Source organism: Streptomyces sp. NPDC127190, from assembly GCF_042672505.1.
Lineage (GTDB): Bacteria > Actinomycetota > Actinomycetes > Streptomycetales > Streptomycetaceae > Streptomyces.
In genome coordinates, this window is the sequence record NZ_JBHXVE010000019.1 from 102,793 (window position 1) to 158,340 (window position 55,548).

Annotated in this window: 54 protein-coding genes, 2 tRNA genes, 3 pseudogenes and 1 riboswitch (1 of these 60 only partly in view); of the genes and pseudogenes, 31 read left to right on the forward strand and 28 right to left on the reverse strand. The window is 70.7% G+C overall.

The window, feature by feature from the left end; all coding sequences use genetic code 11:
• Positions 1–150 precede the first annotated feature (150 nt).
• Positions 151–843, reverse strand: coding sequence for a DUF461 domain-containing protein (locus tag ACFVIU_RS26865; protein ID WP_385845588.1), 693 nt, complete (start codon positions 841–843; stop codon positions 151–153).
• Between the two features lie 660 nt (positions 844–1,503).
• On the opposite strand from ACFVIU_RS26865, the gene ACFVIU_RS26870 reads away from it, so the two are divergent.
• The 7 genes from ACFVIU_RS26870 to ACFVIU_RS26900 all read left to right on the forward strand — a co-directional run bounded on the left by ACFVIU_RS26870 (position 1,504) and on the right by ACFVIU_RS26900 (position 8,564).
• The gene (locus tag ACFVIU_RS26870; RefSeq protein WP_003953493.1) at positions 1,504–1,986 is read left to right on the forward strand and encodes a CarD family transcriptional regulator; all 483 of its coding nucleotides are present in this window, start codon (positions 1,504–1,506) and stop codon (positions 1,984–1,986) included.
• Between the two features lie 278 nt (positions 1,987–2,264).
• Positions 2,265–3,017 (forward strand): 2-C-methyl-D-erythritol 4-phosphate cytidylyltransferase, encoded by a 753-nt coding sequence (gene ispD, locus ACFVIU_RS26875; RefSeq protein ID WP_385845590.1) that lies wholly within the window; start codon positions 2,265–2,267, stop codon positions 3,015–3,017.
• Entirely contained in the window at positions 3,007–3,558 is a 552-nt protein-coding gene (ispF, locus tag ACFVIU_RS26880) for a 2-C-methyl-D-erythritol 2,4-cyclodiphosphate synthase (RefSeq protein WP_385845591.1), read from the forward strand. The genes ispD and ispF overlap by 11 nt, the downstream gene beginning before the upstream one ends.
• A gap of 185 nt (positions 3,559–3,743) precedes the next feature.
• Entirely contained in the window at positions 3,744–4,148 is a 405-nt protein-coding gene (locus ACFVIU_RS26885) for a PPOX class F420-dependent oxidoreductase (protein ID WP_385845593.1), read from the forward strand.
• A 138-nt stretch (positions 4,149–4,286) separates the two neighbouring features.
• On the forward strand, positions 4,287–5,687 hold the full coding sequence (gene cysS, locus ACFVIU_RS26890; protein WP_385845595.1) for a cysteine--tRNA ligase: 1,401 nt from the start codon (positions 4,287–4,289) through the stop codon (positions 5,685–5,687).
• Positions 5,688–5,784: 97 nt separating this feature from the next.
• The gene (rlmB, locus tag ACFVIU_RS26895) at positions 5,785–6,726 is read left to right on the forward strand and encodes a 23S rRNA (guanosine(2251)-2'-O)-methyltransferase RlmB (protein WP_385845596.1); all 942 of its coding nucleotides are present in this window, start codon (positions 5,785–5,787) and stop codon (positions 6,724–6,726) included.
• A 128-nt stretch (positions 6,727–6,854) separates the two neighbouring features.
• A complete protein-coding gene (locus ACFVIU_RS26900; protein ID WP_385845597.1) occupies positions 6,855–8,564 on the forward strand; it encodes a DoxX family membrane protein in 1,710 nt (569 codons plus the stop codon).
• Positions 8,565–9,229: 665 nt separating this feature from the next.
• On the opposite strand, the gene ACFVIU_RS26905 is transcribed toward ACFVIU_RS26900, so the two are convergent.
• The 3 genes from ACFVIU_RS26905 to ACFVIU_RS26915 form a co-directional block, all read right to left on the reverse strand.
• Entirely contained in the window at positions 9,230–9,961 is a 732-nt protein-coding gene (locus tag ACFVIU_RS26905) for an NDP-sugar synthase (RefSeq protein WP_385845598.1), read from the reverse strand.
• 98 nt (positions 9,962–10,059) lie between these two features.
• Complete coding sequence (locus ACFVIU_RS26910; RefSeq protein WP_385845600.1) at positions 10,060–10,533, reverse strand: hypothetical protein; 474 nt, start codon at positions 10,531–10,533, stop codon at positions 10,060–10,062.
• A 208-nt stretch (positions 10,534–10,741) separates the two neighbouring features.
• Positions 10,742–11,878 (reverse strand): ABC transporter ATP-binding protein, encoded by a 1,137-nt coding sequence (locus tag ACFVIU_RS26915; protein ID WP_385845601.1) that lies wholly within the window; start codon positions 11,876–11,878, stop codon positions 10,742–10,744.
• Positions 11,879–12,093: 215 nt separating this feature from the next.
• Here ACFVIU_RS26915 and ACFVIU_RS26920 point away from each other — a divergent pair.
• Positions 12,094–12,167 (forward strand) — tRNA-Thr (locus ACFVIU_RS26920).
• Between the two features lie 82 nt (positions 12,168–12,249).
• On the opposite strand, the gene ACFVIU_RS26925 is transcribed toward ACFVIU_RS26920, so the two are convergent.
• The 10 genes from ACFVIU_RS26925 to ACFVIU_RS26970 all read right to left on the reverse strand — a co-directional run bounded on the left by ACFVIU_RS26925 (position 12,250) and on the right by ACFVIU_RS26970 (position 19,045).
• On the reverse strand, positions 12,250–13,401 hold the full coding sequence (locus ACFVIU_RS26925) for a tyrosine-type recombinase/integrase (RefSeq protein ID WP_385845603.1): 1,152 nt from the start codon (positions 13,399–13,401) through the stop codon (positions 12,250–12,252).
• Positions 13,401–13,583 (reverse strand): helix-turn-helix domain-containing protein, encoded by a 183-nt coding sequence (locus ACFVIU_RS26930; RefSeq protein ID WP_385845604.1) that lies wholly within the window; start codon positions 13,581–13,583, stop codon positions 13,401–13,403. Before ACFVIU_RS26930 ends, ACFVIU_RS26925 begins: the two co-directional genes overlap by 1 nt.
• Positions 13,576–14,850, reverse strand: a complete 1,275-nt coding sequence (locus tag ACFVIU_RS26935; protein WP_385845606.1) for a replication initiator — start codon at positions 14,848–14,850, stop codon at positions 13,576–13,578. Before ACFVIU_RS26935 ends, ACFVIU_RS26930 begins: the two co-directional genes overlap by 8 nt.
• A 170-nt stretch (positions 14,851–15,020) precedes the next feature.
• Positions 15,021–15,266, reverse strand: coding sequence for a SpdD protein (locus tag ACFVIU_RS26940; protein ID WP_385845607.1), 246 nt, complete (start codon positions 15,264–15,266; stop codon positions 15,021–15,023).
• 25 nt (positions 15,267–15,291) lie between these two features.
• The gene (locus tag ACFVIU_RS26945) at positions 15,292–15,486 is read right to left on the reverse strand and encodes a hypothetical protein (protein WP_385845609.1); all 195 of its coding nucleotides are present in this window, start codon (positions 15,484–15,486) and stop codon (positions 15,292–15,294) included.
• Between the two features lie 16 nt (positions 15,487–15,502).
• Positions 15,503–15,694 (reverse strand): mobile element transfer protein, encoded by a 192-nt coding sequence (locus ACFVIU_RS26950; protein WP_385845610.1) that lies wholly within the window; start codon positions 15,692–15,694, stop codon positions 15,503–15,505.
• Positions 15,695–15,704: 10 nt separating this feature from the next.
• Positions 15,705–16,325, reverse strand: a complete 621-nt coding sequence (locus ACFVIU_RS26955) for a DUF2637 domain-containing protein (protein WP_385845611.1) — start codon at positions 16,323–16,325, stop codon at positions 15,705–15,707.
• A 32-nt stretch (positions 16,326–16,357) separates the two neighbouring features.
• Positions 16,358–17,734, reverse strand: coding sequence for an FtsK/SpoIIIE domain-containing protein (locus tag ACFVIU_RS26960; protein WP_385845613.1), 1,377 nt, complete (start codon positions 17,732–17,734; stop codon positions 16,358–16,360).
• The gene (locus tag ACFVIU_RS26965; RefSeq protein WP_385845614.1) at positions 17,734–18,090 is read right to left on the reverse strand and encodes a hypothetical protein; all 357 of its coding nucleotides are present in this window, start codon (positions 18,088–18,090) and stop codon (positions 17,734–17,736) included. The genes ACFVIU_RS26960 and ACFVIU_RS26965 overlap by 1 nt, the downstream gene beginning before the upstream one ends.
• Positions 18,091–18,256: 166 nt before the next feature.
• Positions 18,257–19,045 carry a GntR family transcriptional regulator gene (locus ACFVIU_RS26970; protein WP_385845616.1) on the reverse strand — a complete coding sequence of 263 codons (789 nt, stop codon included), beginning with the start codon at positions 19,043–19,045 and terminating at the stop codon, positions 18,257–18,259.
• A 107-nt stretch (positions 19,046–19,152) separates the two neighbouring features.
• On the opposite strand from ACFVIU_RS26970, the gene ACFVIU_RS26975 reads away from it, so the two are divergent.
• The 3 genes from ACFVIU_RS26975 to ACFVIU_RS26985 are packed head-to-tail and all read left to right on the forward strand — an operon-like array spanning position 19,153 to position 20,421.
• Positions 19,153–19,560, forward strand: coding sequence for an NUDIX hydrolase (locus tag ACFVIU_RS26975; RefSeq protein WP_385845693.1), 408 nt, complete (start codon positions 19,153–19,155; stop codon positions 19,558–19,560).
• A 46-nt stretch (positions 19,561–19,606) separates the two neighbouring features.
• Positions 19,607–20,044, forward strand: a complete 438-nt coding sequence (locus tag ACFVIU_RS26980; RefSeq protein WP_385845618.1) for an ATP-binding protein — start codon at positions 19,607–19,609, stop codon at positions 20,042–20,044.
• Positions 20,038–20,421 (forward strand): hypothetical protein, encoded by a 384-nt coding sequence (locus ACFVIU_RS26985; RefSeq protein ID WP_385845619.1) that lies wholly within the window; start codon positions 20,038–20,040, stop codon positions 20,419–20,421. Before ACFVIU_RS26980 ends, ACFVIU_RS26985 begins: the two co-directional genes overlap by 7 nt.
• Positions 20,422–21,398: 977 nt before the next feature.
• On the opposite strand, the gene ACFVIU_RS26990 is transcribed toward ACFVIU_RS26985, so the two are convergent.
• Positions 21,399–22,640, reverse strand: a complete 1,242-nt coding sequence (locus ACFVIU_RS26990) for a hypothetical protein (RefSeq protein WP_385845621.1) — start codon at positions 22,638–22,640, stop codon at positions 21,399–21,401.
• 727 nt (positions 22,641–23,367) lie between these two features.
• On the opposite strand from ACFVIU_RS26990, the gene ACFVIU_RS26995 reads away from it, so the two are divergent.
• Positions 23,368–23,682, forward strand: coding sequence for a hypothetical protein (locus ACFVIU_RS26995; protein WP_385845622.1), 315 nt, complete (start codon positions 23,368–23,370; stop codon positions 23,680–23,682).
• A 191-nt stretch (positions 23,683–23,873) separates the two neighbouring features.
• Here ACFVIU_RS26995 and ACFVIU_RS27000 read toward each other — a convergent pair whose 3' ends face one another.
• Positions 23,874–24,497: a DUF6000 family protein gene (locus ACFVIU_RS27000; protein WP_385845623.1), complete on the reverse strand. Its 624-nt coding sequence runs from the start codon at positions 24,495–24,497 to the stop codon at positions 23,874–23,876.
• 765 nt (positions 24,498–25,262) lie between these two features.
• Between ACFVIU_RS27000 and ACFVIU_RS27005 the strand changes: the two genes are divergently transcribed.
• From ACFVIU_RS27005 to ACFVIU_RS27015, 3 genes are all read left to right on the forward strand, one after another.
• Complete coding sequence (locus ACFVIU_RS27005; RefSeq protein ID WP_385845625.1) at positions 25,263–25,682, forward strand: hypothetical protein; 420 nt, start codon at positions 25,263–25,265, stop codon at positions 25,680–25,682.
• Positions 25,679–28,096 (forward strand): FxSxx-COOH system tetratricopeptide repeat protein, encoded by a 2,418-nt coding sequence (gene fxsT, locus ACFVIU_RS27010; protein WP_385845626.1) that lies wholly within the window; start codon positions 25,679–25,681, stop codon positions 28,094–28,096. Before ACFVIU_RS27005 ends, fxsT begins: the two co-directional genes overlap by 4 nt.
• A gap of 152 nt (positions 28,097–28,248) precedes the next feature.
• A tRNA-Tyr gene (locus tag ACFVIU_RS27015) sits at positions 28,249–28,320 on the forward strand.
• A gap of 34 nt (positions 28,321–28,354) precedes the next feature.
• On the opposite strand, the pseudogene ACFVIU_RS27020 reads toward ACFVIU_RS27015, so the two are convergent.
• Positions 28,355–28,810, reverse strand: a pseudogene (locus tag ACFVIU_RS27020) (aminoglycoside phosphotransferase family protein); the annotation flags it as partial.
• A gap of 97 nt (positions 28,811–28,907) precedes the next feature.
• On the opposite strand from ACFVIU_RS27020, the gene ACFVIU_RS27025 reads away from it, so the two are divergent.
• The 3 genes from ACFVIU_RS27025 (at position 28,908) to ACFVIU_RS27035 (ending at position 31,607) form a co-directional block, all read left to right on the forward strand.
• Positions 28,908–29,561, forward strand: a complete 654-nt coding sequence (locus ACFVIU_RS27025) for a rhomboid-like protein (RefSeq protein WP_385845628.1) — start codon at positions 28,908–28,910, stop codon at positions 29,559–29,561.
• Between the two features lie 9 nt (positions 29,562–29,570).
• A complete protein-coding gene (locus ACFVIU_RS27030; RefSeq protein ID WP_385845629.1) occupies positions 29,571–30,998 on the forward strand; it encodes an NAD(P)/FAD-dependent oxidoreductase in 1,428 nt (475 codons plus the stop codon).
• A 117-nt stretch (positions 30,999–31,115) separates the two neighbouring features.
• Positions 31,116–31,607, forward strand: coding sequence for a GNAT family N-acetyltransferase (locus tag ACFVIU_RS27035; protein ID WP_385845630.1), 492 nt, complete (start codon positions 31,116–31,118; stop codon positions 31,605–31,607).
• Here the strand turns inward: ACFVIU_RS27035 and ACFVIU_RS27040 are convergent.
• Positions 31,596–33,056: an MFS transporter gene (locus tag ACFVIU_RS27040; protein ID WP_385845695.1), complete on the reverse strand. Its 1,461-nt coding sequence runs from the start codon at positions 33,054–33,056 to the stop codon at positions 31,596–31,598. The genes ACFVIU_RS27035 and ACFVIU_RS27040 overlap by 12 nt on opposite strands.
• Positions 33,057–33,286: 230 nt before the next feature.
• On the opposite strand from ACFVIU_RS27040, the gene ACFVIU_RS27045 reads away from it, so the two are divergent.
• Positions 33,287–33,985 (forward strand): pentapeptide repeat-containing protein, encoded by a 699-nt coding sequence (locus ACFVIU_RS27045; protein ID WP_385845631.1) that lies wholly within the window; start codon positions 33,287–33,289, stop codon positions 33,983–33,985.
• Between the two features lie 24 nt (positions 33,986–34,009).
• Here ACFVIU_RS27045 and ACFVIU_RS27050 read toward each other — a convergent pair whose 3' ends face one another.
• Complete coding sequence (locus tag ACFVIU_RS27050) at positions 34,010–34,510, reverse strand: hypothetical protein (RefSeq protein ID WP_385845632.1); 501 nt, start codon at positions 34,508–34,510, stop codon at positions 34,010–34,012.
• 360 nt (positions 34,511–34,870) lie between these two features.
• On the opposite strand from ACFVIU_RS27050, the gene ACFVIU_RS27055 reads away from it, so the two are divergent.
• Positions 34,871–36,262 (forward strand): M1 family metallopeptidase, encoded by a 1,392-nt coding sequence (locus ACFVIU_RS27055; protein WP_385845633.1) that lies wholly within the window; start codon positions 34,871–34,873, stop codon positions 36,260–36,262.
• Between the two features lie 154 nt (positions 36,263–36,416).
• Here the strand turns inward: ACFVIU_RS27055 and ACFVIU_RS27060 are convergent, their stop codons facing one another.
• Positions 36,417–36,992: a TerD family protein gene (locus ACFVIU_RS27060; RefSeq protein WP_385845634.1), complete on the reverse strand. Its 576-nt coding sequence runs from the start codon at positions 36,990–36,992 to the stop codon at positions 36,417–36,419.
• A 187-nt stretch (positions 36,993–37,179) separates the two neighbouring features.
• Here ACFVIU_RS27060 and arfB point away from each other — a divergent pair, with 187 nt between their 5' ends.
• Positions 37,180–37,617, forward strand: coding sequence for an alternative ribosome rescue aminoacyl-tRNA hydrolase ArfB (arfB, locus tag ACFVIU_RS27065; protein ID WP_385845635.1), 438 nt, complete (start codon positions 37,180–37,182; stop codon positions 37,615–37,617).
• Between the two features lie 107 nt (positions 37,618–37,724).
• On the forward strand, positions 37,725–38,576 hold the full coding sequence (locus ACFVIU_RS27070) for a sigma-70 family RNA polymerase sigma factor (RefSeq protein WP_385845636.1): 852 nt from the start codon (positions 37,725–37,727) through the stop codon (positions 38,574–38,576).
• A gap of 15 nt (positions 38,577–38,591) precedes the next feature.
• Here ACFVIU_RS27070 and ACFVIU_RS27075 read toward each other — a convergent pair.
• The 3 genes and pseudogenes from ACFVIU_RS27075 to ACFVIU_RS27085 all read right to left on the reverse strand — a co-directional run.
• Positions 38,592–38,933 (reverse strand): annotated as a pseudogene (locus tag ACFVIU_RS27075) (GNAT family N-acetyltransferase); the annotation flags it as partial.
• 186 nt (positions 38,934–39,119) lie between these two features.
• Positions 39,120–39,236, reverse strand: a pseudogene (locus tag ACFVIU_RS27080) (GNAT family N-acetyltransferase); the annotation flags it as partial.
• A 58-nt stretch (positions 39,237–39,294) separates the two neighbouring features.
• Positions 39,295–39,867, reverse strand: coding sequence for a flavin reductase family protein (locus ACFVIU_RS27085; protein ID WP_385845638.1), 573 nt, complete (start codon positions 39,865–39,867; stop codon positions 39,295–39,297).
• 388 nt (positions 39,868–40,255) lie between these two features.
• Here ACFVIU_RS27085 and cdgB point away from each other — a divergent pair, with 388 nt between their 5' ends.
• Together cdgB and ACFVIU_RS27095 are read left to right on the forward strand one after the other, a co-directional pair.
• A complete protein-coding gene (gene cdgB, locus ACFVIU_RS27090; RefSeq protein WP_385845639.1) occupies positions 40,256–41,911 on the forward strand; it encodes a diguanylate cyclase CdgB in 1,656 nt (551 codons plus the stop codon).
• A 117-nt stretch (positions 41,912–42,028) separates the two neighbouring features.
• Entirely contained in the window at positions 42,029–42,931 is a 903-nt protein-coding gene (locus ACFVIU_RS27095) for a carbohydrate-binding protein (RefSeq protein ID WP_385845640.1), read from the forward strand.
• Between the two features lie 56 nt (positions 42,932–42,987).
• Here ACFVIU_RS27095 and ACFVIU_RS27100 read toward each other — a convergent pair whose 3' ends face one another.
• From ACFVIU_RS27100 to ACFVIU_RS27110, 3 genes are all read right to left on the reverse strand, one after another.
• Positions 42,988–43,905 carry a 1-phosphofructokinase family hexose kinase gene (locus ACFVIU_RS27100; RefSeq protein WP_385845642.1) on the reverse strand — a complete coding sequence of 306 codons (918 nt, stop codon included), beginning with the start codon at positions 43,903–43,905 and terminating at the stop codon, positions 42,988–42,990.
• Between the two features lie 134 nt (positions 43,906–44,039).
• On the reverse strand, positions 44,040–45,167 hold the full coding sequence (nagA, locus tag ACFVIU_RS27105; protein WP_385845696.1) for an N-acetylglucosamine-6-phosphate deacetylase: 1,128 nt from the start codon (positions 45,165–45,167) through the stop codon (positions 44,040–44,042).
• 77 nt (positions 45,168–45,244) lie between these two features.
• The gene (locus tag ACFVIU_RS27110) at positions 45,245–46,189 is read right to left on the reverse strand and encodes an ROK family protein (protein ID WP_385845698.1); all 945 of its coding nucleotides are present in this window, start codon (positions 46,187–46,189) and stop codon (positions 45,245–45,247) included.
• Positions 46,190–46,329: 140 nt separating this feature from the next.
• Between ACFVIU_RS27110 and ACFVIU_RS27115 the strand changes: the two genes are divergently transcribed.
• The 3 genes from ACFVIU_RS27115 to otsB all read left to right on the forward strand — a co-directional run bounded on the left by ACFVIU_RS27115 (position 46,330) and on the right by otsB (position 48,882).
• On the forward strand, positions 46,330–47,592 hold the full coding sequence (locus ACFVIU_RS27115; protein WP_385845643.1) for an extracellular solute-binding protein: 1,263 nt from the start codon (positions 46,330–46,332) through the stop codon (positions 47,590–47,592).
• A 29-nt stretch (positions 47,593–47,621) separates the two neighbouring features.
• Entirely contained in the window at positions 47,622–47,846 is a 225-nt protein-coding gene (locus tag ACFVIU_RS27120) for a DUF3263 domain-containing protein (RefSeq protein ID WP_385845644.1), read from the forward strand.
• 202 nt (positions 47,847–48,048) lie between these two features.
• The gene (otsB, locus tag ACFVIU_RS27125; protein WP_385845645.1) at positions 48,049–48,882 is read left to right on the forward strand and encodes a trehalose-phosphatase; all 834 of its coding nucleotides are present in this window, start codon (positions 48,049–48,051) and stop codon (positions 48,880–48,882) included.
• Between the two features lie 4 nt (positions 48,883–48,886).
• Here the strand turns inward: otsB and ACFVIU_RS27130 are convergent, their stop codons facing one another.
• Together ACFVIU_RS27130 and ACFVIU_RS27135 are read right to left on the reverse strand one after the other, a co-directional pair.
• Complete coding sequence (locus ACFVIU_RS27130; protein ID WP_385845647.1) at positions 48,887–50,317, reverse strand: trehalose-6-phosphate synthase; 1,431 nt, start codon at positions 50,315–50,317, stop codon at positions 48,887–48,889.
• 82 nt (positions 50,318–50,399) lie between these two features.
• Positions 50,400–51,344, reverse strand: a complete 945-nt coding sequence (locus tag ACFVIU_RS27135; RefSeq protein WP_385845700.1) for a glucosyl-3-phosphoglycerate synthase — start codon at positions 51,342–51,344, stop codon at positions 50,400–50,402.
• A 162-nt stretch (positions 51,345–51,506) separates the two neighbouring features.
• Positions 51,507–51,649, forward strand: a riboswitch (SAM riboswitch).
• Between the two features lie 18 nt (positions 51,650–51,667).
• Here ACFVIU_RS27135 and thrC point away from each other — a divergent pair.
• The 4 genes from thrC to groL form a co-directional block, all read left to right on the forward strand.
• Positions 51,668–52,951: a threonine synthase gene (thrC, locus tag ACFVIU_RS27140; RefSeq protein WP_385845648.1), complete on the forward strand. Its 1,284-nt coding sequence runs from the start codon at positions 51,668–51,670 to the stop codon at positions 52,949–52,951.
• A complete protein-coding gene (locus tag ACFVIU_RS27145) occupies positions 52,948–53,223 on the forward strand; it encodes a MoaD/ThiS family protein (RefSeq protein WP_385845650.1) in 276 nt (91 codons plus the stop codon). The genes thrC and ACFVIU_RS27145 overlap by 4 nt, the downstream gene beginning before the upstream one ends.
• A 442-nt stretch (positions 53,224–53,665) precedes the next feature.
• Positions 53,666–53,869, forward strand: coding sequence for a cold-shock protein (locus tag ACFVIU_RS27150; protein ID WP_004986573.1), 204 nt, complete (start codon positions 53,666–53,668; stop codon positions 53,867–53,869).
• Between the two features lie 368 nt (positions 53,870–54,237).
• Positions 54,238–55,548, forward strand: partial view of a chaperonin GroEL gene (gene groL, locus ACFVIU_RS27155; protein WP_385845652.1) — the 5' portion only. It continues 312 nt past the right edge of the window; only the first 1,311 of its 1,623 coding nucleotides appear in the window; it begins with the start codon at positions 54,238–54,240; its stop codon lies off the right edge, out of view.

A 55,548-nucleotide genomic window follows, 5' to 3' on the forward strand; every position in this document is an offset into this window, starting at 1 on the left:
CCCCGCCCGGCCCCCCGGCCCTCGACCCGCCTGTCCGCGCCCGACACCCGCGCCGGAGCGCGCGGCGCGGCGCACGCCCCGGCCCCCCCCGCGCCGGGGTGGGCCCCCCTCTTCGTCGTGCGTGCGTACGACCGCCTGGCGCTGCGCTGCCTACCGGCCGGCCGCCGACTGGGACGCGGAGTCGCTCGGGGTGGCCGCGGCGCCGGTGCCCGTGGAGGCGCTCGCGCCCGCCGACGGGGTGGCCTTGCCGTTCTTGCCGTTCTTGGCGGGCTTGCCGCTGCCCGACGGGGTGGAGCCCGGGGCTGCGGAGGCGGTCGGCGAGGCGGACGGGATCTGGCTCGGGCCCCACTTGTCGAAGTACTCGGTGGCCGGCACCACATAGGCGCGCAGGCTCACGGCACCGGTCGTGCTGAAGGTGAAGGTGACCTTCTGGGCGTTGCCGTCCGTCACGGACGCGCGGCCGTTCGGGATCTCCGCGGAGGCGTTGCCCTGGCCGCCGAGGATCAGCGAGCCGTGCGCCGGGACGGTCAGGTCCTTGCCCTTGGCCGGGGTCAGCTTGACGGTCTCGTTGCTGCCCGGGATGGCGATCGACTGGAGGGTCTGGTCCTTGGCGCCGGTGTTGAACAGCGTCGCGGAGACCACGGCCGGACCGGTCGACTTCAGGTCGGGCTGGGTGATGACGGTGGCGTTCTGGATCTTGATGTCACCGACGCTGGTCGCCGCGCTGTTCGGCTTGACCTCCAGCGTCTGCGAGTCGTTTCCGGCGCCGCAGGCGGCGAGCGAGGCGATCGAGAAGGCGATGGCGGAGGCGGCGAGGGCGCCGCGTCGAAGGCTGCTGCTCACGGCGGCGGCAACTCCTTGAACGCAGGGGCGGCCTTCCTTATAAAGCCGCCCTAAGTGTCTGTCAGCGGCCTTAGGTTACCGAGCCGTTCCTGAGCGTCCGCACCCGACCCTCCCCCTGGCCCGCGGTTCCCTCCGGCTGGGGGTACGACGTTCCCGTTCTCCCCGTCCTCAGTCCCGGCAGTCACTCCCGTCACAAGTGACTCATCAGTCACTTTGCCGAGCGCTCGTCCGTCATTCACATAACCGCTCGCAAATGTTCCGTGAAGGAATGCGTGACCGCATGATGTCCGCCCGGATCTCCTCCCCGAAATTGATCACCCGATGCGTCCCCGGGACCCCTTCCGGGGCGCGTTGATCAATTTTGGAATCGACTCACATCGGCCGGAGGTCACCGAACGGAGTAGCGGAACTCGCACGCTTGGAACCGGACAAAACGGGATGTTCCGCCACTTGGAACGGGCTCGCGGAGTGTGTAACGTACCCGTTTCGTCCCGCGCGAAGAGCCCCTCCGACCTGCGAATACCCGCTTCCGCAGGCCCCTCGCAGCACGTTCCGGTTACTGTTGTCAAGCCCCGAGATATGCCCTGACCTGCGAAAACGCCATTCAGAAGACGCCGTATCCGTGTTACCCTGGATAGCCACGGAAGGGGTACCTGTCACATGACGTTCAAGGTTGGCGACACCGTGGTCTATCCCCATCACGGGGCCGCGCTGATCGAGGCCATCGAAACTCGCCAGATCAAAGGCGTGGACAAGACCTACTTGGTGCTGAAGGTCGCCCAGGGTGACCTCACGGTGCGTGTGCCAGCGGACAATGCGGAGTTCGTCGGCGTGCGTGATGTGGTCGGTCAGGACGGGCTGGACCGGGTCTTCGAGGTGCTGCGCGCGCCGTACGCGGAGGAGCCCACGAACTGGTCCCGTCGCTACAAGGCAAACCTGGAGAAGCTCGCCTCCGGCGATGTCATCAAGGTCGCCGAGGTCGTGCGCGACCTGTGGCGTCGCGAGCGCGAGCGCGGACTGTCCGCCGGTGAGAAGCGCATGCTCGCCAAGGCACGCCAGATCCTGGTGAGCGAGCTGGCGCTCGCGGAGAACACGAACGAGGACAAGGCCGAGGCCCTGCTCGACGAGGTGCTCGCCTCCTGACGCGCGACGGCAGCGAACCCTCGCTTCCGGCACGCCCAGCACACTGAAATGCCGCGGTGCCCGATGACACTGAACTGTCGCCGGGCGCTGCGGCATCTTCATACCCGCAGTGTCCCCAGTCGGTGAGCCCGCGCCTGTGAGAGCCCCCGATACTTGAGGTGCCGGGCCCGGGCGGATGGCTCGACCAGGGTCACGGAAAGGGTCCGGTCAAGGCGTCGCGCCCGGCACTCCTCAGGCCATACCCACCTAGGTCGAGCACACAAACCTGACAGGAACCGATGTCTGACGAATCGCGCCCCTCGCCCGCGCCGACCCCCGTCGCCGCCGTGATTCCCGCCGCCGGCCGGGGTGTACGCCTCGGTCCGGGCGCCCCCAAGGCGCTCCGCGCGCTGGGCGGCACGCCGATGCTCATCCACGCGGTGCGCGCGCTCGCCGCCTCCCGCCATGTCTCCCTGGTGATCGTCGTGGCCCCGCCGGACGGCGCCGCCGAGGTCAAGTCGCTCCTCGACCTGCATGCGCTGCCCGAGCGGACGGACTTTCTCGTGGTGCCCGGCGGCGAGTCCCGCCAGGAGTCGGTCCGGCTGGGCCTCGACGCCCTGCCCCCCGAGTACGGCATCGTCCTCGTGCACGACGCGGCCCGCCCGCTCGTCCCCGTCGACACCGTCGACGGGGTCATCGAGGCGGTACGCGACGGCGCCCCCGCGGTGGTCCCCGCGCTGCCGCTGGCCGACACGGTGAAGGAGGTCGAGCCCGCGGCCGTGCCCGGCGACCCCGAGCCCGTCCTGTCGACCCCCGCGCGGGCCCGGCTGCGCGCGGTCCAGACGCCCCAGGGCTTCGACCGCGCGACCCTGCTCCGCGCTCACGAGACGGTCACCGAGAACGTCACCGACGACGCGAGCATGGTCGAGCAGCTGGGTCTGACGGTCGTCGCCGTCCCCGGCCACGAGGAGGCCTTCAAGGTCACCCGCCCCCTCGACCTGGTCCTCGCCGAGGCGGTCCTGGCCCGCAGGAGGCTCAACGATGGCTTCTGAGCAGGCCTCCTTTGTGCCGCAGACTTCCCCGCGCCCGCAGGAATCCCCCCTGCCGCAGGCCTTCCCCCTCCCGCAGGTCGGCATCGGCACCGACATCCACGCCTTCGAGGAGGGCCGCGAGCTGTGGTGCGCGGGCCTGAAGTGGGAGGGCGAGGGCACCGGGCTGGCCGGCCACTCCGACGCCGACGTGGTCGCGCACGCCGCCTGCAACGCCCTCTTCTCCGCCGCCGGCCTCGGTGATCTCGGGCAGCACTTCGGCACCGGCCGCCCCGAGTGGTCCGGCGCCTCCGGCGTCACCCTCCTCACCGAGGCCGCCCGGATCGTCCGCGAGGCCGGCTTCACCATCGGCAATGTCGCCGTCCAGGTGATCGGCCCCCGCCCGAAGATCGGCAAGCGCCGGGACGAGGCCCAGAAGATCCTCTCCGAGGCGGCCGGCGCGCCCGTGTCGGTCTCCGGCGCGACCACGGACGGGCTCGGCTTCCCCGGCCGGGAGGAAGGGCTCATGGCGGTGGCGACGGCCCTCGTGGTGCGTACGCATTGAGGGTGTGGGGCCGTATTCACTCAGGGTGTGGCGTCGTACCGACTCAGGGTGGGGCGCCGTACCCGCCAGGGTGATGTCCGGGCGATCCCTGATGCGGGTGGGTCGTGGGCGTGCGAGGGTGAACGGAGAGTCACCCCGCATGTCGGCCGAGTGACCGCCGGCCCCTCGCTCTCCGGAGGTACCCCATGACCGCCGCCCTCTCCGACGACCTCAAGAGCGTGCTCGACGAGAAGGTGTTCATCGTCGTCGGCACCGTCCAGCCCGACGGCAGCCCGCAGATGTCCCCGGTCTGGGTGCAGCGCGACGGCGACCACGTCCTCTTCTCCACCACGGTCGACCGCCGCAAGTACAAGAACCTCCAGCGGGACCCCCGGGTGACCGTGGTCGTCATGAAGCCCGACCAGCCCTACGCGTACGCCGAGATCCGCGGCACCGCCGAGATGACCACCGACGGCGGTCCCGAACTGATCGACACCCTGAGCGAGAAGTACACCGGCAAGAAGTACCGCGAGTTCAACCCCGCCGCCGCGAACGACGCCCAGCGGGTGGTCGTACGGATCACGCCGCGGAAGGTCGTCGGAATGCTGTGAGCGAAGGTCCTCGGAATGCTGTGAGCGAAGGGCGCCGGAATGCTGAGAGCGGCGGCCGGCCGGGACCGGCGGCGGGGCGCGGCGGCAATCCTCGGCAGTCGGCACATGGCACTCGCCCGCGCCCACTACTCTGGAGTCGTGACTATTCGCCTGTACGACACCAGCGCCCGGCAGATCCGTGACTTCACCCCGCTCACGCCGGGTTGTGTCTCGATCTACCTGTGTGGCGCCACCGTGCAGGCGGCACCCCACATCGGGCACATCCGCTCGGGCCTGAACTTCGACATCCTGCGCCGCTGGTTCGCGTACCGCGGCTACGACGTGACGTTCATCCGGAACGTGACGGACATCGACGACAAGATCATCGCGAAGGCCCAGGAACAGGGCCGCCCGTGGTGGTCGATCGGGTACGAGAACGAGCGCGCCTTCAACGACGGCTACACCGTGCTCGGTTGCCTCCCGCCGACCTACGAGCCGCGTGCCACCGGCCATGTGACCGAGATGGTCGAGATGATGCAGAAGCTCATCGACCGCGGCCACGCCTACGCCGCCGACGGCAACGTCTACTTCGACGTGCGGTCCTTCCCGGGCTACCTGGAGCTGTCCCGGCAGGAGCTGGACAACCTGCGCCAGCCGTCCGGCGAGGGCGAGACCGGCAAGCGGGACCCGCGCGACTTCGCCCTGTGGAAGTCCGCCAAGCCGGGCGAGCCGACCTGGCCCACCCCGTGGGGCCCCGGCCGCCCCGGCTGGCACCTGGAGTGCTCGGCGATGGCGCACAAGTACCTCGGCTCCGCCTTCGACATCCACGGCGGCGGCATCGACCTGATCTTCCCGCACCACGAGAACGAGATCGCCCAGGCCAAGGCGTACGGCGACGAGTTCGCCCGGTACTGGCTGCACAACGCCTGGGTGACCATCGCCGGCGACAAGATGTCCAAGTCGCTCGGCAACAGCGTGCTGGTCTCCGAGATGGTCAAGCGGTGGCGCCCGATCGTGCTGCGCTACTACCTCGGCACCCCGCACTACCGCTCGATGATCGAGTACAGCGAGGAGTCGCTGCGCGAGGCCGAGGCCGCGTTCGGCCGGATCGAGGGCTTCCTCCAGCGCGTCACCGAGCTGGCCGGGAAGACCGTCGAGCCGGCGGCCGAGGTCCCGCCCGCCTTCGCCGAGGCGATGGACGACGACCTGGGCGTCCCGCAGGCCCTCGCCGTCGTGCACACCACGGTCCGGCAGGGCAACGCCGCGCTGGCCGCCGACGACAAGGAAGCCGCCGTCGCCCGCATGGCCGAGGTGCGGGCCATGCTCGCCGTCCTCGGCCTGGACCCGCTGGACGAGCAGTGGGCCGGGGAGGCGGAGCAGAGCGAGGACCTGCACGGCGTGGTCGACAGCCTGGTCCGGCTCGTCCTGGAGCAGCGCGAGTCCGCCCGGGCCCGCAAGGACTGGGCGACCGCCGACGCCATCCGCGACCAGCTCGGTCAGGCCGGCCTGGTCATCGAGGACAGCCCGCAGGGGCCGCGCTGGACCCTCGGGTCCCGCTGACTCCGCCCCCGATCAGAAGATCGATTGTGCCGCCCGGCCCTCCGGGCGGCACACTGCATAGACGTACGCACACACTTCCGTAGAGAACAGGTAGGTCATGGCCACCAACAACCGCCGCATGTCCGGCAAGAAGGGCGCGCAGGTCGGCAGCGGCGGCCAGCGGCGCAAGGGCCTGGAGGGCAAGGGCCCCACCCCGCCCGCCGAGATGCGCAAGGGCCACAAGAAGAACCGCATCGCCAACGCCAAGGCCAAGCAGACGGTACGGCGCCCCGCGCCCCGCGGCCGCGGCGGCAAGTCCGCCTCCGAGCTGGTCGTCGGCCGTAACCCGGTGGTCGAGGCGCTGCGCGAGGGGGTGCCCGCCTCCACCCTCTACGTCCAGCAGTTCATCGACAACGACGAGCGGGTCCGCGAGGCCCTCCAGCTGGCCGCCGAGCGCGGCGGCATCAACCTCATGGAGGCCCCGCGTCCCGAGCTGGACCGGATGACGAACGGCCTCAACCACCAGGGCCTGGTCCTCCAGGTCCCGCCGTACGAGTACGCGCACCCCGAGGACCTGCTCGACGCGGCGGCCGACGAGGGCGCGGACCCGCTGGTCGTCGCCCTCGACGGGGTCACCGACCCGCGCAACCTCGGCGCCGTCGTCCGTTCGGTCTCCGCCTTCGGCGGGCACGGCGTGGTCGTGCCCGAGCGCCGTTCGGCCGGGATGACCGCCGGCGCCTGGAAGACCTCCGCCGGTACGGCCGCCCGCACGCCGGTCGCCCGCGCCACCAACCTCACCCGGGCGCTGGAGGCGTACAAGAAGGCCGGTCTCACGGTCGTCGGCCTGGCGGCGGACGGCGAGGCCGAACTCGGCGAGCTGGACGCGCTCCAGGGCCCGGTCGTCATCGTGGTCGGCAGCGAGGGCAAGGGCCTGTCCCGGCTGGTCGGCGAGACCTGCGACATCCGGGTCCGCATCCCGATGCCGGGCGGCGCCGAGTCGCTGAACGCCGGTGTGGCCGCGGGCATCGTGCTGTACGAAGCGGCGCGCAGGCGGAGCTGAACACCTGTCCGGAATTTCACCCGTGCGGGGTAATTCCGGTGTCCATGGGGTGTTCGACGGTGCTTTGACGGGGTCCGGACACATCCGGGCGGTCAAAGCAGTGTCCTAACTCCACGTCACTCGGTTAGATGAGTGTGGACACCAGAACACCCCGCACACCCACGGGGGACCGCTCCTCGGGATTCCGCTCCGGATTCGCTTCCGGGCCCGATGACGCTCCCGCGCTGAGCATGGTGAAGGTGCCGAGCGATCCGGCGCAGATCATCGTCAATCACGCCAGCTTCCGCGTGCAGCTGGGCGGATCGGCGAAGCGGCCCCAATCCCCGCGGATCGCCCGGCATCTGAGCGCCGCCCAGAACACCGCCCGGACGCCCGTCGCCGGTACGGCGGGCGTGGCGGGCGCCGGCGGCCGCCGCCGTCCCGTCGTGTGGAGCGGCAAGTCCGCCCCGGACGACACCGGCGCGCACCGGCTCCTCCAGGCGGTGCGGGGCAGCAGCGTCCGCCACGCCGAGGACGCCGAGCCGGGCGCCACCCAGGTCATCCCGCGCGTCCCGGCCGGGTACGCCGACACCTACGACGCGCTCGACCAGACCGTCGAGACCCCCGTCGTAGGCCACCAGCGCACCCCCGCCGAGGCCGAGGGCACCCGCCTGCTGCCGCACATGCGCACGGTGACCAGCGCCTACGACGACCCCGCGGGCGCAGGCACGGACGCCGCGGACGCCGGCTACGCGGACGACGGGTACGCGGACGCCGGCTACGCGGACGCCGGCTACGCGGACGCCGGATACGACGACTACGCCGACCCGCGTCCCCTCCGCCGCCAGGGCGACGACCCGGCCCGGCACGCGTACTACCCCGGCCGCCGGATGAACCTCGGCGTCGTCCTGCTCCCGCTGCGCATCTTCCTCGGCTTCATCTCCATCTACGCCGGCATGGGCAAGCTGTGCGACCCCGTCTACTTCGACGGCGGCAAGCGCGGCTCCATGGTCAAGTGGCTCAACACCCTGCACCCCTGGGACGTCGCCGAACCGCTGCGCCAGACCGCCCTGCACCACCCGGTCGGCGTCGGACTGCTCATCGCCTTCCTCCAGGTGGTGGTCGGCGTCCTGACCGTCCTCGGCTGCTGGCAGCGGGTGGCCGCGGTCGTCGGCGCCCTGCTCTCCGCCGCGCTGATCGTGACGGTCAGCTGGAAGACGGTCCCCGCGTACGACGCCCCCGACATCATCTACATGGCCGCCTGGTCCCCGCTGATCATCGCCGGTGCCCCGGTCTACTCGGTGGACGGCCGGCTCGCGGCGGGCGCCTGGCGCCGGCTCGGCCCGCGCGCCGACATCTGGGAGCTGCGCCGCTTCGTGCTGCGCCGCGGCGCCCTCATCACCGCCATCACCGTCGGCCTCACCCTGCTGGTCGGCTCGCTGCTCGGCGGCGCCGTCCGCGACTCCAGCCGTGTCGTGGTCCCCGGCCCCGGCGAGGCCCCCCGCAACAACCTCCCCGGCTCCCCGCTCCCGCAGCGGCCCGGCCAGCGGCACAGCAAGGCCCCGACGGCCACCCCCACGGTCGGCGCCACGGCGGGCGCCAGCCCCTCCGGCGCGGCGACGACCCCGGGCGCGACGCACACCACGGGCGGTACGACCATCACGCCCAGCCAGACCCAGGGCACCACCGGCCAGATCCCGCCCCGCCGGTCCGCCCCGACCGGCGGCGCCCCGGCGGCCACCACGGCGGGCCCGACCTCCACGGGCGGCACCAGCACCACCGGCTCGACCACAGGCGGCCCCTCCGGCGGCGCCTCCTCGTCCGGCCAACCCGGCCTGGTAGGCGGCCTCCTGGGCTAACCCCACCCCACCCAAAGGGCCCCCGCACCACTTCAGGTACGGGGGCCCTTTCAACGCCCGGGACTGCGCGCCCGGCCCCCGGGCGGCCACTCCCGGGGTGGCAGGCTTCTTGGCGCCCCGGGCGATATGGCGACGGGTGGGCGCACGTCGGCGGCCGGCCACCGGGCCCCGGGCCGCAGCGGCGCCCCCGGCGGCGGTACGGCGGGCAGCGCGCGGGGCCGCGCTCCGGCCCCGTGGGGCTACCGCCCGAGGCGGCCGACTCCTGCCCACCCGACGGCACCCGGCCACACAGGTGGCGACAGCACCAGAGGTACGACGCCGGGTGCCCCGCGCCACCGGCCCGGGCCGCAGTCCAGGGCGGCCGATGGCGGCAGGGGGCCGCCCTTCCAGCGACGGGGACCGTGTGCCCCGGGGCCGGCGAGCCCGGCGATTCCGACACTGCGCGGCTACCGCCGGGGCGGCAGGCTCCTTGGCCCGGGCGGCGCCCCCGGTGGCGGTACCGGGAGGGGGCTTTCAGCGCGCGGGGCCGTGCTCCTGGGGAGCGCGGCCCCGGGGATTCCCGCGCCGGGCGGTCACCGCCCAAGCGCGGCCGGCTCCGCAGAGGCCCCCGGGGCAGGGGGGCCTGGGCGATGTGTGTGGGGGAGTGGTGGGGCGTAGGGGGGGGGCTAGCGGCCCAGGGAGGCCAGTTCCTTTGCCGCTTCCGACAGGTCCTTCGCCGTGTCGATGGCGCGCCAGTAGGAGCCCTGGGGGATGGTGAAGCCGGCCAGTTTCAGCTCTCGGGCCAGGCCGGGGAAGGTGGTCCGTTCGTGGTCGCCCCGCTCGGGCAGCAGACCGGCGAACGCGGCGGAGAAGACGTACACGCCCGCGTTGATCTCGAACGTCGACTGCGGGGCCTCGATGAAGTCGGTGATGCGACCGAACCCGTCGGTCTGCACCGCCCCCCACGGAATCCGCGGACGCGCCAGCGCGAGCGTCGCGACGGCGTCCCGCTCGGTGTGGAAGTCGGCCATGTCCCGCAGCGAGAAGCGGGTCCAGATGTCGCCGTTGGTGGCGTACCACGGCCGGTCGGGGTGCGGCAGATGCGCCGCGGCGTACTTGAGACCGCCGCCGCGGCCGAGCGGCTCCGTCTCCACGACCGTGCGGACGGAGAGGGGAAGGTCGGCCGAGTCCAGCCATTTCTGGAGGACGTCGGCGAGGTGGCCGCAGGAGACCACCACGTCCGTCACGCCTTCCTCGGCGAGCCAGGCGAGCTGGTGCCCGATGATCGGAGTGCCCGTGCCGGGGATCTCGACCATCGGCTTGGGCCGGTCGTCGGTGTACGGACGCAGCCGGGAGCCCTGGCCCCCGGCCAGGATCACGGCTTGGGTGGGGCGCGACGCGGCGTTCGGATGGGTCATGACCGCACTGTACGTCGCGCCCCGCTCGGCCCGGCCGGTGGCGGCGCCTCCTTAAGAAGCCGTTAACCGACTTCCCAACCGGGTCTTGGCCGGGGCCCTCAGCTGTGCGCGGCGAGCACGCCGGAGGCGAAGGCGGTGTCGCACACCGGGCGGGCGTACGACTGGGCGCGGGTGGCGCCGTAGATGTGCACGGCGGCCCGGCCGAGGGCGCGGGCGATGGTGGAGCAGTGCCGGGCCAGCGCGGGGTGCCCGTTGACGGCCTGCTGGAGGTGGGTCAGCACGACCCCCGGGTTCTCGTCCTGGAGCTCGTCCATCAGCTTGTCGCGGAGGACGTCCTCGGGGGCGCGGGAGACCGGCCCGGAGTGCACCTCCGTCGGGGGGACCTCCGCCGAGGAGACGTCGGTGGCGGTGAGCACCGAGCTGGCGGGGCTTCCCGTCCAGTTGACCCGGGTGACCGCGAGGGTCCCGGAGAGCACCAGGACGACGGGCAGGACGAGGGCGAGGGTGCGGCCGACCCGGCGGGCAGGGCCCCGGTGGCTGCGTCGCGTCTGTGAGGTGGTGGAGTGCTTCACGCGTGTGAGGGTAGCGCCCGGTAATGATTTGGCGACATTTAGTCACCCCTTCGGGGGAAGAACTCGCGCCTCTTTCTGGGTAAGGGGTTGACGCGGCCCGCCCGAAATGATCGCTGTGCCGGGGTATATCTCCGCGCCGAGGCGCACGAAAGGGGCCCCGCGGTGCTCCGCGGGGCCCCTTGTCGTCAACTTCGTGCGAAACCGCTGGTCAGTCGGAGAGTCGCTCGCCCGTGGACGTCGAGAACACGTGGATCTCACCCGGCCGCGGTACGACGTGCAGCGTGGCGCCCTTCTCCGGCACCTGGCGGCCGTTGACACGGACGACCAGGTCCTTGACCTCGCCGCCGACCTCGGCGGTGCCGTAGACGTAACCGTCGGCGCCCAGCTCCTCGACCACGTTCACCGAGACGGCGAGACCCGCCGGGGCGTCCGCGCTGTCCTTGGAGAGGGACGCGGCCGTGCCGCCGTCCAGCTCGACCACGTCGAAGTGCTCGGGGCGGACGCCGACCGTGACGGTGCGGTCGCCCTTGTCCGCGGCGGCCGACAGGGCCTCCCGGCTGACCGGCACCACGCTGTTGCCGAACTTCACGCCGCCGTCGGTGATCGGCACCTCGACCAGGTTCATGGCCGGGGAGCCGATGAAGCCGGCGACGAAGAGGTTGGCCGGGCGGTCGTACATGTTGCGCGGCGAGTCGACCTGCTGGAGCAGACCGTCCTTCAGCACGGCCACCCGGTCGCCCATCGTCATGGCCTCGACCTGGTCGTGGGTGACGTAGACGGTGGTGATGCCGAGCCGGCGCTGGAGGGACGCGATCTGCGTACGGGTGGAGACGCGGAGCTTGGCGTCCAGGTTGGACAGCGGCTCGTCCATGAGGAAGACCTGCGGCTCGCGGACGATCGCGCGGCCCATGGCGACACGCTGGCGCTGACCACCGGAGAGGGCCTTCGGCTTGCGGTCCAGGTACTCGGTGAGGTCGAGGATCTTCGCGGCCTCCTCGACCTTCTGCCGGATCTCCGCCTTGTTGACGCCGGCGATCTTGAGCGCGAAGCCCATGTTGTCGGCGACCGTCATGTGCGGGTACAGGGCGTAGTTCTGGAACACCATGGCGATGTCCCGGTCCTTGGGCGGCAGGTGCGTGACGTCGCGGTCGCCGATGCGGATGGCGCCGCCGTTGACGTCCTCGAGCCCCGCGAGCATCCGGAGCGAGGTGGACTTGCCGCAGCCCGACGGGCCGACCAGGACGAGGAACTCGCCGTCCTCGATCGCGATGTCGAGACCGTCGACGGCGGGCTTGGTGGAACCCGGGTAGATCCGGGTCGCCTTGTCGAACGTGACAGTGGCCATGGTGAATGGGCCCCCTTCTACCGGCAGGAACGTGCCGGACGATCCGTTGTAGGAAGGTGGTTGGTGTAGTCCACGCGAGTGAACCGGTCAGGACGCTACCTGGGGTTCACGCGCTCTGTCATTACCCCGTCCCCTGTGAACTTCGCGGAAATTTTCGACAGGGCGGCCATGTGACGTGGGTACACTGCACAGGCACACACCCCCAGGGTGTGCACGCCTCCTTAGCTCAGCTGGTCAGAGCGCCGCTCTTGTAAAGCGAAGGTCGTCGGTTCGAATCCGACAGGGGGCTCTGACGCTGAACAGCGAGAACGCCCCGGCCGGAGATCGGTCCGGGGCGTTTCGACATCCACAGGTGACATCAACCGTGGCGGTCACTCACGGTCGACACGGCGCCTGAGCAAGCGATCCATGTGGCTGATGGCCTCGCGCTGCGTCTCCGAGGTCACGTGCGTGTAGACGTCCATGGTGATGCTGATCTGGCTGTGCCCGAGGATCTCCATCACGACGCGGGGCGCGACACCGGCCGCGGTGAGGAGCGTGGCGCAGCCGTGCCGGGCGTCGTGCAGACGGATGCGCCGAACGCCGGCGGCGTCGGTGATGCGGAAGAACGACCGGTTGACGTTCTGCGGGTCGATCGGACGGCCGTTGCGGGTCGTGAAGACGTACGAGGACGGGGACAGCTCCGCACCCTTGAGCCGAGCAGCCTCGATCTGCCGCATCCGGTGCCAGCGAAGCGCCGCCAGACAGATCAGCGGGAGGGGCACGGGACGCGCCCGGCCGCTCTTGGTGCTGTCCTCGTACAGCTCCCCGCCGACGCGCTGCACCTGCTTGCTGACCCGCAGCACGCGATGGTCGAGGTCCACGTCCGACCAGCGGAGCCCGAGGATCTCGCCTCGCCGCAGGCCCATGGAGACCGCCAGGACGAAGGCGGCGTACAACGGATCGCGGCGGGCGTGCTCCAGGAACGTCAGCGTCTCTTCGAGGGTCCATGGGGTCAGCTCGCGGCGGGGCACCTTCGGGGCCTCCACGAGTGAGGCGGCGTTCCGCACCACCAGCTCCTCACGGCAGGCCGCGGTGAGGGCGGTCCGCAGCACGCGGTGCGCCTCTTTGGCTGTAGCCGGGGATGCCCGGCGAGACACCTCGGCGACGAACGTCCGCACATGGCGGGGACCCAGCGCCTCCAGGCTCTTGGAGCCGAGCAGCGGCACGAGGTAGAGGCGCACGTGCATCGCGTACTTGCTGTACGTCGTCCGCTTCCGGTTGGGCTTGATGAAGTGCTCCAGCCAGTACGGCAGCCACTCCGAGAGCTTGGCCGACTTGGTGGGCACGGGCACGCCCTGGTCCACCTTGTCGAGCAGTGCCCGGCGCTTGGCGTCGCATTCCGCCCAGTCCTTGCCGTAGGCGAACTTGCGGGCGCGGGTGCCGTCCGGCTGGAGCACGTAGACCGCGCACTGGAACCGGCCGTCCTTGCGCTTGGTGATGGTGCCGGCGCCGTTGGGATTGCGCTTGCGTTGCTGGGCCATCAGGCGGCCGCCTCCAGTTCGGTGGTGATGTATTCGCGGACCGCCCGTGCCGGGATACGGCGGCACCGGCCGATGGTGATCGAGGGAAGACGCCGGGAGCGGATGAGGTCATAGACCGTGGAGCGGCCGAGCTTGAGACGCGTCATGACGTCCGGGACCGTCAGCAGCTCGTCGTCACGCATGGGTGGGTTCTCCTTCCGTTCCGGGAGCGGGTTCGAGGGAGGCAGCGAGCCAGGCTTCGGCGGGGCTGAGGCCGGTTCCGGCGAAGACCCAGTGGGCGAGGACGTACGTCGTGTCGGTCTCCGGGCCGTTGGTCGCTGCGGCTTGTGCTCGGCGCCATTGGGCGCGGGCGTCGCGGAGGGTGCCGAGGGTGGTGGAGTAGCGGCGGGACTTGGTGGAGAAGTGGCCGCGGAAGCCGAGCATGTGGGCCCAGGCGCGCAGGCGGAGGTGTTCCAGGTCCTTGCGGGCGCCGGGGGTCCAAGCGGTGCGGATGAGTCGGCGGGCGTGGTCGCTGAGGTCGAGCTGGGCGAGTTCGGCGGCGAACTTCAACGGGCGGTCGAGGGCTCCCGTCGCGGTCTCGGCTCCTTTGGTGGCGTACTTGGCGATGTACGCGGCTACGGCCCGCTCGGTCAGCTCCTGGCCGTCGCTCAGGTCGGCGGAGCGGATCGTACGGATGTCGAGCTGGCGGCCGAAGGCGAAGGTGTGGGCGCGGCCGTCGAGGAGGGGGCCGTCGACGCGGGCCTTGCCGACGGCGGCCTCGATGGCGTCGGTGAGGAGTTCTGCTGTCGCCCAGGGCGGGGGCGGGGTGTGTCCGCCGCCGGGGCCGTCGAGGCGGATGACCGCGTGAAAGTGGACGGCTCCGCGCTTCTGGTACTCGGCGACCTTGGCGAAGGAGACCCGGGCATGGTCGCGGAACCGGCGCTGGGACAGGCCGGCGCGCTTGGCTATCTCCCGGCGGAGGTAGGTGGAGAAGCGCCGCCAGAGCTGACCGGCGTGGGCGTTCCAGAGGACGGCGGCTTCGTAGTCGTAGGTGGCCGGGGAGAGCGGGGTGCCGAGGAGGTCGTCCTCCTGGGCGTGGTGGGCGCCGCAGCGGCAGGGGCGGCCGTCGGTGCGGCGGTTATGGACCGAACCGAAGCCGGGGGCGGTGAAGGTGGCGAAGACACGGGGGTGGGCGGCGACCTGTTCGGGGATGCCCTTGCCGCCGCGCAGTCCGGCGGTGATCAGGTGGAAGGTGTCGCGGCGGTAGGTCTCGGCGCAGGCCGGGCAGCGGGTGGTGCGGCGGTTGTTGCAGCGGACGAGGAGTTGACCGGCGGGGAGGGTGGCCGAGTCCAGGTGGTGCAGGACGCGGCCGATCTCGCCCGTGGTGGTGTCGAGGTCGTACTCCGTGCGGTGGCCGTCGAGGCGGATCGGGTTGGTGCAGCCGCCGAGCCCGGACAACTGCTGGACCATGCCGGGCAGGGTGCCGTGTTCGGCCAGCCTCGCGAGTTCCGGGAGCGGGGGCGGGGTGGTGCGGGTGAAGATGGCGGTCTCCTTCTGGCTGGATCGGTCAGGAGGGAGGGGCCCGGGGCGGCCGGATGCTTGGCGGTGTCGTGGCCGCCCCGGGTGCCGGGCGCTGTGCGTCAGCGGCGGTAGTGGTCGCGGAGCAGCGAGCGCAGGACCACGGCGGCGACGGCCACCGAGATGGCCGTGACGGCGACGGCGGCCAGCAGCGCGGTCAGGACGACTCCGCCGACGAGCACGGCCAGGACCGTCCGCTGGTCGAGGGGGATCGACGGGAGGGAGCGCCGGGTCGGCGCCGGGTGGGTCGGGGCGTGGGCGTAGGTGGGCGGAGGGGTGGGGTTGTCCGGGTATTTGGGCAGGAACACGGTTGGCACCTCCTTATCTACTCGTCTAGTCATGTGAGCCGTTTACGACGTCCACGCCGGACCGCGTACCGGACTCGATGGCGGGAGCCAGGAAGGTGTGCGAGAGCCAGAAGCCGAAGAGGGCGATCAGGACGACGATCCAGGGGCGTACGCCGAGGAACTTGATCGCTCCCCAGGCGAAGAAGCCGAGGACGACGACGAGCGGCAGACTGACGGTCACGGTGGTCGGAGTCCTTTCAGCGGACGGGGCAGCGGTGGGTGCGGGCGGCCAGTTCGGCGGCGGCGCGGCTGTCGTAGTCGGCGGAGAAGCCGCAGCGCGGGGCGGTACAGGCGGCGGTGTGCTTCTCGCGGCCCCGGTGGTCGTAGGCGGTGCCGACCTGGACGGGGCCGATCCGGGTGACGTTGCGGAAGTTGTGGTTGCTGGCCATGGGTCTCCTCTCAGAGGTGGGTGGCGATGGCTTCGGCCATGGGAGCCGGGACGCCGAGACGGGCGCGAAGAGTCGGGGTGTCGATCGGGGCGCCGGTGCGGGCGTGGTGTTCGGCGGCGACCTTGCGGGCGTGGGCGACCAAGGCGGATGGGACGGGCGCGAGCGGGGGTTGCGGTGGCATCTCGGTGGTGGGTTGGGCAGGCGGGTCGGGTGTGGGTTCGGGGTCGTACTCCTGGTCGTCGGTGACCTTGCTGTCCGGGGCGGTGTCGGGCGTCGAGTGGGCGAGGAGCGTTCCGCCGAGGAAGGCGAGGGCGGGCCATCCGGCGACGAGGATGCGCAGCCAGGCGGGGACGTCGCCCAGGTCCAGGAGGCCGGCGGTGGCGACGTTGGCACCCAGGGATGCGGCGAGTGCGATGACGAACCAGGACCAGGCCGCCGCTCTGGTCGTACCGGAGCGCAGTCGGCGCCAGGCGGCGACGAGCAGCAGGTCGACGGAGACGGGGTAGGCCCATGCCTTCCAGCCGTCCTGTCCGGCCGCCACGGCGACGTCGTGGAGGTGGGCGAAGGACAGCGCGGCGGCGATGAGCGCCTGGACGAGCACCGCGTCGATACGGGCCGGGCGAGCGCGCATGTGCGGCTCCTTCCGGGGTCGGGCGGGGAAGGTCAGTCGGTCAGCGGATGCGGCAGGACGGCCGGGGGCGCGGTCTCGACCGGTTGCTCCGGTACGTCGGGCCGGAAGCGCTTGAGCGCGGGCAGGTCGGGCACCAGCGACGACGAGCGGCGGCAGATTTCGGCGGCATCGCCCAGCGAGAGGTACGGCGGGCGGATGCGGGACCAGCCGCCGGAGGTGTCGCCCGCCACGGCAAGGCCGGGCAGCTCAGGGGCGATGGAGCAGGCCGCGTAGGGCGCTTCGGGTGCGATGTCGCCGAGGGCCATCTTGGCGGAGGCTTCGTCGTTGACGCGGTGGCAGACGCGGCCGGTGAGCTGGGCGCGGAGCATGGTGGCGCCCTTGCCGAGTTCGGCGCCGAAGCGCTGTCCGCACACCTCCAGGTAGATGCCGGCGGCGCGGCCGAGCTGGGCGAGGCGGATGAGCTGGGTGACCATCTCGTCGCGGAGTTCCTCTTCCTTCCTGGTAGCCACGAGGAAGAGTTCGGCGACCTCGTCCACGAACAGCACGATGGGTACCGGGCGTTCCCTGTCGGGCAGTCCCCAGATGTCGGAGGTGATGTCTTCGTTGGGGGTCTCCGGGGCGATGCCCTGTCTGGTCTTGATCAGGTCGTAGCGGTCCTCCATCTCCTTGACCAGCACGGGCAGCAGCTCGGCGGCCTCTTCCGGTTCGGTGGCGAGCGCCGAGAGGCGAGGGGCGAAGGGGGCCAGCTCGACGCCGCGCTTGCAGTCGATACCGACCAGGGCGACGGGCTGACGGGCGAGTCCGGTGATCAGGTGCCGCAGGTACATGGACTTGCCCGACAGGGTGGCGCCGAGGGTGAGTTGGTGCGGGATGGTGAGGTAGTCCCGTACGAAGGGGACGGCGTCCTCCCGGAGAGCTACCGGCACCTTCAGGAAGCCGCCGCCGAGCTTGCGCGGCATCCGGACCCGCCGGAGGACGTCGAAGCCGACGAGCCGCAGTTCGACCACGCCCGGTTTGACGGTGGTGACGTACACGGCGTGGACGCCCCAGGCGTGCCGTAACCGCTCGGCGGAGGCCGCGATGTCCGCCGGTTCCTGCCCCGGGGCGAGCCGGAGGCGGACCCGGAGCCCGGTCGAGGTGGGCCGGATGACCCCCCGACGCGGCGGTACGGGCCGTATCTCGCGGCGGCTCATGGCCTTGTGGGCGAGGACCCGCAGCCGGGAGGGAGGCACGGTCAGACCGCACGCTTCCATGACCGAGCCGTACGAGCCGAGGAACCGGACGGTGGACACCGGCAGGCCGACGGCGGACCAGTACAGCCGGGGGTGCCTGGCCCGGGCGTAGGCGGTCCCGCCGCCGAGTGCGGCGAGGGGACCACCCACTTCGAGAAGCGTCGCCAGCTCGGACATCAGGCGGCAGCCCCGGTGACGGCCGGGAAGGCGGCCGGGGTGACGGCGGCGGCCCGGTAGGCGATGCCGTGGCGCTGCTGGCCGTTGAACACGGACTCCCACGGCCGGGCGACGAGGCCGGGCAGCGAGACCGGTGCCCCGAGGGTCAGCCCCTCGGAGATGCCGCCTTCCGGAACGGTGACCTTGATGAGCGACGACTCGCCGTCCTCGATGTAGACGACGCCGATGGTCATCAGCGCCTCACCGCTGTTGGCGTCCTTGGCGATCTCGCCGGTCTGCCGGTCACGGACCTTCGGCTCAGGAGTTTCGGTGAGAAGGATCGTCGCGGCCGAGGTCTCCACGCGGATGGTGCGCAAGGCACACTCCTATCTACTCGTCTATACAAGGTGGGTCCTGCGAGCCCCTTGCTGGGGATCGCAGGATTACCTTGCCACACAACTTGCCCACTCGTCTATACGAGTTGGCGCGTTGGGGTGTACGAGTTCGGGAGAGCGTCCCCGCGCACCACCGCAAACCACCCGATCAAGTCGCCGGGAGCTGGTACGACAAGACGTAGGCATCCGCCGCCATCACTGTGTCGCAGACTTCGACCGCCCGTCCCTCCGTGTCGAAGGCGGTCCGGATGAGATGGATGACCGGAACACCAGCTGCCAGCCGAAGCGTCTTCACCTCGGTCGGGGAGGGCATCCGGGCGCGGATCTCCTCCTCGAAGTGGTCGAGGTGGTGGCCCAGTTCTTCGAGGCGGGCGTAGATGCCACCGGGGCCGGGGTTCGGCTCGGCGATCGGGGTGCCGCGCGCGATGTCGAGCGGGAGGTAGGAGGTGGCGAACTCGACCGGCTTCCCGTCGAGCAGGTACCGGCGCCGACGGGCCAGGACCCGCCGCACGGACCCGAGCCGGGTGGAGATGTCCTGGCTGGCCTTCTCCTCCTTGACCTCCAGGCTGTCGACCTGGGGGTGACTGCCGGCCGCGTCGGCTTCCACGATGAACGCGGACTTGCCCTGCTCCCGGTGCCGCCGGGCGAAGCGGTCGGAGGCGAGCCGTCGCACAGGCGGTCGTGGTCGTACGAAGACTCCCCGGCCGTGCTCGGCGTGGACCAGGCCCTCGCCCTGGAGGATGGAGAAGGCGTTGCGGACCGTCATCCGGGACACCCCGAAGTGGTCGACGAGATCGGCTTCGGAGGGCAGCTTCTCACCCTCGCGGAATCGCCCACGGTCGATGGCTTCGCGCAACTGGTCGGCGATCTGCCGGAAGACCGCACGATCGCTCGTGGGGTCGAGATCACCAAGGAGGCCCGAGGGAAGAGGGCTCACTTGTACTCCTTTAGGTATCTAGACGAGTGGGCGAGTGGTGTTGCTACGGTGGAGAGCCTAGTCAGCCGAGAGGGCCGAGGAACGTGAGCACAGAACGCCCGCACTCCGTGAGCGTCGCCGGGGTCGTCGTGGACGACCAAGGCCGGGCCCTCCTGATTCAGCGCCGGGACAACGGTCACTGGGAGCCGCCGGGCGGTGTCCTCGAACGCGAGGAGACCATCCCGGAAGCCCTCCAGCGCGAAGTCCTCGAAGAGACCGGCATCAAGATCGCCCTCCCGGCGACCCTGACCGGCGTCTACAAGAACATGAAGGGCCTGATCGTCTCCCTGGTCTTCCGCTGCGAAGCCGCCGACGGCACGCCCACCACCGGTGACGAGACCCGCGCCCTGCGCTGGGTCACCCGCGAAGAGGTCACCGAGCTTGCCGACGAGGCGTACGCGATCCGCGTCCTTGACGCACTCGACGCGGCGTCCCCGCCGGCCGTTCGCGCCCATGACGGCGTGAAACTCGTCTAGCCCGAACCCGCTGCACATGGCGGCCTACCAGCACGAAGGAACTTGTATGCACGAGTATACGAGTACAGCCCGGGTCTGGGGGCTGAGTTGCCCAGGATTCCCGGAAGAAGTGAGCCGGGCCCGCCGCTGGACCCGGGACATCCTGCGGGGCTCGCCCTTGGCGGAGGACGCCGAGCTGATCGTCAGCGAGCTGAGCGCGAACGCGATCCTCCACACCGCCAGCGGCCGGGAGCACGGCAGCTTCCGCCTGGCCGTCGCGGTCTCCGGTCAGGTGGTCGCGGTCTCGGTCACGGACGACGGCGGTACGGCTACGGCCCCGAAGGTCGAGGACCAGTTGCACCAGGTCGAGGACGCCGAGCACGGGCGGGGACTGGGCATGGTCAGCGCGATCGCGCACCGGGTCGTCGTCCACGACAGCGAGCAGGGCTGCACGGTGACTGCGGAGCTGTACGCGGATGCCTGGCGGGGAGGTCACCCGTGCTGAGCCACCCCCTCCGCCGCGGCTTCTGGTGCGAGTGCTGGACGGAGGACCTCACCCAGGAGCAGGGGCCGGTCCTCCATGCATCCTTCGACGCCTACTCGGCACCACAGGCCGACCGATGGGTCGCGGTCGCGCTCCGCACCATCTCGCCGGCCCTGGACTCGGACGCTTCGGACGAGGCGTGGGAGTGGCTCTACGAGGACCGCATCGAGACCCGACGAGCCTTGCTGCGCGCCGAGCCGTGCACAGTGTCAGTGACCCACGCCCAGACCCGCATCACCTGGACGATACGACCGGTGCTCTTCCTGCCACTCGCACACCGGCAGGTGGCCGAACTGCCAGCGTGCGCGTACGACTTCAAGCCCCGCCCGACAGACTGAGTTACAACTTTCTCTACTGGTTCAAGGCGGCTCGCTCCGCTCACCGCGCGCGGCCCGGCCCCCGGCCGGGCCTGCGCTCCTGTCTCCGCCCCGCTCCAGCCCGGCCGGTGTCCGTGCCGCGCGCATAGCAGCGAGCCGAGACCACAAGGCGAGTGCCGACGGGAGCGGCCACCGTCAGAACGATGCCTCCGGCGGGGGATCGGCCGGCACCGGGATGGAGGGGGCGCCGTTCCCGGCTGCGGGTCCGTAGTGGCGTGCGCGGGGTGCTCCCATCCCGCCCACCGTCGCCCCAGGCAGAGCCGAGCAGACGCGGCCCCTGGCGTCCAGGTCGTTCGTACAGTGGCGCGCTCCACCTGGACGCCAGGAACCACGCCTGCTCCACGGTGTGTGGGTCGACGGCGTACGGGATGGGAGCTGGGCGAGTGTTGGGTTGAGGCGGGTAGCGAAGGTAGATAGTCAGACTGCTAGCGTCCCGGACACTGAGTCGAACCGAGAGGCGAGCATGTACGCATTGCGTCCACTGGTTAAGTTCTTCGCATTCGTTCTCACCCTGGCTACCGTGGTGCTCTTTCTGGCATCCGGCCTGCTTGTCGTTTCCCATCGGGGCTTGAGTGTTGAGCTATTCCAGGCACTGGGCTTGCTGGTGCTGTGCCTTGCTCTCCTCATGGCTTGCAACCGGTTCCTGACTGGCCAGTGGCACCGATGGTCGCGTGTCAAGGGCGCCCCTCTTCGCTGACACCAGCACCTGACACCAACAGGGCCGGACAGTGCCGAACACCGCCGAACGTCGACGGACCGGCAGGCGAGGCGGGAGCCGGGTTGACCGCGTTCCAGAGACCCCGTGATCGACCTGATAAGGATAAGGTCAGACCTCAAAGCCTTGGCCTACACGGGCGTCGGCCGCACATCGGTCGGCGTCCGTCGCCTTGACTCGGTCATTGAGACTCCGCCCACTTCCTTTCCAGGTGTCTACTGACTCAACTGATTGCCTCGACCAAAAACCCGCCATCCCTGAGGGTGACGGGGAAACGAGGCGAGAGGGCAATTCGCCCTACTGCTTTAATAGTCCCATAGTCTCTCAGGCGCGCCCGGTGAGGAATATCTTCGATGTGATTGAAAAGCCAACGCCCGGTGTCAACTGACCGCTGAGCCATACCGCGATGTTCATGCGTAAGGCGACGCCCGGCATGGACAATTTGATGTCTGGTTTTACGGGTCTTCGCAAACTCTTTGATCAACACGTCACTAAGAATCTTTCCGCTAACGTTCTGCCACTCCGTCAGGCGCTGCGCGAAGTCTCCCTTCGTCTTCTTCACCATTTTCTTGGCCTCTTCTTCTGAATGACTTTGCAGGTAGTGGCAAGAGAGGCTCCATTCAGTAAGCGTCTCCACGGCAGTCACAGTTCGACGCACGGCCCCTGTGTAGTCACCGCGCTCCATGAGCGACCTGGCATCAAGAAGATCGAACTCGCCCGGAGTGGCCTCCTCCTTCGATGCCCCAGAAAGGTCATCCAGTGACGCGTATTGCATCTTCTTTGGACTTGCCTTCAGGCCCTTCAGGTCATCGTAAACATCGGGCTTTTGGTCCCATGCTTTATAGGGGGAGATGAGAACCTTCCCGATTGCCGTGTGTTTTAGGTACCAAATGGGCACATCCCACGGGCTCACCTCGTATGCAAAATAATCATAGGTTGCAAGCCTGTACCGCTGAATTAGCTCATTCAATACCGGCACGTGTGCCTCGCACAGAGATGCCCAGTAACTTTCCAGGTCGTAGTGAGCTCGAGGGAGGGCTACGTGCGCGCGCAATTCAAACGCATCCGAGTGGGCTTGGACTGCAATCCTTACGACAGTCTTGCAGGGGCGCTCTAGCCATTTAACATTGTGCATCTCGATAAACTCGGCGGCTTCGGCGTCCGGCGTCCAGTCGCCGAAGCCACGGGGGCCGTGATGATAAACAGTGGCACGCGAATCGGTGACCTGCTGGAAGAAAACTTCACGCCACGATGGGCACACTCTCACTTGAAATGCATGTCCACGCCATTCGATTTCCATATCCCCTTCTGGGATCATCAGCCAAAACGGCAGCTCCGTGTAAATGAACGTCTCCCGGATGGGGGAATTCCAGTTAATCGTGTCGCCGCTCTTAACTGACACAAGGGTTTGCATGACGTTTTGTGTCACACTTGCGGCATCCTGGGTGACACTCTGATCGCTCACGTGGCCTCATGCAGGTTGAACCGGGGGTGCTCCCGTCGGCACCTCACTGTCCGGCAGGGGCGTTCAGACTGCGGTACGCAGTTATGTACGTCAACGAGTCGCCACAGGACGGTCTTTGATGGCAGAATGGGCCCGCTCGGAGTGCCAAGTGCTGGTCTCCCGTAACTCGCAGTCTCGATCAAAAGTGTCGAGACATGAGCAAGGGAGACTGCCAGATGGAGCCGATGTCGCTGCTGCTGATCGCGATCATCTTTTTGATCGTTCGCGAGAGGTCGTAGCCGGTTACAGGTGTGACGGGCAGATCGGGGGCCCCGCAGGGGCCCCCGATCACAGCACTTCTTGCTTCAGCCGACGACAAAGCAGATAGCGCGGCCGAGGCCGGCGGGGGTACCGCGAGGCACACGCGAACGTGCTCGGTCGGCAGACCCGCCACTGTGGCTGACTATCGTCGGCTGAGGTTCAGACGGTGCGTGTCGAAGGCCCCAGCCGTCAGTCGAGTGGGCCGAAGCCGGGCCGGCCCTGGGCCGTCCGAGGTTGCTCAACAGCGGCCAACGACGACCAACGTTGACGACTAGGTGCACGGGTGCACAGCCCCTGAGCTGGGAAGCAGCAGATACTCAGGGTCCCCGGCAAGACCCAGGGCAAGAAGACAGGTAGGCATTAGGAGTGCACCAGCCCGTGACGACTCTGTCTTGCCTTACCACCCCGCACGCCGCATGCTCGGCGTATGCCGGTCTCCCCTGACACCCGCAATCTATGCCAGGCCGTCTTCGCGGCCGACTTGGTAGAGCTGGCTGTCAGTGCCCTGGGGAGCTACGCCGGGCCGGACGAGGCGTGGGTTCATCAAGCCGCGATCAGGCTGAGTGAGGGGGAGTTACACCGCCTGCCCCACTGGTTGAACGAGGCGGAACAGAGACTGGAGTCCTTCCGCTGGTACGCCGAGGAACCTGCCGACGTGTCACCCCACGCGCACCGGTTCGCAGTCGAGTTCATCAACGGTCTGATCGACAAGGACGTCCCCAAGCCGCCAGGACCACACTGAGCGGCGTGCCAGACCCGTGCCAGATACTGCGGGGAACCACGGGGAACGGCGGTCACCCACCCCGCGCGCCCACAAGGCTTGACGCCGATCCGCAGCAGGCCAGCAGCCTTATAGGCCCGGTGGGACCCAAGCTTCCCAAGCTAAGGGCACAACGCACTGAGCGATGGTGGCGACCATCCTCGGCATGGGACTCATGTCAGCCTGCCGGGGCAGTTCCTGGCAGCCTCATCCGCGAATGCGCAGAGCTCGCTCATGAAAGCTCGGTAGTTGTCGGGGGTTTCACGGTCCTTGCTGGGCGGCCCATCGATCCACTGCTGCCAGAGTCCGACAGGCGCGAGGAACCGGGCCGCGTTGTCGGCACCGAGCTTCGCGTCGAGTAGCAGGAGCGCGCCGAGGGCGGCTCCCTGGTCGTAGTAGAGGTCTGGGCGGCGCAGGTAGCGGTCGAGGTAGGCGACCAGGAGGTCTGCGTCAGCCCGGGTGCCGAAGATGGCCAGAGCGACGCAGTATGCCTGCCCTGCGTAGGGTCCTTCACTGGCGAGTAGGAGTTCGCCGAGACGATCCCGGAACTCAGATCTGCCGGCCACGGCGACGAGCCAGGCTGCCGTCTTGCGCTCGCGCCACCCTCGGTCGAGCAGCGTGCTCAGTTCACGAGGACTGATCTCACCGGCAGCCTGGCCTAGCTTCCGGAGGAACTTCGTTCGGTCACGTCCGCTCATCCCGAGAAGGCTGCCGCCAAGTTTGAGATACCGCCGGTCGGGCGTGACGTAGCGGCGGATCAACCTGAGCGGCTCTGCCTCTTCGTCTGCGCGGCGCATGGCAGCATCCTCGTATGGACGAAGCCGCCAGACCAGCAATCTGGCAGGTCGGACACCTCAGCCCTATGTGCTCATCCGTCTCAGTTTCCGTCTCATTCAGCCCCGTTCACGACTGTTCAACCGAGACCCCGAGCCGTCACAAGCCCGAGGGCCAGCCGCCCGTGAACGCAGGTGAACGGCCCCGTTCAACGGCCTCAGAGCCCCCAACACAGTTGGAAAGCGTGCGTCCGCTCCACTGACAGTCGTCATGCTCGGTGCGCGGCTGGCGCTGGCAGGTCTCTCCTTAGCCATCGACGAAGCCCGACCGTCGGTTAGGTCCCGGGCCAGACCCGGGCCGCCCCCAGACAGAGCCGGGGATGCAACTGCTCTACAGAGCTGGACACCTCGGAGCCAGCCGCGCGTCTGAGACCCTAGCCGCGCCCACTGACAACGCGTCCCGCCTGTACGACCTCTGGCTCCCTACGGCCTGCACCACAACCGCACCAGATCGAGCGGGGAACAGCGGGGAACCACGGTGAAAGCGGTCTGGCCCGGCAAGGCCTCGCCGTGAATGTTCGCTCAGGTCAGCGCTCGAACCGGCTGCAAAAGCTCGCAGCTTCTCAAGCTGAGGGCGAGCCCTGCCTACGGCATCGGTCACTCCGGTCCAGGTTCTCTCAGCTGCTCGGCGGTGGAACCGCTCGGAGTGGCTTGGGCGTTTGGGCTGTGTGAGTGGGGGGTGTGTTCCTAGGCTGGGTCACCTGTAGCCATGAAGACCCGGGGGGTCAAGTGAGCGCCGAGATTGTGCAGTTGGTGGAGCAGGCGGGGCCGTATCTGTCGACTGCGGTGAGCGCGTACGGGGTGGCGGTGTTCTCCCGGGCGGAGAGCGCGGCGGTGGATGCCACGGCGAATCTGGGGCGGCGGATCCTGCAAGCGGTGTGGCGCCGGCGTGGCGAGCAGGGCCGGGCGGAGCTGGAGGCCGCGGTCCAGGACGCGGCCGAAGCGCCGGACGATGCGGACGCGGCAGCCGCTGTGCGCCAGCAGATCAAGCGCGCTCTGCGTGAGGACGCCGAGTTGCTGGCCGAGCTGGCCCGGATGCTGCCCGCTTCCGGCGAGACGGTGAACGTGACGGCGTCGGGTGAGCGATCGATCGCCGCCAAGACCATCACCACGGCCGTCACCGGGGACAACACAACGATCCAGCCATGACAGACGGTGCGGTAGCCGGGGACGGCGGTCCGCAGGCGACGGGTCCGCGGTCCGTGGCGGTGGGCGGTGGTGTCGGTGTGGCGATCACCGGGGACGGCGCCCAGGTGGTGATGTTGCCGGCCGAGGCGGTGCGCTGGGCCAAGGAGATTGAGGCGCCGCCGGGGGCCGGGAACCTGCCCGGGTCCGCTTCCGGCGTATTCGTCGGACGCCAGGACGAACTCGCTGAGCTGCGCCGGCTGCTGGCCGCCGAGGGGGAGGCTACGGTCACCCAGGTGCCCGGGACGCGGGCGATTCATGGACTGGGCGGGATCGGCAAGAGCACGCTCGCCCTGCACTACGCCCACACCTTCCGGCGCACGTACACGCTGGTGTGGTGGATCAACGCCGCGAGCACCGAGCAGATCGTCACCAACCTGGCCACTCTGGCCGTGCGGCTGTGCCCACAGTGGGCCGCCACCGCAGGGGTGCAGGAGCGGGCGGCGTGGGCGATCCTGTGGCTGCAATGGCATCCCGGCTGGCTACTCGTGTTCGACAACGTCGAAGACCCCGCCGACCTGCGCCACTACCTCGGCACGCTCCCGGACGGGCATCACCTGGCCACCAGCCGCACCGCGACCGGCTGGCACGCCATCGCCCCCACCATGCCCCTGGGCCTGCTCGACTCCGAGGCGGCCGTGGACCTGCTGTGCACCCTCGCCCTCGGGCCGGAGCACACCCCCACATCACAGCAGCGCCAGGACGCCGCCGCCCTTGCCTCTGAGCTCGGCTACCTGCCGCTAGCGCTGGAACAGGCCGGCGCCTACCTCTTCGAGACCGGCACCTCGCTGGCCGACTACCGGCAGATGCTGGGGCAGGTCATGGACACGGCTGCGGGCGGGATCGATCCCGAGCGCACCATCGCTCGGATCTGGCGCCACACTCTGACCGCCATCGAACGCCGCGACCCGCAGGCCGTCATGCTCCTCGACGCCATGGCCTGGCTGGCCCCCGAGGGCATCCCCCGCACCCTGCTCGCCCCGCTCTTCCCCGACCCGCTCACCCTCGGCGAGGCCCTGGGCGCCCTGCACGCCTACAACATGATCCCCTACAGCGCCGACCGCCAGGACGTCAGCGTCCACCGTCTCGTGCAGACCGTCCTGCGCCACCGACCCGCCACCGACCCCGACGGCTACCCACCCGGTCGGCGAGACGCCGAACACCTCATCCAGCAGGCCCTGCCCGACGATGACACCGACACCTCACGGTGGGAGCGGCTCCTTCCCCACGTCGTTGCCGTCGCCGATTCCGCACCACCCGACAGCCCGGCATCGACCGAAACGGCGGGCGCCTATCACGCCGCCGCTGAATACCTGTACCGCCAAGGGCGCGACGCCCACACCATCCCCCTGCGCACAGCCGCCGCGGCCCAGCGCGAGCAGGTCCTGGGCGACACCCACCCCCAGACCCTGATCAGTCGCAACAACCTCGCCGGCGCCTATGAGTCGGCGGGGGATCTGGGGCGGGCCATCCCCCTGTACGAGGCCACTCTCGCTCAGCGCGAGCAGGTCCTGGGCGGCACCCACCCCGATACCCTGGCCAGCCGCAACAACCTTGCCTACGCCTACTGGGCGGCGGGGGACCTGGGCCGGGCCATCCCCCTGTTCGAGGCCACTCTCGCTCAGCGCGAGCAGGTCCTGGGCGACACCCACCCCGACACCCTGATCAGTCGCAACAACCGCGCCGGCGCCTATGAGTCGGCGGGGGATCTGGGGCGGGCCATCCCCCTGTACGAGGCCACTCTCGCTCAGTGCGAGCAGGTCCTGGGCGGCACCCACCCCGATACCCTGGCCAGCCGCAACAACCTTGCCTACGCCTACTGGGCGGCGGGGGATCTGGGGCGGGCCATCCCCCTGTTCGAGGCCACGCTCGCTCAGCGCGAGCAGGTCCTGGGCGACACCCACCCCGACACCCTGATCAGTCGCAACAACCTCGCCGGCGCCTATGAGTCGGCGGGGGATCTGGGGCGGGCCATCCCCCTGTACGAGGCCACGCTCGCTCAGTGCGAGCAGGTCCTGGGCGGCACCCACCCCCACACCCTGACCAGTCGCAACAACCTCGCCTACGCCTATGAGTCGGCGGGGGATCTGGGGCGGGCCATCCCCCTGTTCGAGGCCACGCTCGCTCAGCGCGAGCAGGTCCTGGGCGGCACCCACCCCGACACCCTGACCAGTCGCAACAACCTCGCCTACGCCTATGAGTCGGCGGGGGACCTGGGGCGGGCCATCCCCCTGTTCGAGGCCACGCTCGCTCAGCGCGAGCAGGTCCTGGGCGACACCCACCCCCACACCCTGGCCAGCCGCAACAACCTCGCTCGTGCTCGCCAGGCCGCCCAAGCTATACAGCAGCGAAGTACAGCAACCGACCATGGCCAATGACGCCTCCTGAGGGCCGACCGGTGACCCATACCACCTCCGTTGACCGACCTCTGTAGAGCTACGGATCAGAAGGCCGCTGACATCCACGGCTGACATCAACGACGCCGGACGGAGGCGTACACCAACGTCTCTGTCTGGCCGTGGCACCACTGGCCGGGGCGAAGTCGGTACGGACACGGATCGAACTTGTAAAGCGAAGGTCGTCGGTTCGAATCCGACAGGGGGCTCTGGAACGGAAATACCGCGCGCTTCCGGCATTCAGCAGAGCCGCGCGCGGCGGAGGTCGCGGGCGATCTCCAGATGCCCGTCCTCGATCGGGTGACCCTCCTCGAGGTTCCACAGGGCGTTGCGCAGGAAGCGGGCGAGGGTCCAGGCCCGGGCGCGCGCCCGGGCCAGGCCGAGGGCGTCGCTCAGCGCGTCGAAGCGCCAGCGGGTCTCGGCCGGGTCGAAGCGGTCGGCCAGGGCGGGCCGCAGTTCGAAGCCGGGGTCGCCGGCGAGAGGCTTGGGGTCGATGGCGAGCCAGTCGGCGCGGTCGGCGCCGAGGACGTTTCCGTAGTGCAGGTCCCAGTGCAGCAGCCGGTCACCGGGTTCCCCGGCGACCTCGCGCACGGCGGCGGCGCAGTCGGCGATCAGATGGCGGGTCTCGGGGCCGGTGAGGCGGAGCCAGCGGGTCAGGAGGGTGGCCGCGAGGTCCGGCAGGGCCGCCAGGAAGGGCCGGCCCGCCATGCCGTTGTACTTCTCCTGTGCTTCGGCCAGCTCGACCGGGATGTCGATCACGGGGCGGACGATACCGGCGTGCGTGAATCGGGGGATGGGAATCATCCGGGGCCTGAGCCGAGTGCGGGGGTATGTCCGCAGTGCTCCCGGGACCTATGTGTGGCTGGCGATCCTGTTCGTCACGACCTTCGCCCTGCACCGCATGTCGCCGGAGTTCGAGGAGCTGTTCCTGCGTCACCGGTCGACCAACATCCATGAGCTGTCCCGCAACCCCGTGCGGGTGCTGGTGGCGAGCGCGATGTGGATCGACAGCGGGCGCTGGGTGCCGTACGCCTTCCTGTACACGGTGTTCCACGCGCCGGCCGAGCGCTGGCTGGGGACGGCCCGCTGGCTCGCGGTGTGCGCGCTCGCCCATGTGCTGGCCTCGCTGATCAGCGAGGGCGCGCTGCTGGTCGCGATCCAGGAGGGCCTCGCCCCGCGTTCGGCGGTGAACACCCTGGACATCGGGGTCAGTTACGCGTTGGCCGGGGTCATCGCGGTGCTCGGCTACCGGCTCGCGGTGCCCTGGCGGTACCCGTATCTGCTGGTGGTGCTGGTCGTCTTCGGGCTGCCGCTGACCGAGGGGCCGACCTTCACCGACTTCGGGCACTTCCTGGCCGCACTGATCGGTCTGGGCTGTTATCCGCTGGTCAGAGGGCGCGGAAAAACATGGAATCCGAAGGAGACACTGGCCGGTCCGAGGGGTTAGCGTCCGGCCATGAGCAGCTCGGCGAGCAGGGGCATGGGCGGGGTCATGGGCGGTGTCGTCAACGGTGGGATCTCCTTCTGGTACGCGGACGACGGTCTGCCCGCCGTGCGGGAGCCGCTGTCCGGGGACGCGTCGGCCGACGTCGTCATCGTGGGCGGCGGGTACACCGGCCTGTGGACCGCGTACTACCTGAAGCGGGCCGCGCCCTTCCTGCGGATCACCGTGCTGGAGCAGAAGTTCTGCGGGTACGGCGCCGCCGGGCGCAACGGCGGCTGGCTGTACAACGGGATCGCGGGCCGCGACCGGTACGCCGTGCTGCACGGCCACGAGGCCGCCGTACGGCTGCAACAGGCGATGAACGACACCGTCGCCGAAGTGATCACGGTCGCCGGAGCGGAGGGCATCGACGCCGACATCCACCGGGGCGGAGTGCTGGAGGTGGCGACGACCCCGGCGCAGCTGGCCCGGCTGAAGGCGTTCCACGAGCACGAGCTGTCGTACGGCGAGAAGGACCGGGAGCTGTACGGCGCCCGGGAGACGGCCGAGCGGATCCGGGTCGCGGACGCGGTGGGTTCCAGCTGGACCCCGCACGGCGCCCGGCTGCACCCGGTGAAGCTGGTGAAGGGGCTCGCGGCGGCGGTGGAGCGGCTCGGCGTGGTCATCCACGAGTCGACGCCGGTGACGGAGATCCGGGCGAAGCACGCGGTCACCCCCTACGGCACCGTCCGCGCCCCGTACGTGCTGCGCTGTACCGAGGGCTTCACCGCCTCCCTGAAGGGCCAGCGGCGGACCTGGCTGCCGATGAACTCCTCGATGATCGCCACCGAGCCGCTGACCGAGGAGCAGTGGGCGTCGATCGGCTGGGCGGGCGCGGAGACGCTGGGCGACATGGCGCACGCGTACATGTACGCGCAGCGCACGGCCGACGGGCGGATCGCGCTCGGCGGGCGCGGAGTGCCGTACCGCTTCGGATCGCGCACCGACAACGACGGCCGTACCCAGGAGGCGACGATCGAGGCGCTCCAGGAGATCCTCACCCGCTTCTTCCCCTCGCTGGCCGGGGTGCGGGTGCAGCACGCCTGGTCGGGCGTGCTCGGGGTGCCGCGCGACTGGTGCGCGACCGTCACCCTGGACCGAACCACGGGCCTGGGCTGGGCGGGCGGTTACGTCGGATCCGGCGTCGCCACCGCCAACCTGGCCGCGCGCACGCTGCGCGACCTGGTGCTGCGGGACTCCGGGCAGGGCGGCCGGACCGAGCTGACGGATCTGCCGTGGGTCGGCCACCGGGTGCGCAAGTGGGAGCCGGAGCCGCTGCGCTGGCTCGGCGTGCAGGCGATGTACGCCACCTACCGCGCCGCCGACCAGCGCGAACGCCTGCGCCCCGGGACGGGGTCGTCCCGCCTGGCGAAGGTGGCGGACCGGGTGGCCGGGAGGTAGGCGGGCGGGCGGCAGGCGGGCGGGCGGCAGGCGGGGGCCGTCGGCTGGTCCGCCGTACCGCTGGTCCGCCGTACCGCCGGATCGTGCCGCGCCGCGTCCACCCGTTAGCCTCCCCGCATGATTCGCAACGCGACCCCCGCCGATGTCCCTGTCATCCACGCGCTGATCCGTGAGCTGGCCGAGTACGAGAAGGCCGCAGAGGAGGCGCGGGCGAGCGAGGAGCAGTTGCGGGAGGCGCTGTTCGGGGAGCGGCCGGCCGCGTTCGCGCACCTGGCGGTGGACGACGTGAGCGGCGAACCGGTCGGCTTCGCGCTGTGGTTCCTGAACTTCTCCACCTGGCGCGGGGTGCACGGCATCTACCTGGAGGACCTGTACGTCCGTCCCGGCGCGCGCGGCGGCGGTCACGGGCGGGCGCTGCTGACCGAGCTGGCGCGGATCTGTGTGGAGCGCGGTTACGAGCGGCTGGAGTGGTCGGTGCTGAACTGGAACCGGCCCGCGATCGGCTTCTACGAGGCGCTCGGCGCCCGCCCGCAGGACGAGTGGACGGTGTACCGGCTCACGGACGGCGCGCTGGCCGCGCTGGGGGGAGCCCCGGTCTCAGCCCACTGACTCCGGTACCGGTGTGTCGGCCGGGGCGCCGTGTTTCGGTGCCCGGCCCGTCACCATCAGGCCCGCGACCAGGCCGGCCAGCAGCATGATGCCGGCCGCCCACCAGATGGCGACCGTGTAGCCATGCACGATGCCGGCCGGGACGACGGTGGACTTCTGCGCGGGGGAGCGCAGACGGGCGGCGATGTACGCCGTGCTGCTGGTGGTGGCGATGGTGTTGAGCAGTGCCGTACCGATCGAGCCGCCCACCTGCTGGGAGGTGTTGACGGTCGCGGAGGTGACCCCGGAGTCGCGGGGGGCCACCCCGGCGGTGGCGGTGGCGAACACCGGCATGAAGGTCAGGCCCATGCCGAGGCCCATGAGGACGAGGGCGGGCAGGATCTCGGTGGGGTAGGAGGAGTGGACCGTGATCCGGGTGAGCAGCATCATGCCGCTCGCGCCGAGGACCATGCCGGGGGTCATGAGCATGCGCGGCGCCACATGGGGCAGCAGCCGGGCGGAGATCTGCGTGGAGCCGGTGATGATGGCGGCGGTGAGGGGCAGATAGGCGAGACCGGTCTTGACCGGTGAGTAGCCGAGGATGGTCTGCAAGTAGTACGTCATGAACAGGAACAGCCCGAACATGCCGATCACCGCGAGCATCATGGTCAGGAAGCAGCCGGCGCGGTTGCGGTCCCTGACGATGTGCAGCGGCAGCAGCGGGCTCGGGGCGCGGGCCTGCCACCAGACGAAGACGCCGAGCAGCAGCAGTCCGCTCGCGAACAGGGCGAGGACCAGGGGGTCCGTCCAGCCGCGCGGCTCGGCCTCGCTGAAGCCGTAGACGATCGCCACCAGTCCGCCGCAGCCGAGCAGCGCACCGGGCACGTCCAGTCGCGCCTCGCGATGGCCGGGCCGGTCGTGCAGCAGCGCGAACGCGCCGAAGACCGCGAGTACGGCGATGGGCACGTTGACGTACAGGCACCAGCGCCAGTTCAGGTACTGGGTGAGCAGGCCGCCCACGATGAAGCCGATCGCCGAGCCGCTGCCGGCGAGCGCGCCGTAGATGCCGAAGGCCTTGCCGCGTTCGAGCGGGTCGGTGAAGGTCGTGGTCAGCAGGGAGAGCGCGGAGGGCGCGAGCAGGGCGGCGAAGACGCCCTGGAGGGCGCGGGCGCCGAACAGCATGCCGGAGCTGGTGGACGCGCCGCCGAGCGCGGAGGCGGCGGCGAAGCCGATCAGCCCGATGACGAAGGTGCGCTTGCGGCCGACGAGGTCGGCGATCCGGCCGCCGAGCAGCAGGAGCCCGCCGAAGGCGAGGGTGTAGGCGGTGATCACCCACTGCCGGTTGCCGTCCGACATGTGCAGGGAGTGCTGGGCGGAGGGCAGCGCGATGTTCATGATCGTCGCATCGAGGACGATCATCAGCTGGGCGAGCGCGATCACCACCAGGCCCCACCAGCGGTGCGGGTCCACGCCCTGTGCGGCGGTGCCGCCCGCTCCGGCCGCCCCGCCTGCTCCGCCCGCTCCGGCTGCTTCGCCCGCTCCGGCTGCTTCGCCCGCTCCGGCTTCACCCGTTCGGCCGATACTCACCTCGACAGAACATCATGAATCGGGAGGTAACGCATCCGGTCGGGTGGGGGCGATGGCCCAGGGCGCGGACAGGGGCGCCGGGCGTTGTCAGTGGCGGGGTGCAGCATGGGGGCATGGCGAGGAGAGCGGTGGACGCGAGGGACGGGGCGGGCGCGGGCAGGCCCAAGGTCAAGGGCGCGCGGCGGCCGGAGGTGCGGCTGCCGTCGCTCGTGCCCTGGGCCGGCGTCGAGCTGTCGCCCGACGGGGACTACGACGGGCTGGAGTTCCGGGACGCCGAGCTGGCCGGGCAGGACGGCGGCGGCGCCCGGTTCATGGACTGCGCGCTCACCGGCTGTGTGCTGGACGAGACCCGGCTGCGCCACGCCCGCATCCTCGACACGGTCCTCACCGGGCCGCGCGGGGTCGGCACGGACCTCGCCGAGGCGACGCTCCGCGATGTCGAGCTGACCGACCCCCGCCTCGGCGGCACCCAGCTGCACGGCGCCACCCTGGAGCGGGTCGTGGTCCACGGAGGCAAGATCGACTATCTGAACCTGCGCATGGCCCGGCTCAGAGACGTCGTCTTCGACTCCTGCGTCCTGGTCGAGCCGGACTTCGGCGGTGCCCGTCTGGAGCGGGTCGAGTTCGTGAACTGTGCTCTGAAGGGCGCCGACTTCTCCGCCGCGACCCTGACGGACGTGGATCTGCGCGGTGCCGCTCCGCTGGAGATCACCCGGGGCCTGGACCGGATGTCCGGCGCAGTGATCAGCACGGCCCAGCTGCTGGACCTGGCACCGGCGCTGGCGGTGGCCCTGGGACTCCGGGTCGAGTAGCCGCCCGGCTCGGCGGGGGCTGGGCTACGGCAGTCTCGGGAAGCGGGCCTGGAGGGTCCAGATCGCCGGGTTCTCCGCCAGGTCCTCGTGCAGATCGGTGAGGTCGGCGATCAGGTCGTGCAGGAAGTCCCGTGCCTCGCGGCGCAGGTCGGTGTGGGAGAAGCTCAACGGGGACTCCTCGGCCGGCACCCAGTCCGCGCTGATGTCGACCCAGCCGAAGCGGCGCTCGAAGAGCATCCGGTCGGTGGACTCGGTGAAGTCCAGCTCCGCCCGCTGCGGCCGGGCGGCGCGGGAGCCCATCGGGTCCCGGTCCAGCCGTTCGGCGATGTCGCACAGCGCCCACGCGAAGTCCAGCACCGGCACCCATCCCCAGGCTGTGGACAGCTCCCGGTCCGACTCGGTGTCCGCGAGATAGACGTCCCCGCAGAACAGGTCGTGCCGCAGCGCGTGGACGTCCGCGCGGCGGTAGTCGGTCTGCGGCGGGTCCGGGAACCGGTTGGAGAGGGCATAGCCGATGTCGAGCACGGATGAGATGGTGTCACGCCCCCGCCGTCGACCACGCACCCGAGACCGCGGACCACGCACCCGAGACCGCCGGACCACGCGCCGGAGGCCGCCGGGCGGCGTACCCGAGACCGCCGGACCACGCGCCGGAGGCCGCCGGGCGGCGTACCCGAGATCACTGGATCACACCCCCGAGGCCGCCGGACCACGCGCCGGAGGCCGTCGGGTGGCGTACCCGAGATCACTGGATCACACCCCCGAGGCCGCCGGACCACGCACCCGAGACCGCCGGACCACGCACCCGAGACCGCCGGGCGGCGTACCCGAGATCACTGGATCACGCCCCCGAGACCGGTGGATCACTCTTCTAAGATCGCTGACGTGTCCAGATCCGTGCGCCGTGTCCCGGCCACCGCCGTCCTGCTCGCCCTCGCCCTCACCGGCACCGCGTGCGACGGCGGAGTGCACGGCACCCCCGGGGGCTCCGGCGTGCGCGACCCGTACTTCCCGAGGGCGGGCAACGGCGGCTACGACGTCGGCCACTACGACCTCACCCTCGACTACACCCCGCACGGCCACCACCTCACCGGCACCGCCGTCATCACCGCCCGCGCCACCCAGGACCTGTCCGCCTTCGACCTGGACCTGTCCGGGCTGCACGTCGACTCGGTCACCGTCGAGGGCAGGCCGGCCCGCTTCAACCGGGCCGGCCAGGAACTCACCGTCCGCCCGCACGACGACCTCACCCGGGGCGAGACCTTCAGCACCACCGTCCGCTACTCCGGCGTCCCGCACACCCTCACCGACCCGGACGGCTCCAAGGAGGGCTGGCTGCCCACCGCCGACGGCGCCCTCGGCCTCGGCGAACCCGTCGGCTCGATGGCCTGGTTCCCCGGCAACGACCATCCCTCCGACAAGGCGACCTACGACATCACCGTCACCGTGCCCCAAGGTCTCCAGGCCGTCTCCAACGGGGAGTTGGCCGACCAGCGCACCAAGGGCGGCCGCACCTCCTACCACTGGCACACCGCCCAGCCCATGGCGAGCTACGTCGCCACGGTCGCCGTCGGCCACTTCGACATCCGCCGCACCACCGGCCCGCACGGACTGCCCGTCATCACCGCGGTCGATCCCACCCAGGACGAGGACAGCGCCGACGTCCTCGCGAAGATCCCCGAGATCATCAAGTGGGAGGAGTACAACTTCGGGCCGTACCCCTTCTCCTCCGTCGGCGCGATCGTCGACCGCCCCGACGACATCGACTACGCCCTGGAGACCCAGAACCGCCCCGTCTTCCCCGGCGCCCCGGAGACCACCACCCTCGTCCACGAACTCGCCCACCAGTGGTACGGCAACTCGGTCACCCCCGAGTCCTGGCGGGACATGTGGCTCAACGAGGGCTTCGCCACCTACGCGGAGTGGCTGTGGCAGGAGGACCACGGCGGCCCCAGCACCCGGAAGACCTTCCTGGACCTCTACCACGGCGACCGCAAGGACATCTGGGCCTACCCGCCCGCGCGGCCGTCCGGTGCCGCGCACATCTCCGACAGCCCCGTCTACGAACGCGGCGCGATGGTCCTTCAGAAGATCCGGGAGAAGGTCGGCGACGACACCTTCTACGACATCATCCAGGGCTGGGCCGCGGCCCACCGCCACGGCAACGCGAGCACCGCCGACTTCACGGCCTACGTGCAGCGGAAGGCTCCCGGCAAGGACTTCGCGGAGATCTGGAAGGACTGGCTGTACGGGGACGGCAAGCCGGCCCACCCCTGAGGTCGGCCGGCGGCGGGGCCGGGATGTCCGCGCCGCCGGCCACAGTGCCCGAGACCCTGGCGCCTCAGGCCTCGGTGCCTCAGGCCACGGTGTCTCAGGCCTCGGTGTCTCAGGCCACGGTGCCTCAGGCCTCGGTGTCTCAGGCCACGGTGCCTCAGACGTTGACGCCGAAGTCCTGGGCGATGCCGACCAGACCCGAGGCGTAACCCTGGCCCACCGCGCGGAACTTCCACTCCGCGCCGTTGCGGTACAGCTCGCCGAAGATCATGGCCGTCTCGGTGGCGGCGTCCTCCGACAGGTCATAGCGCGCGATCTCGGCGCCGCCGGCCTGGTTGACGATGCGGATGTAGGCGTTGCGGACCTGGCCGAAGTTCTGGCCGCGGTTCTCGGCGTCGTAGATGGAGACCGGGAAGACGACCTTGTCGATGTCGGCCGGGAGCGCGGCCAGGTTGACGTTGATCGACTCGTCGTCGCCGGCGCCCTCGCCGGTGCGGTTGTCGCCCGTGTGGACGATGGTGTTGTCCGGGGTCTGCTTGTTGTTGAAGAAGACGAAGTGGGCGTCCGAGTAGACCTTGCCCTGCGGGTTGACCGCGATGGCGGAGGCGTCGAGGTCGAAGTCCGTGCCGGTGGTGGTGCGGACGTCCCAGCCGAGGCCCACGGTGACGGCGGTCAGGCCCGGAGCCTCCTTGGAGAGCGAGACGTTGCCACCCTTGGACAGGCTTACAGCCATGTTGGGAGTCCCTTCCTTGATGTTCCCTGCACCTGTGATCTTTCGATCCGTGCGGTCGAAGCTACCGTCACCCGGAAGAACGTCGAGGGGGGTCCCCGTGGTTCCGGATCCCTTTACCTTTTTTACCGAGGCTGTGGCATACCGGTGACGTAAATCCAGATGACGTGGGCCCGGCCGGGCCGGGAACATGGAGGGCATGTCCGGTCCCTATCCCGTCCGCGGCTCCGTCTCCCTCCCGGAGGCCGAGCTGATGTGGCGTTTCTCCAGGTCGTCCGGGCCCGGCGGACAGCATGTCAACACCAGCGACTCCCAGGTGGAACTGCGCTTCGACCTGGCCAACACCCAGGCGCTGCCCGAGCTGTGGAAGGAGCGGGCGCTGCGGCGGCTGGCCGGCCGGCTGGTCGACGGAGTGGTCACCGTGCGCGCCTCCGAGCACCGCTCCCAGTGGCGCAACCGGGAGACCGCCGCCGTACGCCTCGCCGCGCTGCTCGCCGAGGCCACCGCGCCCCCGCCCAAGCCCCGCAAGCCGACCCGAATCCCGCGCGGGATCAACGAGCGCCGGCTGCGGGAGAAGAAGCAGCGGGCGGAGACGAAGCGGGCCCGCTCGGGCCGCGACTGGACGTAACGACGTAGTCGGCCGACGGCTCTGTCACATCCGAGTCCCCCGATCCGTCAGCGGGGTGCAGCCCGCCGAGGGTGACGACGGACGAGGACGAGAGGCCAGGCCCGCGCATGACCGAGCACCACAGTGACGACGACTTTCTCGCCGAGCGGTTCGAGGAGCACCGGGGGCAGCTGCGGGCCGTGGCGCACCGGATGCTGGGCTCGGCCGCCGAGGCCGAGGACGCCGTGCAGGAGGCCTGGTTCCGGCTGAGCCGCTCCGACACCGCGGCGGTGGAGAACCTCGGGGGCTGGCTGACGACCGTGGTCGGCCGGGTCTGCCTCGACATGCTCCGCTCCCGCCGCTCCCGGGGCGAGCAGCCCCTGGACGTCTGGCAGCCGGCGCCCTCCGACGCACCCGACCCGGCGCACGACGCCCTGCTCGCCGACTCGGTGGGTTCCGCCCTGCTGGTCGTCCTGGAGGCGCTGTCGCCCGCCGAGCGGCTGGCGTTCGTGCTGCACGACCTGTTCGGGGTGCCCTTCGAGGAGATCGGGGAGACCCTCGGGCGCAGTCCGGCCGCGGCGCGCCAGCTGGCCAGCCGGGGGCGGCGCCGGGTCCGGGGCGCCGGGGCGCCGGAGACGGACCGGGTACGGCAGCGGGAGGTGGTCGACGCGTTTCTCGCCGCCGCGCGGGAGGGCGACTTCGAGGGTCTGCTGGCGGTGCTCGACCCGGACGTGGTCGCCCGCACCGAGGCCGGCGTCACCGCCGGTGCGACGGCGGTCGCCTCGAACGCGAAGGGCTTCGCGCACCTCGCCCGGATCGCCCGTCCGGCCCTGGTCGACGGCGCCCCCGGGCTGGTGGTCCTGGCCGACGGCCGCCCCGAGCGCACGCTCGCCTTCACCGTCGTGGCGGGCCGTGTCGCGGTCATCGATGTCGTCACCGACCCGGCCCGGCTGTCCCGGCAGGTGATCGAGGAGGTCTGAGGCGGTGGGGGTGCCTCACAGCTCCAGCACCCCCACCGTCTGCCCGCCGCTCGTCTCCCCGGTCCTGCGGAAGCCCAGCCGGAGGTAGAAGCCCTCGGGGCCGTCCGGGCCGGGGTGCCAGGTCACGTACAGCTCCTTGCCGCCCCGGCGGCGGATCTTCGCGGCCACCGACTCCACGGCGAACGCGCCGTAGCCGCGGCCCTGGGCGTCCGCCGAGATGTTCAGCCGCCGCAGCCCGGAGCGGCGCACGCTGCCGTCGCCGTACCAGTCGATGTCGAAGAACGCCATCAGAAAGCCGACCGCGCGGTCCCCGTCCAGGATCAGGCGGGGCCAGGCGACGCCGGCCGGGTGGACGTAGGGCCTCTCTTTCGGATCAGGTCGGCTGCGGCGCCGGCGCCTTCTCGGCCGACCCGAGCGGGGTCTGGTGCGTGCAGATGCAAGGCGGAGGAGGGAGTCGACGCGGAGCGTCGGCGAGTGACGACAACGCAGCAGATGTGCGTGCCAGGGCTCGCGACGCCGACAAGATCCGAAAGAGAGGCCCTAAGCCTCGGCGAGGGACTGCACGACCGGTGAGACGGCGTGCTCCTGGTCGGGCCGCACGCGGATGCCGACGGCGGTGTCGAAGGTCCGGGGCGTGATCTCTTCCAGGCGGAGTGTCATCCGGGCACGCTAGCCACGCCCCCGCCCGCCGACCACGCAATATCCGCGGGCCGCCCTCTCAGCCCAGCTGGCGGTACCTGCCGCGGAAGTACAGCAGGGGGCCGCCTTCCGCGCTGGGCACATGGGCGGTCAGGACGCGGCCGATGACCAGGGTGTGGTCGCCGGCCGGGACCCGCTGTTCGGTGCGGCACTCCAGGGTGGCCAGCGCGCCGCCCACCAGGGGGGCGCCGGTGGCCTCGCCACGGGTGTAGGGGATGTCCTCGAAGAGGAGCCGGTCGCTGATGCGGCCCTTCATCGCGAAGCGGCCCGCGATGTGCCGCTGGCTCTCGGAGAGGACCGACACCGCCCACTGCGGCTGCTCGGCGAGCAGGTCGTCCATGCGGGACCCGTCGCGCAGGCTGACCATGACCAGCGGCGGGTCGAGGGAGACGGACATGAAGGCGGTGGCGGTCATGCCGACGTCCTCGGTGCCCGGCGCGTCCGGGTCGTCCGGGTCGAGCGGCGGTTCCTGCGCGGTGACCAGGACCACGCCCGCGGCCAGCCGGGACATCGCGGCCCGGAACTCGTCGTTGCTCACCCCCTCAGCATGCCCGGAAGCGGCGGAGGTGAGGGGGGAGGGAGTCTTCAGCACGCCGGAGACGCTAGTCCGCGCCGCCGGTGCCGCACATCGGGCCTCCGGCCGAGCCGGGACCTAGGACCACCGGACGACCATGGACGACCAGCGGAGGATCACCGGAGGACCACCGCACGACGACCGGAGGACCACCGCACGACCACCGGAGGACCACCGCACGACGACCGGACGAAGCGAAACGCTCAGCCTTCGGAAAACGGACGAAACGCATCGGGAAAACGAAGAAAACTCCACTCAATTGTTCATCTTCCGCTGTGACTTGAGTCACAAGAGGCAGGAATTGTTGACCCTGTGTACCGAGTGAGCAGCGCGCTGTGATTCAGTGGCTGGTAAGCCGCGAGAGACAACCCTTGATTCGCTGCGAGGTCTCGGGGGGAGGGCGAGCATGGAGACCGAGTCGGAGCCGTATGTCCGTCTTGCGTCCCTGCGACAGCTGCACCAGGTCATGGCCGACATGAACACGGCCCGCAGCCTGGCGGACACATTGCAGACGGTCGCCGACGGCGCCGTGAACGCCCTCGGGTACGAGATGGCGGCCGTGAACCTGGTGCGTCCCGACGGCGACCTCGTCGTCGCCGCGTTCTCCGGGAACTCCGCCGCCGAGGCCCTGATCACCGGCCGGGTCGGCTCCCGCGCCTCCTGGGACCGGCGGCTGGAGATGGGCGAGCGCTGGGGCGACCTCGTCTTCATACCGCACACCGAGGGCTGGGTCCTGGACGACGACGACGTCCCCCAGTGGTACACCGACGGCCCCGCCCCCCGCTTCGAGGACGAGTGGCACCCCTCCGACCGCCTCTTCGCCCCCATGTACACGCCGGGCGTGCAGGGCGGCTCCTGCGGCGAGCTGCTCGGGGTCATATCCGTCGACCGGCCGCGCAACGGCCGGCTGCCCGGCGCCTGGGGCCGCGAGGCCCTCCAGATGTACGCCTTCCAGGCCGCCATCGCGATCAGCAACGCCCGGCTGCGCTCCAACATGCAGCGCGCCCTGGTCCGCCTGGAGCGCGAGCAGCAGGCGCTGCGCGCGAGCGAGGAATCCTTCCGGCAGGCCTTCGAGTACGCCCCCTCCGGCATGGCCATCGCCGAGATGGGCGGCGACCAGCACGGCCGGATCCTGCGCACCAACGACGCCCTGTGCCGGCTCCTCGGCCGCCCCGCCTCCGCGATGCGCCGCTACTCCTTCTCCGACCTGGTGCACCCCGAGGACATCGGCACCCTGCTGCGGACCTCCGCCGAGGGCGGCCGCGCCGAGCTGCGCCTGGGCCGCCGGGACGGGACGTACGTCTGGGTCTCGCTACGCAACTCGGTGGTCGCGGACGCCGCCGACGGCCCCCGCTTCCTGCTCACCCATGTCGAGGACATAGAGGAGCGCAAGCGCCGCGAGCTCCAGCTCGCCCACCGCGCCTCCCACGACTCGCTGACCGGCCTGCCGAACTCCGCCGAGCTGCGCTCCCGGCTGTCGGCCCGGCTCTGCCAGCGCCCGGCGCACGCCGGCGCGCTGGACTCCCTGGACGCGGCCTACGGCCATCCCGCCCTGGAGGGGCCCGCCGGGCACGGCTTCGACTTCGGGCCGGGCGCGGAGGCGTACGACGCCTACGACCACCATGTCCACACCGCCTCCCCGGAGGAGGGCCGCGACGACGGCACCAAGGGTCTCGCGGTGCTCTTCTGCGACCTCGACGGCTTCAAGTCGATCAACGACCGGTTCGGTCACAACGCGGGCGACGCCGTCCTCATCGAGGTCGCCCGGCGGCTGTCCCAGGGCGTCCGCGACGGCGACACGGTGGCCCGGCTCGGCGGCGACGAGTTCGTGATCCTCGCCGACGGCCTCGGCCGGGCCGACGCCCAGGACCTCGCCGTACGGCTGCGCAACGAGATCATCCAGCCGATCCGGGCCGAGGGCCGGGCGGTCCGGGTGGGCGCGAGCTTCGGCATCGGCTGGGCGCACTGCGGGATGACGGCGGACGAAGTGTTGAAGTCCGCCGACGAGCGGATGTACGTAGAGAAACGATCTCGTCCCAAACAACACCGACGCGCCGGGTGAGCCCCAGGTCAAGGCGTTGAAGCGGGCCAAGTCATCCGTTTGGCTCATTCAGAGCGGGTAGGCTCGGCCTTCCAGACCTGTACCGCATCCGCTCGCACCCGCTGAGGAGACCAAGGGATGACGCCCGGCGAAAACGGCCCGAGCACGCCCGAGGACGACGACCCGTTCGGCTATCTGTACGCAGACGGCCAGGCCCGGGGAGCCCAGCCGCCGTCCGGCGGTTACGGCTACCCCAACTCGGTCAGCAGGGTGCGTACGGTCGGCGAGCGCCAGTACGGCCAGCAGTCGCCGCCGACCTACGGTCAGGTGCCGCAGCAGGGCGCGTACGGCCAGCCGAACGCCCACTACCAGGCGCCCGAGACGCTGCCCGGCGGCGCCCCGGCCGCGCGGCCGTCCGCCCCCGCCCCCGCCCGCCGCGGCCCCAACACCAAGGGCCTGCTGATCGGCGCGATCGCGGTGGTCGCCGCGGTGGTCATCGGCATCGGCGTCGCGATGATCAACGGCAACGACGACAAGAAGACGGACAACCAGGCGGGCGGCACGCCGAGCCAGTCCCAGAGCCGGGCCCCCAGCCCCTCCAACAGCAGCTCTACGGCGCCGGGGGAGCTGCCGAAGACGGACGCGAGTGCTCTCCAGCTCGGGCCCGGCGTGACGACGGCGTCGGACATCCCGGGTGCGCAGGCCAAGGGCGGAACCTATGTGACGGGTTTCAACCATGTGGGAGCGACGGTCACCTGGACGGTCACCGGCGTCGAGAAGGGGACCTACCGGCTCAACGTGCGCTACGGCATCCCGGGCGTGGACGCTGACGCGACCCTGGTGATCAACAACCAGCCACAGTCTCGGCCGCTGATGATGAAGAACTTCGGGGGTGGCTCCGCGGGCGATTGGGCGCACGGCTGGAGGAACACCTGGTCGCTGGTGAACCTGAACGCGGGCACGAACACGATCCAGCTCGCCTGCCAGGCCGGCAACCAGTGCAACGCCGTCCTGGACCAGCTCTACATCACCAAGGCCTGACGCGGTCCGTCCAGCGCGACAGCCGCCGGAGGTGTTGATCCCCGGCGGCTGTCGCATCACGCCGCCGTGACCGACGCTCCCGCCAGGAGATTCTCGTACGCCGTCCGGTCGAAGTCGCCCGCGGTGGTGGACCGTACGGTGGCCGCCGCGAGGGCGACCGCGCGGGAGAGGCGGGCGGGCCAGGGGAGCCGCTCGACCAGGCCCGACAGCAGGCCGGCCACCGCCGAGTCGCCCGCGCCGGTGGGGTTGCCGGGGATGTGGCAGGGCGGGGTGGCCTGCCAGCGGCCCTCGGGGGTGGCGGCGAGCAGGCCCTTCGCGCCGAGGGAGGCGACCACCGTGTGGGCGCCGCGGCGGCGGGCGTCCTGGGTGGCGCGCAAGGGCTCGTGGGAGCCGGTCAGTTCGGCCAGTTCGTCGGCGTTCGGCTTGATGATGTCCGGGCGGGCGGCCACCCCGCGCCGCAGCGGTTCGCCGCTGGTGTCCAGCAGGACCGGCACACCGAGCGCGCGGGCCGCGCGGACCAGGTTCGCGTACGCCCCCACCGGCACCCCCGGCGGCAGGCTGCCGCACAGGGCCACCGCCGAGGCGCCGGCCAGCAGCTCCTCGTAGCGGTCCAGGAAGGTGCCCCACTCGGCGGGCGCGATGTGCGGGCCGGGTTCGTTCAACTGGGTGGTGTCGCCGGAGAGATCGTCGACCACGGCGACCGTGCGCCGGGTCGGCCCGGCCACCGGCACCAGCGCGTCCGTCACCCCGGGCGTGCCGGCCAGCCGCTCGCGCACCACCGCGCCGGTCGCGCCGCCCGCGAATCCGGTGGCGGTCACCTCATGGCCGAGGGCCGCCAGCACCCGGGCCACGTTCAGCCCCTTGCCGCCGGGCCGTTCGAAGACCTCCGTGACCCGGTGCGAGGTGTGCGGCCGCAGCGACCGCACCCGGTAGGTGAGGTCGAGAGCGGTGTTGAGTGTGACCGTGAGGATCACCCGGGCCGACCTCCCTCGAAGTCCACGCGTCCGGCATCGGTTTCCGGGGTCACGATCATGCCAAAGAGACGGCGGCCGGCCCAGTCACAGGTCGGCCGCCATCAGGCAAAATCGGCGGAGGGAGGCGGGGCGGATCAGGGCAGTCGGGGAGCCACCACCCACTCGCCCCGGCGCATCACGCCCTTGAGGTCGAAGGCCGCGTCGAGCAGCACCAGGTCGGCGTCCTTGCCGGGCTCCAGGGAGCCGATCCGGTCGGACAGCCCGAGGAGCCGCGCGGGGGTGGCGGACAGGGCCTGTACGGCGTCCTCCACCGGCAGCCGGTCGACGGTCACCGCCCGCTTGAACGCCCGGTCCAGGGTCAGGGTCGACCCGGCGATCGAACCGCCGTGCACCAGCCGGGCCACGCCGTCGCGGACCTCGACCTCCAGCGGGCCCAGCAGATAGCGGCCGTCCCCGCTGCCGGCCGCGTCCATCGCGTCCGTGATGAAGGCGACGCGGGAGGCGCCGGCCCGGTGGAAGGCCAGTTCCAGGGCGGCCGGGTGCAGGTGCGTGCCGTCGTTGATCAGCTCGACGGTGACCCGCTCGTCCTCCAGCAGGGCGGCGATCGGGCCCGGCGTGCGGTGGTTCAGGGCGGGCATGGCGTTGAAGAGGTGGGTGGCGACCGTGGCGCCCGCGTCGATGGCCTCGACCGTCTGCTCGTACGTCGCGTCGGTGTGGCCGATCGCCGCGATCACTCCGTGCTCGGCCAGCAGCCGCACCGAGTCGATGCCGCCGGGCAGTTCGGCGGCGAGGGTGACCATCCTGGCCTGGCCGCGCGCGGCGTCGATCAGCTTGCGGACCTCGGCCGGCTCGGGGTCGCGCAGCAGCTCCTCGGAGTGGGCGCCCTTGCGGCAGGGCGAGATGAACGGCCCCTCGAAGTGGATACCGGCGATCTCGCCCTGCTCGGCCAGCTCGCTCAGCAGCCCGGCCTGCCGCGTCAGCAGGTCCATCTCGTCGGTGACGGTGGAGGCGACGAGGGTGGTGGTGCCGTGCGCGCGGTGGGTGCGGACGGCGGTCATGATCTCGTCCGGGCCGCCGGAGAAGGAGGCTCCGCCGCCGCCGTGGTTGTGGATGTCCACGAAGCCGGGCACCAGCCAGTGGCCGGTGACGTCGACGAGTTGGGCGCCGGGGGGCTCGGTGGCGGTGATGCGTCGGCCGTCGGTGGCCAGCCGGCCGCCCCGCCGTACGCCGGTGGGCAGGACCAGGTTCGCGCCGGTGAGCACCTGCGGGCCGGTGGGGGCTGGTCGAGCCGCCCCCGCCGGGGCGCTGTCCGGGGCCGGAGTTTCCCGCTCGATGGCCATCAGGTGCGTACCTCCGGAGTCGTAGCAAGGGTGGTCAGTAGGTCCTGCGCGAGCAGGCCGGCGCCCAGGCAGCCGGCGGCGTCGCCGAGGGCGGCGGGGACGATGGCGGGCGGCCGCTGGAAGGTGACCCGGTGCCGGACGGCGTCCCGCAGCGGTGCGAACAGCGCGTCCCCCGCCTCGGCCAGCCCGCCCCCGATGATCAGCGTGCGCGGGTCCAGCAGGGTGAGCGCGGTGACCAGCCCGTCGGCGAGCGCGTCCACCGCCTCCTGCCAGATCCGGACGGCGTTCGGGTCGCCGGACATGACGGCCTTCGCGCAGTCGGCCGCGTCCGCGTCCGGCCTGCCGCAGGCCTCGGCCCAGGCCGCGCTGACGGCGGAGGCGGAGGCGTACCGCTCCAGACAGCCGTGCTGCCCGCAGGGGCAGGCGGTGCCCTGCGGCCGTACGACGACATGGCCGATCTCGCCCGCGAAGCCGTGAGCCCCGGACTCCACCCGGCCGTCGATGCCGATCGCGCCCGCGATGCCGGTGCCGAGGGCGACGAACAGGAACCGGTCGGTGCCCCGGCCCGCGCCGATCCGGCCCTCGGCGAGTCCGCCGGTGCGCACGTCGTGGCCGAGCGCGACGGGCATGCCGAGCCGCTCGGCGAGCAGCGCCCGCAGGGGTACGTCCTTCCAGCCGAGGTTGGCGGCGTAGGCGGCGACGCCCTGCTGCTCGTCCACGATGCCGGGGACCGCTATGCCGGCGGCGCGGGCGGCCTCGCCGTAGTGCTCGGTGCCGTAGGCGCGCAGCTCGGCGGCGAAGCCGAGGATCCCGTCGACCACCGCGTCCGGTCCGCGCTCGCGGCGCGTGGCGCGGCGGGCGCGGTGCAGAAGCGTGCCGTCGTCGCCGACGAGGGCGGCCTTCATCCCGGTACCGCCCACGTCCAGGGCGATGACATGTCTCACCACGGGCCTAGTGTGGCCCTCCCACCCGCGAGAGGTCTAGTCCACTCACGTGGTGTAGACCTTATGTGTCCACATTTTGAACAGTCAGACATTGGGTTGGGGCGTTGAGGTTGCGTCGGCTTACGGCAGGAACGATCGCGGTGGTGTCCGCACTGGGCATGACGGCGGTCCTCGGCGGATGCGGGGCCACCGGCTCCTCCGGCGTGACGCTGAGACTCGTCGCCGCGGACTACGGGGACTCCGCCGCGAACAGCTCCAAGAAGTACTGGGACGGGCTGGTCAAGGAGTACGAGTCCAAGCACCCGAACGTGAAGATCGACGTCAGCGTGTACTCCTGGAACGACGTCGACCGCAAGGTCAAGGAGATGGTCGACGCCGGCCACGCGCCCGACCTCGCGCAGATCGGCGCCTACGCCGACTACGCCGCCGCCGGCAAGCTCTACCCGGCCTCCGACGTGCTCTCCATCCGCACCCAGGCCGACTTCCTCTCCCAGCTCGCCGACGCCGGGCAGTGGAACCACACGCAGTACGGCATCCCCTTCGCCGCCTCCACGCGCGTCCTCTTCTACAACAAGACCCTCTTCGCCAAGGCCGGCATCACCCCGCCCACCACCTGGGACGAGCTGGCCACCGACGCCAAGGCGCTCAAGGCCAAGGGGGTCAAGTACCCCTACGCGCTGCCGCTCGGCCCCGAGGAGGCCCAGGCCGAGACCATGCAGTGGCTGCTCAGCGGCGGCAACGCCGGCACCGGCGGCAACGGCTACACCGACGACGTCGGCACCTACACGCTCGACTCCGCGCAGAACGTGCAGACCTTCACCTGGCTCAAGGACGAGCTGGTCGGCCAGGGCCTGACCGGCCCGGTCGCCCCCGGCAAGCTCAACCGCGCGGACGCGTTCGCCGCCTTCGCCGACGGCCAGGTCGGCATGCTCAACGGCCACCCCACGCTGATCCAGCAGGCCGAGAAGAAGGGCGTGAAGTTCGGCATGGTGCCGATGCCGGGCCGGACCGGGAAGTCCCGCGCGGCCATGGGGGTCGCCGACTGGATGATGGCCTTCAAGCAGAACGGCCACGCCACCCAGATAGGCGACTTCCTCAACTTCGTCTACTCCGAGAAGAACGTCCTGGAGTTCTCCCGCGACTACGGCCTGCTGCCGGTCACCGGCTCCGCCTCCAACGCCATGAGCGCGTCGAACTCCCCCTCCGACCAGGCGCTCCACCCCTTCCTGGAGCAGCTGCCGACCTCCGAGCTGTACCCCGTCGGCAAGACCTCCTGGGCGGCGGTCAGCGCCGCCGTGAAGAAGACCATCGGCCAGGCCGTCGCCCCCGGCGGCGACCCCTCCGGCGTCCTCACCCGCCTCCAGGCGGCGGCCACGGCGGCCGACAGCAGCAACGCGAACTGACTGTCGGTACCCGGCGCTACGGTGGCCCCATGGAACTCGGCGACCGCGAACAGGCCATCCTCGCGCTGGAGCGCCGGGGCTTTCCCGGCCCCGGCGCGAAGGAGCGCGCGATCCGGGAAGAGCTGGGCCTCTCCCCGGTCCGCTACTACCAGCTCCTCAACGCCCTCCTGGACGACGAGCGCGCCCTCGCCCACGACCCGGTCACGGTGAACAGACTCCGCAGACTCCGAGACTCCCACCGCACCACCCGCTGACCCCGGGCCTCGCCCCTCGGGCCGCCCGAACCGGCTCACGCTCCTCCCCGCCCCCCACCCGGCCTTCCTCCCTCGTCCTCGCCTTTGTGGCCGACCGAGACGGGTGGTGGGTGGGCGAGGCGGGGTCCGGGGCGGAGCCCCAGGGGGCACTCGGGCGACGGCTCCAGGAGTGACACCGGGCGTCCGTGGATAGGGTCGGGGTATGGACCCCATGCCGATCCCGGACACCCCGGCCGGCCAGGCCGCCCTCGCCGCGCTGCTCGCCAAGCCGGCCACCGCAGTCGTCGGCCTCGACTTCGACGGCACACTGGCCCCCATCGTCGCCGACCCCGAGCAGGCCCGCGCCCACCCCGACGCCGTACCCGCCCTCACCGCCCTCGCCCCCAAGGTCGCCTCGATCGCCGTGATCACCGGCCGCCCGGCCGGGGTCGCGGTCCGCTACGGCGGCTTCGCGGGCGTCCCCGCCCTGGACCACCTCACCGTCCTCGGCCACTACGGCGCCGAACGCTGGGACGCGGCCACCGGCCAGGTCACCGCCCCCGCCCCGCACCCCGGCGTGGCCGCGGTCCGCGCCGAGCTGCCGGGCGTCCTGGAAGCGGTGGGCGCCTGGCACGGCACCTGGATCGAGGAGAAGGGCCGGGCGGTCGCGGTGCACACCCGCCGCGCCGCGGACCCCCAGGCCGCGTTCGAGGCGCTGCGCGGGCCGCTCACCGACCTCGCCACCCGGCACGGCCTGATCGTCGAGCCCGGCCGGCTGGTCCTGGAGCTGCGGCCGCCCGGCATGGACAAGGGCGTCGCCCTCGCCGATCACCTGCGCGCCACCGGCGCCGAGTCCGTCCTCTACGCGGGCGACGACCTCGGCGACCTCCCCGCCTTCGCGGCGGTGGAGAAACTCCGCTCGGACGGCGTACCCGGCCTGCTGGTGTGCAGCGGCAGCACGGAGGTGACCGAGCTGGCCGAGCGCGCCGACCTGGTGGTCGACGGCCCCGAAGGCGTCGTACATCTGTTGCGCACGCTGGCCGCGCGCATGCCCTGACGCGTCAGCGCTTCACGGCGTCCAGCGCGTCCAGCTGGTCCAGGAACCAGCGCGTGGGCGGCAGGGCCGTCGCCGCGGCGGCCAGCCGCTCGCTGCGCTCGGCCCGCACCCCGTCCGGCAGGATCAGCGCCTCGCGCAGCGCCCGCGCCGTGCCGAGCACGTCGTACGGGTTGACCACCAGCGCGTCGGTGCCCAGCTCCTCGTACGCCCCCGCCTCCCGGGACAGCACCAGCGCGCACCCCGCGTCGGAGACCACCGGGATCTCCTTGGCGACCAGGTTCATGCCGTCCCGGATGGGGTTGACCAGGGCCACGTCGGCGAGCCGGTACGCGGCCAGGGAGCGCGCGAAGTCGTCCTTGACGTGCAGCACGACCGGGGTCCAGCCCGGCGTGCCGTAACGGGAGTTGAGGTCGTCCGCGACCCGCCGTACCTCGGCCGTGTAGTCCCGGTAGACCGCGAGGTCCTGCCGGGACGGATACGCGAAGGCGACGTGGACGACGCGCTCGCGCCACTCGGGGTGGTCCTCCAGCAGCTGCCCGTACGCCAGCAGCCCGCGCGCGATGTTCTTGGACAGCTCGGTGCGGTCGACCCGCACGATGGTGCGGCGGCCGGCGCCGATCTCCTCCCGGAGCGCCGCCATCCGTTCCTCGACGTCCGGTTCGTGCGCCCGCTTGCGCAGGAAGTCCGCGTCCGCGCCGAGCCCGTGCACCCCGATCTCCGTGCCGGCCGGCACCCCGCCCGGCAGCACCGCCCGCGCGCAGGCGGCGAACGCGTCCGCCCAGCGGTGGGTCAGGAACGCCACCCGGTCCGCGCCGAGCATGCCGCCGAGCAGCTGCGCGCGGATGTCGTCCGGAAGCAGCGCGAAGTACTCCGGCGGCGCCCACGGCGTGTGCGAGAAGTGACCGATGCGCAGGTCGGGGCGGAGCGCGCGGAGCATGCCCGGCACCAGGCACAGGTGGTAGTCCTGCACCAGCACCGCCGCGCCCTCGGCCGCCTCCTCGGCCAGCGCCTCGGCGAACGCCCGGTTGTAGGCCTCGTACGACGCCCACTGCCGCCGGAACTCCGCGTCGAAGACGGGCTCCAGCGGGGTCTGGTACAGCATGTGGTGGACGAACCAGAGCACCGAGTTGGCGATGCCGTTGTACGCGTCGGCGAACACGGCCGGATCGATGTCGAGCATGCGGACCAGCTGCCCGCCGGTCGCGTCCACCGACAGCCGCCGCCCGTCGTGGGACCGCCGTACCGCCTCGCGGTCCGCGTCGCTCAGCGCGGCGCACACCCACACCGCCTGCGCGCTCGGCCCGATCGCCGACAGCCCGGAGACCAGCCCGCCGCCGCCACGTCTGGCGTCCAGCGAGCCGTCCTCGCGCACCTGATAGGAAACGGGGCCGCGATTGGACGCGACCAGCACCTCAGCACCGTGCGTGGAAGACATACGCCTCAACCTAGCCCGGCCCGGAAACGCTCAAACGTACGGCCCGCCCGGTACGGCCGCCGTATACGACGGCCCCGGCCGTTCACGCCACCTTGCGCTCGGCGTACTCCGCGATCTCCACCATCGGCGGCCGCTCCTCGGTGTCCACCGAGTAGGTGCGCGGTTCGAAGCCGTCCGCGCCCCGCTCGAACTGGGTGAGCGAGGGGCGGACCAGATGGCCGCGGGCGAGGCGGAGCTGGGCGGTGCGGTAGATGGCCGCCGCCATCCGGCCGAGCGCCTGTCCGTCCTGGTGCCGGTGCTTGCGCACCCCCAGGTCCACCTGGGCCAGTGCGTCCAGCCCCACCAGGTGCAGCGAGTCCACCAGCATGCCCAGCTCCACGCCGTACCCGACGGGGAAGGGCAGCTGCTCCAGCAGTGAGCGGCGGGCGGCGTACTCGCCGCCCAGCGGCTGCACGAACCCGGCCAGCTGCGGCCAGTGCATGTTGAGCAGCGGGCGGGCCATCAGTTCGGTGACCCGGCCGCCCTGCCCGGTGGCACCGGCGAGCGGACGGTCGTACATGCCCTTGACGAGGTCCACGTCCGGCTCGGTGAGCAGCGGGCCGACCAGCCCGGTGACGAAGTCGGAGGAGAAGTCCCGCAGGTCCGCGTCGATGAAGCAGACGAGGTCCCCGTGGGTGACCAGGAGGGAGCGCCACAGCACCTCGCCCTTGCCGGGGACGGCCGGGATGCGGGGCAGGATCGCGTCGCGGTGCACGACCCGGGCGCCGGCGGCCGCCGCGACCCTGGAGGTGCCGTCGGTGGAGCCGGAGTCCACGACGACGATCTCGTCGACGAGCGGGACCTGTTCGACGAGGTCGTGCCGGATCACGGCGACGATCTCCCCGACCGTCGCCTCCTCGTTGAGCGCGGGCAGGACGACGCTGATCGTCTGGCCGGTGCGCTGTTTGGCGGCCAGTATCCGGTGGAGCGGGCGATCGGCCACGGACCAGGAGCGGGTGGCCAGCCAGCGCTCGACTTCTTCCAGCACGGTCTGCGGCTCCTCACTGTTCGTGATCACACGAGGTGCGCCGTGTGATCCATCTCGCGGTTCGGACGTCTATCTCAACTGTCCTGGCCTTCGGTTACAGTCTTGAACAACGCCGATGACCATCGCATGTCGGGGTGTCAAGCGGCGTTGACAATCGCATACAGCTCATCCAGAGGGGCAGAGGGAAACGGCCCGATGAAGCCCCGGCAACCCTCCAGTCGGTCTCGTTCTCCATATCGAGGCTCCCGGCTAGGGAAGGTGCCAAATCCGTCTCACGGCGAGATGCGCCGTGAGGAAGATGAGGAGAAAGGGCCTCGCCTCACATGGCTGCGCAGACAGTTGAAACCCCCCTTGACTCCGCCGTCGACCTCGGTCCGGCCTCGGCCCTGAGCTGTCGCGAGTGCGGTCACCGCGTTCCGCTCGGCCCGGTCTTCGCCTGCGAGGAGTGTTTCGGCCCGCTGGAGATCGCCTACGACTTCTCCGGCCACGACCCCGAGGAACTGCGCCGGACGATCGAGTCGGGCCCCGCGAACATCTGGCGGTACGCGCCGCTGCTGCCCGTCCCCGCCGACGTGGCCGACAAGCCGAACCTCAACCCCGGCTGGACCAAGCTCGTCAAGGCGGACAACCTCGCCGGTGAGCTGGGCGTGACCGGCGGTCTGTACGTGAAGGACGACTCCGGCAACCCGACGCACTCCTTCAAGGACCGGGTCGTCGCCCAGGCCCTGGAGGCGGCGCGCGCCTTCGGCTTCACCACCCTGTCCTGCTCCTCGACCGGCAACCTGGCCGGTGCCGTCGGCGCCGCCGCCGCCCGGGCCGGCTTCCGCTCGTGCGTGTTCATCCCGCACGACCTGGAGCAGGGCAAGGTCGTCATGGCCGCGGTCTACGGCGGCGAGCTGGTCGGCATCGAGGGCAACTACGACGATGTGAACCGCTTCTGCTCCGAGCTGATCGGCGACCCGGCCGGCGAGGGCTGGGGCTTCGTCAACGTCAACCTGCGCCCGTACTACGCCGAGGGCTCCAAGACGCTCGCGTACGAGATCTGCGAGCAGCTCGGCTGGCGGCTGCCCGACCAGATCGTGGTACCGATCGCCTCCGGCTCCCAGCTCACCAAGATCGACAAGGGGCTCCAGGAGCTGATCAAGCTCGGCCTGGTCGAGGACCGGCCGTACAAGATCTTCGGCGCCCAGGCGGAGGGCTGCTCCCCGGTGTCGACCGCCTTCAAGGCCGGGCACGACGTCGTACGGCCGCAGAAGCCGAACACGATCGCCAAGTCCCTCGCCATCGGCAACCCGGCCGACGGGCCGTACGTCCTGGACATCGCCCGGCGCACCGGCGGTGCGGTGGAGGACGTCACGGACGAGGAGGTCGTGGACGCCATCAAGCTGCTGGCCCGCACGGAGGGCATCTTCGCGGAGACGGCGGGCGGGGTGACCGTCGGCGTCACCCGCAAGCTGCTCAAGCAGGGCCTGCTGGACCCGGCGAAGACCACGGTCGTGCTGAACACCGGCGACGGCCTGAAGACCCTGGACGCGGTGGCCGGCACCGGCCTGACCGCGACCATCCGCCCCACCCTGGACTCCTTCCGAGAGGCTGGCCTCGCATGAGCGTGACCGTTCGCATCCCCACCATCCTGCGCACCTACACCGGCGGTCAGGCCGAGGTGCCCGCCGAGGGGGCGACCCTCGCCGAGGTCATCGCGGACCTGGAGAAGAACCACACGGGCATCGCCGCCCGCGTCCTGGACGACCAGGGCAAGCTGCGCCGGTTCGTGAACGTGTACGTCAACGACGACGACGTCCGCTTCGAGCAGGGGCTGGAGACGGCCACCCCGGACGGCGCGGGCATCTCCATCATCCCGGCGGTCGCCGGCGGCTGAGCATTAACCCGGTAACCGACGGTAGCCGGGATTACCGAGCGTTTATCGAATGGCCCCTTCCGCGATAGAAGCGGAGGGGGCCATTCAGTGTGATTGAGCGCGATAGAGTTGGGGAACCGGGTTGCGGGCCTACGGGTCGCGGGCCCTGGAATGGTGCCGCCCGCACGACAAGAAGTAGCCAAAGTGTGCGTGTTTTATGCGGCTTTCGTTCCCTTTGTGGAGCCCGACTTGCCCTGAATTCTCCCTGATTCTTGGCACATTCCGGATCGGGTGCGTCCAGATTTCTCGTCCGATTGACCTGTTGCAGACGGCAGTTGGACAGATACATTCAGCCGCGGTCGACGCGTTCCGGCGCACGCCCCCGACCGATTTGGGGGGTGAGGTCTGACCCGGGTCCGCGAAGTGTGGATCTGTGCAAGGGCCAGTAATAGGGGAGTTAGGCATGGCTCAGGGCACCGTCAAGTGGTTCAACGCGGAGAAGGGGTACGGCTTCATCGCGGTCGACGGTGGTGCGGACGTCTTCGTCCACTACAGCGCGATTCAGATGGACGGCTACCGCACCCTGGAAGAGGGCCAGCGGGTCGAGTTCGAGATCTCGCAGGGCCAGAAGGGTCCGCAGGCCGACATGGTTCGCGTCACCGCCTGAACGTAAAGCAAGCGTTCTTCGCCGAAGGGCCCGCACCTCCCGGGGTGCGGGCCCTTCGGCGTGCCTGTGCCTGTGCCTGTGCTTGTGCCTGCGTCTGCGTCTGCGCTTGCGCGCGTGCCCCGGCGGCCGCATGCGCCCGTTCGCCCGGGGCGGAGACTCCCCGCCGGACCGTGGGAGGCGCTTGCACTCGACCATGCCGAGTGCTAATCATTGGCGTTAGCACTCTGAAGGTGAGAGTGACAAAGAAGGACCGGGTCGGTGAGGCCGCGGACCGGGTGGGGCAAGGAACCACTGGTCGGCTGGCCGTCCGTCGCGGGCGCGGGCGCGGTCCGAAGGAATCACCCCCAGTCCTGGAGGGACCACTTCACATGGCCAAGATCATCGCGTTCGACGAGGAGGCGCGGCGCGGCCTCGAGCGCGGCATGAACCAGCTCGCGGACGCCGTCAAGGTGACGCTCGGCCCCAAGGGTCGCAACGTCGTCCTCGAGAAGAAGTGGGGCGCCCCCACGATCACCAACGATGGTGTCTCCATCGCCAAGGAGATCGAGCTCGAGGACCCGTACGAGAAGATCGGCGCCGAGCTGGTCAAGGAAGTCGCCAAGAAGACGGACGACGTCGCCGGTGACGGTACGACCACCGCGACCGTTCTCGCCCAGGCCCTGGTCAAGGAAGGCCTGCGCAACGTCGCGGCCGGCGCCAACCCGATGGCTCTGAAGCGCGGTATCGAGAAGGCCGTCGAGGCCGTCTCCGCCGCCCTCCTGGAGCAGGCGAAGGACGTCGAGACCAAGGAGCAGATCGCCTCCACCGCGTCCATCTCCGCCGCCGACACCCAGATCGGCGAGCTGATCGCCGAGGCCATGGACAAGGTCGGCAAGGAAGGCGTCATCACCGTCGAGGAGAGCAACACCTTCGGTCTGGAGCTGGAGCTCACCGAGGGTATGCGCTTCGACAAGGGCTACATCTCCGCCTACTTCGCGACCGACATGGAGCGCATGGAGGCGGTGCTCGAGGACCCGTACATCCTCATCGCCAACTCCAAGATCTCCTCGGTCAAGGACCTGCTCCCGCTCCTGGAGAAGGTCATGCAGTCGGGCAAGCCGCTGCTGATCATCGCCGAGGACGTCGAGGGCGAGGCCCTGTCGACCCTGGTCGTCAACAAGATCCGCGGCACCTTCAAGTCCGTCGCCGTCAAGGCCCCGGGCTTCGGCGACCGCCGCAAGGCCATGCTCGGCGACATCGCCATCCTCACGGGCGGCGAGGTCATCTCCGAGGAGGTCGGCCTCAAGCTGGAGAACGCCACGCTGGACCTGCTGGGCAAGGCCCGCAAGGTCGTCATCACCAAGGACGAGACCACGATCGTCGACGGTGCCGGCGCCAGCGAGCAGGTCGCGGGCCGCGTGAACCAGATCCGCGCCGAGATCGAGAACAGCGACTCGGACTACGACCGCGAGAAGCTCCAGGAGCGCCTGGCCAAGCTCGCGGGCGGCGTGGCCGTCATCAAGGCCGGTGCCGCCACCGAGGTGGAGCTCAAGGAGCGCAAGCACCGCATCGAGGACGCCGTCCGCAACGCGAAGGCCGCCGTCGAGGAGGGCATCGTCGCCGGTGGTGGCGTGGCCCTGCTCCAGGCCTCCCAGGTCTTCGAGAAGCTGGAGCTCGAGGGTGACGAGGCGACCGGCGCC

Coding starts and splice junctions, on each gene's coding strand:
- ACFVIU_RS26870 (WP_003953493.1), top strand. CDS start 1,504: ATGACGTTCAAGGTTGGCGACACCGTGGTCTATCCCCATCACGGGGCC.
- ispD (WP_385845590.1), top strand. CDS start 2,265: ATGTCTGACGAATCGCGCCCCTCGCCCGCGCCGACCCCCGTCGCCGCC.
- ispF (WP_385845591.1), top strand. CDS start 3,007: ATGGCTTCTGAGCAGGCCTCCTTTGTGCCGCAGACTTCCCCGCGCCCG.
- ACFVIU_RS26885 (WP_385845593.1), top strand. CDS start 3,744: ATGACCGCCGCCCTCTCCGACGACCTCAAGAGCGTGCTCGACGAGAAG.
- rlmB (WP_385845596.1), top strand. CDS start 5,785: ATGGCCACCAACAACCGCCGCATGTCCGGCAAGAAGGGCGCGCAGGTC.
- ACFVIU_RS26900 (WP_385845597.1), top strand. CDS start 6,855: ATGAGTGTGGACACCAGAACACCCCGCACACCCACGGGGGACCGCTCC.
- ACFVIU_RS26905 (WP_385845598.1), bottom strand. CDS start 9,961: ATGACCCATCCGAACGCCGCGTCGCGCCCCACCCAAGCCGTGATCCTG.
- ACFVIU_RS26915 (WP_385845601.1), bottom strand. CDS start 11,878: ATGGCCACTGTCACGTTCGACAAGGCGACCCGGATCTACCCGGGTTCC.
- ACFVIU_RS26925 (WP_385845603.1), bottom strand. CDS start 13,401: ATGGCCCAGCAACGCAAGCGCAATCCCAACGGCGCCGGCACCATCACC.
- ACFVIU_RS26930 (WP_385845604.1), bottom strand. CDS start 13,583: ATGCGTGACGACGAGCTGCTGACGGTCCCGGACGTCATGACGCGTCTC.
- ACFVIU_RS26935 (WP_385845606.1), bottom strand. CDS start 14,850: ATGGTCCAGCAGTTGTCCGGGCTCGGCGGCTGCACCAACCCGATCCGC.
- ACFVIU_RS26950 (WP_385845610.1), bottom strand. CDS start 15,694: ATGGCCAGCAACCACAACTTCCGCAACGTCACCCGGATCGGCCCCGTC.
- ACFVIU_RS26955 (WP_385845611.1), bottom strand. CDS start 16,325: ATGCGCGCTCGCCCGGCCCGTATCGACGCGGTGCTCGTCCAGGCGCTC.
- ACFVIU_RS26960 (WP_385845613.1), bottom strand. CDS start 17,734: ATGTCCGAGCTGGCGACGCTTCTCGAAGTGGGTGGTCCCCTCGCCGCA.
- ACFVIU_RS26980 (WP_385845618.1), top strand. CDS start 19,607: ATGCACGAGTATACGAGTACAGCCCGGGTCTGGGGGCTGAGTTGCCCA.
- ACFVIU_RS26995 (WP_385845622.1), top strand. CDS start 23,368: ATGCCGGTCTCCCCTGACACCCGCAATCTATGCCAGGCCGTCTTCGCG.
- ACFVIU_RS27000 (WP_385845623.1), bottom strand. CDS start 24,497: ATGCGCCGCGCAGACGAAGAGGCAGAGCCGCTCAGGTTGATCCGCCGC.
- fxsT (WP_385845626.1), top strand. CDS start 25,679: ATGACAGACGGTGCGGTAGCCGGGGACGGCGGTCCGCAGGCGACGGGT.
- ACFVIU_RS27025 (WP_385845628.1), top strand. CDS start 28,908: ATGGGAATCATCCGGGGCCTGAGCCGAGTGCGGGGGTATGTCCGCAGT.
- ACFVIU_RS27030 (WP_385845629.1), top strand. CDS start 29,571: ATGAGCAGCTCGGCGAGCAGGGGCATGGGCGGGGTCATGGGCGGTGTC.
- ACFVIU_RS27035 (WP_385845630.1), top strand. CDS start 31,116: ATGATTCGCAACGCGACCCCCGCCGATGTCCCTGTCATCCACGCGCTG.
- ACFVIU_RS27045 (WP_385845631.1), top strand. CDS start 33,287: ATGGCGAGGAGAGCGGTGGACGCGAGGGACGGGGCGGGCGCGGGCAGG.
- ACFVIU_RS27060 (WP_385845634.1), bottom strand. CDS start 36,992: ATGGCTGTAAGCCTGTCCAAGGGTGGCAACGTCTCGCTCTCCAAGGAG.
- arfB (WP_385845635.1), top strand. CDS start 37,180: ATGGAGGGCATGTCCGGTCCCTATCCCGTCCGCGGCTCCGTCTCCCTC.
- ACFVIU_RS27070 (WP_385845636.1), top strand. CDS start 37,725: ATGACCGAGCACCACAGTGACGACGACTTTCTCGCCGAGCGGTTCGAG.
- cdgB (WP_385845639.1), top strand. CDS start 40,256: ATGGAGACCGAGTCGGAGCCGTATGTCCGTCTTGCGTCCCTGCGACAG.
- ACFVIU_RS27095 (WP_385845640.1), top strand. CDS start 42,029: ATGACGCCCGGCGAAAACGGCCCGAGCACGCCCGAGGACGACGACCCG.
- ACFVIU_RS27120 (WP_385845644.1), top strand. CDS start 47,622: ATGGAACTCGGCGACCGCGAACAGGCCATCCTCGCGCTGGAGCGCCGG.
- otsB (WP_385845645.1), top strand. CDS start 48,049: ATGGACCCCATGCCGATCCCGGACACCCCGGCCGGCCAGGCCGCCCTC.
- ACFVIU_RS27130 (WP_385845647.1), bottom strand. CDS start 50,317: ATGTCTTCCACGCACGGTGCTGAGGTGCTGGTCGCGTCCAATCGCGGC.
- thrC (WP_385845648.1), top strand. CDS start 51,668: ATGGCTGCGCAGACAGTTGAAACCCCCCTTGACTCCGCCGTCGACCTC.
- ACFVIU_RS27145 (WP_385845650.1), top strand. CDS start 52,948: ATGAGCGTGACCGTTCGCATCCCCACCATCCTGCGCACCTACACCGGC.
- ACFVIU_RS27150 (WP_004986573.1), top strand. CDS start 53,666: ATGGCTCAGGGCACCGTCAAGTGGTTCAACGCGGAGAAGGGGTACGGC.